The sequence below is a fragment of the Motilimonas thetidivivens genome (assembly GCF_046452435.1).
In the GTDB taxonomy this organism is placed as follows: Bacteria; Pseudomonadota; Gammaproteobacteria; order Enterobacterales; family CBDFNC01; genus Motilimonas.
In genome coordinates, this window is sequence record NZ_JBKFDK010000014.1 from 1 (window position 1) to 56,761 (window position 56,761).

Annotated in this window: 57 protein-coding genes and 1 pseudogene (1 of these 58 cut by a window edge); 19 read left to right on the forward strand and 39 right to left on the reverse strand. The window is 46.1% G+C overall.

The window, feature by feature from the left end; translation table 11 throughout:
• From ACK8OT_RS11615 to ACK8OT_RS11630, 4 genes are all read right to left on the reverse strand, one after another.
• Positions 1-424, reverse strand: a 424-nt coding sequence (locus tag ACK8OT_RS11615) for a hypothetical protein (RefSeq protein ID WP_410196683.1), incomplete at its 3' end; no start/stop codon positions are given.
• Between the two features lie 150 nt (positions 425-574).
• On the reverse strand, positions 575-1,120 hold the full coding sequence (locus ACK8OT_RS11620; protein WP_410196684.1) for a P-loop NTPase family protein: 546 nt from the start codon (positions 1,118-1,120) through the stop codon (positions 575-577).
• 246 nt (positions 1,121-1,366) lie between these two features.
• Positions 1,367-4,543 (reverse strand): efflux RND transporter permease subunit, encoded by a 3,177-nt coding sequence (locus ACK8OT_RS11625; protein ID WP_410196685.1) that lies wholly within the window; start codon positions 4,541-4,543, stop codon positions 1,367-1,369.
• Positions 4,544-4,545: 2 nt separating this feature from the next.
• Positions 4,546-5,757, reverse strand: a complete 1,212-nt coding sequence (locus ACK8OT_RS11630) for an efflux RND transporter periplasmic adaptor subunit (protein ID WP_410196686.1) — start codon at positions 5,755-5,757, stop codon at positions 4,546-4,548.
• Positions 5,758-6,088: 331 nt separating this feature from the next.
• Between ACK8OT_RS11630 and ACK8OT_RS11635 the strand changes: the two genes are divergently transcribed.
• Entirely contained in the window at positions 6,089-7,060 is a 972-nt protein-coding gene (locus ACK8OT_RS11635) for a hypothetical protein (protein ID WP_410196687.1), read from the forward strand.
• Here ACK8OT_RS11635 and ACK8OT_RS11640 read toward each other — a convergent pair.
• Positions 7,034-7,750, reverse strand: coding sequence for a hypothetical protein (locus ACK8OT_RS11640; RefSeq protein ID WP_410196688.1), 717 nt, complete (start codon positions 7,748-7,750; stop codon positions 7,034-7,036). The genes ACK8OT_RS11635 and ACK8OT_RS11640 overlap by 27 nt on opposite strands.
• Positions 7,751-7,910: 160 nt before the next feature.
• A complete protein-coding gene (locus tag ACK8OT_RS11645) occupies positions 7,911-8,807 on the reverse strand; it encodes a LysR family transcriptional regulator (protein ID WP_410196689.1) in 897 nt (298 codons plus the stop codon).
• 242 nt (positions 8,808-9,049) lie between these two features.
• On the opposite strand from ACK8OT_RS11645, the gene ACK8OT_RS11650 reads away from it, so the two are divergent.
• Entirely contained in the window at positions 9,050-9,772 is a 723-nt protein-coding gene (locus tag ACK8OT_RS11650) for a porin (protein WP_410196690.1), read from the forward strand.
• Positions 9,773-9,894: 122 nt separating this feature from the next.
• On the opposite strand, the gene ACK8OT_RS11655 is transcribed toward ACK8OT_RS11650, so the two are convergent.
• Positions 9,895-10,281, reverse strand: a complete 387-nt coding sequence (locus ACK8OT_RS11655) for a tautomerase family protein (protein ID WP_410196691.1) — start codon at positions 10,279-10,281, stop codon at positions 9,895-9,897.
• A gap of 84 nt (positions 10,282-10,365) precedes the next feature.
• The gene (locus ACK8OT_RS11660; RefSeq protein WP_410196692.1) at positions 10,366-10,947 is read right to left on the reverse strand and encodes a TetR/AcrR family transcriptional regulator; all 582 of its coding nucleotides are present in this window, start codon (positions 10,945-10,947) and stop codon (positions 10,366-10,368) included.
• 130 nt (positions 10,948-11,077) lie between these two features.
• On the opposite strand from ACK8OT_RS11660, the gene ACK8OT_RS11665 reads away from it, so the two are divergent.
• Positions 11,078-12,133 carry an alkene reductase gene (locus ACK8OT_RS11665; RefSeq protein ID WP_410196693.1) on the forward strand — a complete coding sequence of 352 codons (1,056 nt, stop codon included), beginning with the start codon at positions 11,078-11,080 and terminating at the stop codon, positions 12,131-12,133.
• A gap of 107 nt (positions 12,134-12,240) precedes the next feature.
• On the opposite strand, the gene ACK8OT_RS11670 is transcribed toward ACK8OT_RS11665, so the two are convergent.
• The 3 genes from ACK8OT_RS11670 to ACK8OT_RS11680 all read right to left on the reverse strand — a co-directional run bounded on the left by ACK8OT_RS11670 (position 12,241) and on the right by ACK8OT_RS11680 (position 15,358).
• Complete coding sequence (locus ACK8OT_RS11670; protein ID WP_410196694.1) at positions 12,241-13,290, reverse strand: alpha/beta hydrolase; 1,050 nt, start codon at positions 13,288-13,290, stop codon at positions 12,241-12,243.
• Positions 13,291-13,621: 331 nt separating this feature from the next.
• Positions 13,622-14,161, reverse strand: a complete 540-nt coding sequence (locus tag ACK8OT_RS11675) for a hypothetical protein (protein WP_410196695.1) — start codon at positions 14,159-14,161, stop codon at positions 13,622-13,624.
• Between the two features lie 333 nt (positions 14,162-14,494).
• The gene (locus tag ACK8OT_RS11680; RefSeq protein ID WP_410196696.1) at positions 14,495-15,358 is read right to left on the reverse strand and encodes an aldo/keto reductase; all 864 of its coding nucleotides are present in this window, start codon (positions 15,356-15,358) and stop codon (positions 14,495-14,497) included.
• A 192-nt stretch (positions 15,359-15,550) separates the two neighbouring features.
• On the opposite strand from ACK8OT_RS11680, the gene ACK8OT_RS11685 reads away from it, so the two are divergent.
• The gene (locus tag ACK8OT_RS11685; RefSeq protein WP_410196697.1) at positions 15,551-17,266 is read left to right on the forward strand and encodes a transporter substrate-binding domain-containing protein; all 1,716 of its coding nucleotides are present in this window, start codon (positions 15,551-15,553) and stop codon (positions 17,264-17,266) included.
• Positions 17,267-17,268: 2 nt separating this feature from the next.
• Here the strand turns inward: ACK8OT_RS11685 and ACK8OT_RS11690 are convergent, their stop codons facing one another.
• The 7 genes from ACK8OT_RS11690 to ACK8OT_RS11720 all read right to left on the reverse strand — a co-directional run bounded on the left by ACK8OT_RS11690 (position 17,269) and on the right by ACK8OT_RS11720 (position 22,614).
• Complete coding sequence (locus tag ACK8OT_RS11690; protein ID WP_410196698.1) at positions 17,269-18,426, reverse strand: ABC transporter permease; 1,158 nt, start codon at positions 18,424-18,426, stop codon at positions 17,269-17,271.
• Entirely contained in the window at positions 18,416-19,348 is a 933-nt protein-coding gene (locus tag ACK8OT_RS11695; protein WP_410196699.1) for an ABC transporter ATP-binding protein, read from the reverse strand. The genes ACK8OT_RS11690 and ACK8OT_RS11695 overlap by 11 nt, the downstream gene beginning before the upstream one ends.
• On the reverse strand, positions 19,345-20,286 hold the full coding sequence (locus ACK8OT_RS11700; RefSeq protein ID WP_410196700.1) for an HlyD family secretion protein: 942 nt from the start codon (positions 20,284-20,286) through the stop codon (positions 19,345-19,347). The genes ACK8OT_RS11695 and ACK8OT_RS11700 overlap by 4 nt, the downstream gene beginning before the upstream one ends.
• Positions 20,283-20,939 carry a TetR/AcrR family transcriptional regulator gene (locus ACK8OT_RS11705; protein ID WP_410196701.1) on the reverse strand — a complete coding sequence of 219 codons (657 nt, stop codon included), beginning with the start codon at positions 20,937-20,939 and terminating at the stop codon, positions 20,283-20,285. The genes ACK8OT_RS11700 and ACK8OT_RS11705 overlap by 4 nt, the downstream gene beginning before the upstream one ends.
• A gap of 152 nt (positions 20,940-21,091) precedes the next feature.
• Positions 21,092-21,577: a hypothetical protein gene (locus ACK8OT_RS11710; protein ID WP_410196702.1), complete on the reverse strand. Its 486-nt coding sequence runs from the start codon at positions 21,575-21,577 to the stop codon at positions 21,092-21,094.
• 7 nt (positions 21,578-21,584) lie between these two features.
• Complete coding sequence (locus ACK8OT_RS11715) at positions 21,585-22,181, reverse strand: glutathione S-transferase family protein (protein ID WP_410196703.1); 597 nt, start codon at positions 22,179-22,181, stop codon at positions 21,585-21,587.
• Positions 22,182-22,203: 22 nt separating this feature from the next.
• The gene (locus tag ACK8OT_RS11720) at positions 22,204-22,614 is read right to left on the reverse strand and encodes a GNAT family N-acetyltransferase (RefSeq protein ID WP_410196704.1); all 411 of its coding nucleotides are present in this window, start codon (positions 22,612-22,614) and stop codon (positions 22,204-22,206) included.
• 158 nt (positions 22,615-22,772) lie between these two features.
• On the opposite strand from ACK8OT_RS11720, the gene ACK8OT_RS11725 reads away from it, so the two are divergent.
• Positions 22,773-23,036 carry a hypothetical protein gene (locus tag ACK8OT_RS11725; RefSeq protein WP_410196705.1) on the forward strand — a complete coding sequence of 88 codons (264 nt, stop codon included), beginning with the start codon at positions 22,773-22,775 and terminating at the stop codon, positions 23,034-23,036.
• A gap of 168 nt (positions 23,037-23,204) precedes the next feature.
• Here ACK8OT_RS11725 and ACK8OT_RS11730 read toward each other — a convergent pair whose 3' ends face one another.
• The 3 genes from ACK8OT_RS11730 to ACK8OT_RS11740 all read right to left on the reverse strand — a co-directional run bounded on the left by ACK8OT_RS11730 (position 23,205) and on the right by ACK8OT_RS11740 (position 25,605).
• Entirely contained in the window at positions 23,205-24,794 is a 1,590-nt protein-coding gene (locus ACK8OT_RS11730; RefSeq protein WP_410196706.1) for a tetratricopeptide repeat protein, read from the reverse strand.
• 128 nt (positions 24,795-24,922) lie between these two features.
• Positions 24,923-25,327: a GFA family protein gene (locus ACK8OT_RS11735; RefSeq protein WP_410196707.1), complete on the reverse strand. Its 405-nt coding sequence runs from the start codon at positions 25,325-25,327 to the stop codon at positions 24,923-24,925.
• 68 nt (positions 25,328-25,395) lie between these two features.
• On the reverse strand, positions 25,396-25,605 hold the full coding sequence (locus ACK8OT_RS11740) for a DUF1127 domain-containing protein (protein ID WP_410196708.1): 210 nt from the start codon (positions 25,603-25,605) through the stop codon (positions 25,396-25,398).
• Between the two features lie 115 nt (positions 25,606-25,720).
• Between ACK8OT_RS11740 and gcvA the strand changes: the two genes are divergently transcribed.
• On the forward strand, positions 25,721-26,671 hold the full coding sequence (gene gcvA, locus ACK8OT_RS11745; RefSeq protein WP_410196709.1) for a transcriptional regulator GcvA: 951 nt from the start codon (positions 25,721-25,723) through the stop codon (positions 26,669-26,671).
• Positions 26,672-26,740: 69 nt separating this feature from the next.
• On the opposite strand, the gene ACK8OT_RS11750 is transcribed toward gcvA, so the two are convergent.
• The 9 genes from ACK8OT_RS11750 to ACK8OT_RS11790 all read right to left on the reverse strand — a co-directional run bounded on the left by ACK8OT_RS11750 (position 26,741) and on the right by ACK8OT_RS11790 (position 36,512).
• Complete coding sequence (locus ACK8OT_RS11750) at positions 26,741-29,833, reverse strand: multidrug efflux RND transporter permease subunit (RefSeq protein ID WP_410196710.1); 3,093 nt, start codon at positions 29,831-29,833, stop codon at positions 26,741-26,743.
• Positions 29,834-29,852: 19 nt separating this feature from the next.
• Entirely contained in the window at positions 29,853-30,944 is a 1,092-nt protein-coding gene (locus ACK8OT_RS11755; RefSeq protein ID WP_410196711.1) for an efflux RND transporter periplasmic adaptor subunit, read from the reverse strand.
• 226 nt (positions 30,945-31,170) lie between these two features.
• On the reverse strand, positions 31,171-32,199 hold the full coding sequence (locus ACK8OT_RS11760) for an acyltransferase (RefSeq protein ID WP_410196712.1): 1,029 nt from the start codon (positions 32,197-32,199) through the stop codon (positions 31,171-31,173).
• 172 nt (positions 32,200-32,371) lie between these two features.
• Positions 32,372-32,539, reverse strand: a complete 168-nt coding sequence (locus ACK8OT_RS11765) for a type 2 periplasmic-binding domain-containing protein (RefSeq protein ID WP_410196713.1) — start codon at positions 32,537-32,539, stop codon at positions 32,372-32,374.
• A 284-nt stretch (positions 32,540-32,823) separates the two neighbouring features.
• Complete coding sequence (locus ACK8OT_RS11770; protein WP_410196714.1) at positions 32,824-33,279, reverse strand: LysR substrate-binding domain-containing protein; 456 nt, start codon at positions 33,277-33,279, stop codon at positions 32,824-32,826.
• A 47-nt stretch (positions 33,280-33,326) separates the two neighbouring features.
• Entirely contained in the window at positions 33,327-33,821 is a 495-nt protein-coding gene (gene fabA / locus ACK8OT_RS11775) for a bifunctional 3-hydroxydecanoyl-ACP dehydratase/trans-2-decenoyl-ACP isomerase (RefSeq protein WP_410196715.1), read from the reverse strand.
• Positions 33,822-33,867: 46 nt separating this feature from the next.
• Positions 33,868-34,668, reverse strand: coding sequence for a DUF6597 domain-containing transcriptional factor (locus ACK8OT_RS11780; RefSeq protein ID WP_410196716.1), 801 nt, complete (start codon positions 34,666-34,668; stop codon positions 33,868-33,870).
• 22 nt (positions 34,669-34,690) lie between these two features.
• Positions 34,691-35,068, reverse strand: coding sequence for a hypothetical protein (locus tag ACK8OT_RS11785; RefSeq protein ID WP_410196717.1), 378 nt, complete (start codon positions 35,066-35,068; stop codon positions 34,691-34,693).
• Between the two features lie 277 nt (positions 35,069-35,345).
• A complete protein-coding gene (locus ACK8OT_RS11790) occupies positions 35,346-36,512 on the reverse strand; it encodes a leucine-rich repeat domain-containing protein (RefSeq protein ID WP_410196718.1) in 1,167 nt (388 codons plus the stop codon).
• Positions 36,513-36,793: 281 nt separating this feature from the next.
• Between ACK8OT_RS11790 and ACK8OT_RS11795 the strand changes: the two genes are divergently transcribed.
• From ACK8OT_RS11795 to ACK8OT_RS11825, 7 genes are all read left to right on the forward strand, one after another.
• Positions 36,794-37,144 carry a gamma-glutamylcyclotransferase family protein gene (locus tag ACK8OT_RS11795; protein WP_410196719.1) on the forward strand — a complete coding sequence of 117 codons (351 nt, stop codon included), beginning with the start codon at positions 36,794-36,796 and terminating at the stop codon, positions 37,142-37,144.
• A 50-nt stretch (positions 37,145-37,194) separates the two neighbouring features.
• Positions 37,195-37,521, forward strand: coding sequence for a DUF2834 domain-containing protein (locus ACK8OT_RS11800; RefSeq protein WP_410196720.1), 327 nt, complete (start codon positions 37,195-37,197; stop codon positions 37,519-37,521).
• A 208-nt stretch (positions 37,522-37,729) separates the two neighbouring features.
• Complete coding sequence (locus ACK8OT_RS11805) at positions 37,730-39,352, forward strand: OmpA family protein (protein WP_410196721.1); 1,623 nt, start codon at positions 37,730-37,732, stop codon at positions 39,350-39,352.
• Positions 39,353-39,357: 5 nt separating this feature from the next.
• Complete coding sequence (locus tag ACK8OT_RS11810; protein ID WP_410196722.1) at positions 39,358-40,899, forward strand: hypothetical protein; 1,542 nt, start codon at positions 39,358-39,360, stop codon at positions 40,897-40,899.
• Positions 40,896-41,723, forward strand: a complete 828-nt coding sequence (locus tag ACK8OT_RS11815) for a hypothetical protein (RefSeq protein WP_410196723.1) — start codon at positions 40,896-40,898, stop codon at positions 41,721-41,723. The genes ACK8OT_RS11810 and ACK8OT_RS11815 overlap by 4 nt, the downstream gene beginning before the upstream one ends.
• A gap of 165 nt (positions 41,724-41,888) precedes the next feature.
• Positions 41,889-42,752 (forward strand): hypothetical protein, encoded by an 864-nt coding sequence (locus ACK8OT_RS11820; RefSeq protein ID WP_410196724.1) that lies wholly within the window; start codon positions 41,889-41,891, stop codon positions 42,750-42,752.
• A 129-nt stretch (positions 42,753-42,881) separates the two neighbouring features.
• A complete protein-coding gene (locus tag ACK8OT_RS11825; protein WP_410196725.1) occupies positions 42,882-43,202 on the forward strand; it encodes a hypothetical protein in 321 nt (106 codons plus the stop codon).
• A 25-nt stretch (positions 43,203-43,227) separates the two neighbouring features.
• Here the strand turns inward: ACK8OT_RS11825 and ACK8OT_RS11830 are convergent, their stop codons facing one another.
• Entirely contained in the window at positions 43,228-44,001 is a 774-nt protein-coding gene (locus tag ACK8OT_RS11830; protein WP_410196726.1) for an SDR family NAD(P)-dependent oxidoreductase, read from the reverse strand.
• A 103-nt stretch (positions 44,002-44,104) separates the two neighbouring features.
• Here ACK8OT_RS11830 and ACK8OT_RS11835 point away from each other — a divergent pair, with 103 nt between their 5' ends.
• A complete protein-coding gene (locus ACK8OT_RS11835; protein ID WP_410196727.1) occupies positions 44,105-45,055 on the forward strand; it encodes a LysR family transcriptional regulator in 951 nt (316 codons plus the stop codon).
• A 242-nt stretch (positions 45,056-45,297) separates the two neighbouring features.
• Here ACK8OT_RS11835 and ACK8OT_RS11840 read toward each other — a convergent pair whose 3' ends face one another.
• The 4 genes and pseudogenes from ACK8OT_RS11840 to ACK8OT_RS11855 all read right to left on the reverse strand — a co-directional run bounded on the left by ACK8OT_RS11840 (position 45,298) and on the right by ACK8OT_RS11855 (position 48,122).
• Positions 45,298-45,651 carry a hypothetical protein gene (locus ACK8OT_RS11840; RefSeq protein ID WP_410196728.1) on the reverse strand — a complete coding sequence of 118 codons (354 nt, stop codon included), beginning with the start codon at positions 45,649-45,651 and terminating at the stop codon, positions 45,298-45,300.
• 91 nt (positions 45,652-45,742) lie between these two features.
• Positions 45,743-46,540: pseudogene (locus tag ACK8OT_RS11845) on the reverse strand (suppressor of fused domain protein); the annotation flags it as partial.
• 12 nt (positions 46,541-46,552) lie between these two features.
• The gene (locus ACK8OT_RS11850; RefSeq protein ID WP_410196729.1) at positions 46,553-46,729 is read right to left on the reverse strand and encodes a hypothetical protein; all 177 of its coding nucleotides are present in this window, start codon (positions 46,727-46,729) and stop codon (positions 46,553-46,555) included.
• Positions 46,730-46,997: 268 nt separating this feature from the next.
• The gene (locus ACK8OT_RS11855) at positions 46,998-48,122 is read right to left on the reverse strand and encodes a helix-turn-helix transcriptional regulator (protein ID WP_410196730.1); all 1,125 of its coding nucleotides are present in this window, start codon (positions 48,120-48,122) and stop codon (positions 46,998-47,000) included.
• Positions 48,123-48,320: 198 nt separating this feature from the next.
• Here ACK8OT_RS11855 and ACK8OT_RS11860 point away from each other — a divergent pair, with 198 nt between their 5' ends.
• Entirely contained in the window at positions 48,321-49,541 is a 1,221-nt protein-coding gene (locus tag ACK8OT_RS11860; protein ID WP_410196731.1) for a hypothetical protein, read from the forward strand.
• 87 nt (positions 49,542-49,628) lie between these two features.
• Here ACK8OT_RS11860 and ACK8OT_RS11865 read toward each other — a convergent pair whose 3' ends face one another.
• Complete coding sequence (locus tag ACK8OT_RS11865; protein WP_410196732.1) at positions 49,629-49,943, reverse strand: hypothetical protein; 315 nt, start codon at positions 49,941-49,943, stop codon at positions 49,629-49,631.
• A gap of 15 nt (positions 49,944-49,958) precedes the next feature.
• A complete protein-coding gene (locus ACK8OT_RS11870; protein ID WP_410196733.1) occupies positions 49,959-50,762 on the reverse strand; it encodes a PhzF family phenazine biosynthesis protein in 804 nt (267 codons plus the stop codon).
• 287 nt (positions 50,763-51,049) lie between these two features.
• Between ACK8OT_RS11870 and ACK8OT_RS11875 the strand changes: the two genes are divergently transcribed.
• Both ACK8OT_RS11875 and ACK8OT_RS11880 read left to right on the forward strand, forming a co-directional pair.
• Positions 51,050-52,429, forward strand: coding sequence for a winged helix-turn-helix domain-containing protein (locus tag ACK8OT_RS11875; RefSeq protein ID WP_410196734.1), 1,380 nt, complete (start codon positions 51,050-51,052; stop codon positions 52,427-52,429).
• A 125-nt stretch (positions 52,430-52,554) separates the two neighbouring features.
• Entirely contained in the window at positions 52,555-53,721 is a 1,167-nt protein-coding gene (locus ACK8OT_RS11880) for a PQQ-binding-like beta-propeller repeat protein (protein ID WP_410196735.1), read from the forward strand.
• A gap of 145 nt (positions 53,722-53,866) precedes the next feature.
• Here the strand turns inward: ACK8OT_RS11880 and ACK8OT_RS11885 are convergent, their stop codons facing one another.
• Entirely contained in the window at positions 53,867-54,367 is a 501-nt protein-coding gene (locus tag ACK8OT_RS11885) for a GNAT family N-acetyltransferase (RefSeq protein ID WP_410196736.1), read from the reverse strand.
• Positions 54,368-54,525: 158 nt separating this feature from the next.
• On the opposite strand from ACK8OT_RS11885, the gene ACK8OT_RS11890 reads away from it, so the two are divergent.
• Positions 54,526-55,158 carry a DUF1294 domain-containing protein gene (locus ACK8OT_RS11890; RefSeq protein ID WP_410196737.1) on the forward strand — a complete coding sequence of 211 codons (633 nt, stop codon included), beginning with the start codon at positions 54,526-54,528 and terminating at the stop codon, positions 55,156-55,158.
• A 428-nt stretch (positions 55,159-55,586) separates the two neighbouring features.
• Here ACK8OT_RS11890 and ACK8OT_RS11895 read toward each other — a convergent pair whose 3' ends face one another.
• Positions 55,587-55,964 (reverse strand): DoxX family protein, encoded by a 378-nt coding sequence (locus tag ACK8OT_RS11895; protein WP_410196738.1) that lies wholly within the window; start codon positions 55,962-55,964, stop codon positions 55,587-55,589.
• 126 nt (positions 55,965-56,090) lie between these two features.
• Between ACK8OT_RS11895 and ACK8OT_RS11900 the strand changes: the two genes are divergently transcribed.
• On the forward strand, positions 56,091-56,761 hold the 5' portion of the coding sequence (locus ACK8OT_RS11900) for a LysR family transcriptional regulator (RefSeq protein ID WP_410196739.1). The gene runs 220 nt beyond the window's last position; 671 of the gene's 891 nt are visible here — the first part of the coding sequence; it begins with the start codon at positions 56,091-56,093; its stop codon lies off the right edge, out of view.

Below are 56,761 nucleotides of genomic sequence, written 5' to 3' on the forward strand. Positions count from 1 at the left end.
ATACATTTTCCTCTGCACAAAAAATCCATGAGTCTCCATCAGCCCACAAACACCACTTTTCGCTTTCCCCGATCATATAAAACGACATAATGTCAGTTTCTTCGGTAAAGAAATTAAAGGCTTCCCAGCTGTTTTCAATTTCACATCCCAGCCACCATACTTTACCATCCAGTCCTCGCTCAAAGTCCTCAACGATAAGTAATTTTTTGTCTCCCACCATTTCAACTAGGGGGGCTAAAACTGCAGTAAACTCTGCCTCATTAAGCCAATAAAAAATGTCATACTCATTGAAGTGGCAATCAGCTACGCCGCCTAGCCAGTTTGCTTTTATTCCACCCCTTGGGTTTTCATTTACATTAAAAACATTTGTTGTGATGTGGGAGGCCAACGCCCTAGCTTGCTCGGAAGTGAAATCTTTTATCATAATGAAAACCTTACTTTAACACCCTTTGAACCTGTTGGTCTTTGAATCCCCTGTGTCTTACTAGGCTAGTGGTTTCCTTTACAAGCTGCAATAAACAATATCTGTCTCTTCTTCTCTAGTCGAGGGCACAGTGATGGCTTTATCACAGCATCACTGCTCCGTGATAGGTGATTGCTGCTGAAGGTAGCGCCGCGCTTGTCGCGGGCTAGTTAAGTGAACAAACTCAATATGGGCAAATTGCGGGTCGGCTTTAACCTGTAAATAACGCCGCCTGTTGTGATGGTAATTTTGCAAACTCCATAAAATTACCGAGTCTTTGCTACAAAAAGATTTTTTAAACGTTTCCACATTGCCCGTATTTGGCCATAGTTCCTTACCTACGATACTGCGTTTAATTGCACGGGTAATGGATTGATAAGCAATGCGCGCCAAGCTGTAATCCAACCAAATAATCGTATCAACCTGCTGCCACTTGATTTGCACTGTGCGATTATAGTTACCATCAAGCACCCAAGCGGTTTGTGCTAGTGCTTGTTTTAATTTAGGAAAGAACTCTTCATCGCTGGGCTGCTGCCAATTTGGTTGCCAAAAAATGGCGTCCATCTCGATATAAGGAATCGCCAGTTTCTGTGCTAACTGACGACTAAAGGTCGACTTTCCAGAAGCGCTACTGCCAATCACATTAATACGGCTCATGTTGTCTCTTGTTTAATAATCAATCTTTAACGCGCTGTTTCGCTGTATAAATACAGCTCCTACTGATGTGCGATATCCAGTGGGGCTATGGGTTTATCGCAGCATGACTGCTGCTCCTACTGATGCGCAGAGCCAGTAGGAGCGCCCGAAGCGAATCTCACCCATTCCCTGAGCAAGCTCAGGTCCCACAAAATGCACGAATAAATACAGCTCCTACCCATGGGTTGTTCCATTAACCCACATCGATTAATCATGGGCAGCCGTGCTTGGCTGAGCTTGCGGCTTGATGCCGCGAATTCGCCCCACAAGGCGTTTGATATCGTCAATAAACAAATACAAACACGGGATCAGAAACAGGGTCACCACGGTTGAGAACATCACGCCGTAGGCGAGGCTGACTGCCATGGGGATCACCATTTGCGCCTGCATACTGGTTTCCATCATGATGGGCGTCAGGCCGATAAAGGTAGTGAGCGAGGTGAGCAAAATAGCGCGAAAACGGCGACAACCCGATGCCACCACCACTTGCGCTAAAGGCTTGTCGCTATAGCGATTTTTATTAATGTTATCCACCATCACCAGCGAATCGTTTACCACCACACCGGCTGCGGCAATAATGCCAAACAAGGATAACGAGCTTAAATCTATGCCCATTAATTGGTGCCCCGCTACCGAGCCAATGATACCAAACGGGATCACCGCCATTATCATTAAGGGCTGCGCATAGGACTTTAATGGGATCGCCAGCAGGGCGTAAACCAACAGCATAGACAAGGCGAAGTTACGCAGTTGCTCGCTGGTGTTTTCAATTTGTTGCGCGATATTACCCGCCACTTCGGTGCTTACCCTAGGGTATTGCAGCAGTAACTGAGGTAGAAAGTTATCACGCACATCTTGCGCCAATTTAAACGGCTCGGCTTGGCTGGCATCGATTGAAGCCCACACGCTCACGGTTTGGCGGCCATTTTCACGGCGGATCTGGCTTAAACCATCAACAAAGCTCACCTTTGCCACCTCAGACAAGGGCACTTGCACCCCTTGAGAGGTTTGGATCAGCACCTTGTTAACATGGCTAATGCTGTTGCGCTGCTGCTCAGGATAGCGCAGCATCACCCGCACCTCATCACCACCGCGAATTACCCGCTGTAGCTCTAGGCCATAGAAGCTTTGATTCACTTGCGTGGCAATATCGGCCAAGCTTAACCCTAGGCTATGGGCTTGCGGCTTAAGGGTAAACAACACCTCTTGGCTGTGGCTTTGGCTGCTGTCGTTAACATTACTCACCCCAGCTAGGCTATTTAAATGCTGCTTTAGCTTGGCCACCACCGCATCCATTTGCTGCTGATCTGTGCCTTGTAGACGAAAGCTAATATCACCGTCATCGCGATCATTGCCAAACAGGTTGTCTTCTATGGTCAGTGACTTCATCCCCGGCAAGGGCGGGATGGCTTGGTGCCAACGTTCAGCCAAGGCAAAGGTATTCATTGGCCTTAGCTCAGGCTCCACCAAGCGCACCAAGATCTCGGCTTGGGTACGATTGCGTAAGTCCACCTGCATATCAGAGATCATCACTTGGCCAAATTCGGCTTGTAGATCGTTATCCACTTGCTTCAGTGCTTGCTCGATTTTAAGCGCCATATCTAGGGTCGCTTGCTCTGACGCATCGGCATTCATGGTCAAACTGATGGTCGGAAAATCATGGGGGATCTTCGGCTGACCAACAAAGCGCACCACACCACCCTGGTACAAACCGGCGCACACCAAAATCAGGCTGATAAACAACATGATCAAGGTATAGCGGTAGCTAACAGCGCGCTCGAGGCAAGGACGATAAACATCGGCGATCAGCCAACTTAAGCCTCGATTGACCTTGGCTTGCAGCCAATTAACCATCAATCTTAGCCAATCGAGCGGATTGCGCGAGCCGGCGCGCACTTGAGTCGGCGGCTTCATGGCGGCCAAATGGGCCGGCAAAATTAACTTGGATTCGACCAAGGAAAACAGCAAACATAAGATCACCACATAACCTATGGCTTGACCAAACGCAGCGGACGGGCCGTCATCGATAACCAAGGGTAAAAATGCCGCTATCGTGGTTAACACACCAAAGGTCGCGGGCATCGCCACACGCTTCACACCGCTGATCACAGCATCAATATGATGGCCATGACGCTGGGTTTCGCTGTGGGCACTTTCGCCCATAACGATGGCGTCATCCACCACCACCCCTAGCACCAAGATAAAGGCAAACAAGCTCACCACGTTAATGGTGACGTCTATCATGCTCAAAGGCATCAAGAATAAAGTGCCAAGAAAACAAACCGGTAACCCCATCATCACCCAAAAGGCTAAGCGTACCCGTAGGAACAGCGCCAACATCAAAAACACCAATACCGCCCCACTTTTCATGCTGTCTAGCATCAGCTCTAAACGGCCTTCTAGGTAGTAGGTCATGTCCACCCAAGGCGCTAACTCTAGCCCTTGTGGCAGCTGGGTTTGTTTTTGTTCGATATAGCGTTTAACCGTATCGGCCACCACGGTCAGGCTTTGATCTGCCGCCGCGCCAACATAAAAGGTCACCGAGTTGTGGCCGTTGAAACGCGAATAATGTAAACCTTGGGCTAAGCCATCGGTGATCTCAGCCACGTCACCTAAGGTCAATACCGAGCCATCTCGGTGGCTCAGCAAAGGAATGCTGGCAAAATCTGCCGCGGTATAAGCCTGATTGGCTACCCGCAAGTTAATGTAGCCGTTTTGCGCGCGAATGCCGCCCGCCGACATATTGCCGGAGTGACTGCGCACCGCATGAGCAACTTGGTTGAAACTTAAGCCATACTCTCTGAGTTTGTCTTTACTTAAGGCGATGGATATTTCATCTTCTAGGCCGCCGTAAAACTCAGTAATACTCACGCCCGGCAGCTGACGAATTTCATCAAAAATCAGCTTACCCGTGTGCTTCAATTCGCGCGGGGAAAGATCGCCAAACAAGCTGATATACATCACGTCTTGGCGCATCTTGATGCGCTCTAACTGTTGTCCTTCCATTTCAGCCGGAAAGTTAGACACGCTATCAAAAGCGGCTTTCACCTCGTCCAGCACTAAGCTGGCGTCATAGTCATCGTTTACCTTGATGTAAGTGGTGGCATAACCGCGATCGGCATAAGCAATCACTCGCTCTAAGCCTTGCACCTGCTCGATGGCATCTTCAAACTTGGTGACTATGCCTTCTTCCACTTCTTGCGGTGCAGCGCCTGGCAAGGCGGCGGTAAACTTGATCCAATTGACTTCGATTTGCGGAAAAAATTGCTTGCGGATGGTGCCCGCTGTTAACAAGCCGCCCACCAATATCATGATCATCAAAAGGTTAGCGGCCACGCTATTGCGCGCAAACCAAGCAATGATCCCCTTGTTGGTATCTAGCATGATTAGCCCTCCACGCTGGTCGTGGTGGCTGCTTCGCCCACTAATTTGGTATCAGGCTCAACGGCAGACTCGGTATTGCGCTCGGGATCATCCACCCAATCTAGCGCCATGCCCGGCATGGCATAATCTAAGGCAGAATTAATTACTTTATCGCCCTGCTCCAAGCCCGATGTGATCACCGCTTCGCCAGCATTAAAGCGCAGCACTTCCACCTCACGATAGGCTAAGGTGCGCTCTGGCGTTAACACCGCCACCTTGCCTTCGGTGACTAAATGGCGCGGCAATACGCTGACCATGCCCGCGTTGATGCCTTCAATTTCGGCCGTCACATAGCTACCAAATGGCAAGCTAACACCACCTTTGCTGCGGCCATAAGGATCGGGAATTTCGGCCACCAAATACGCCATGCGGCTGGTGTCATCAATCACGCCTTCGTTGCGCACTACTTTGGCATGAAAGATTTCTTTGCCTAAAGTAAGCAACACATTAGCGCCAATGCCTTGGTTGTCTAAAAAGTTAAATTCTTGCTGTGCTAAGGGTAAACGTACTTCCGCCAATTCAGTGCTTAAGATCCGGCCCAATACCGCGCCGGGCGCAGCATAACCACCGGGGCCGATATGACGGCTGGCAATCAAGGCATCATAAGGCGCGCGGATCACTGTGCGATCGAGATTACGCTGCGCTTGTTTAAGACTGGCTTCGGCGGATTTTAAGCGGGCTTTCTCTTGCTCTAATTGCGGTTTACGCAAACTTAACTCGGTCGGCAATTTACTTTTAATATCCGACCACTGCTCTTTGGCCACCTTACCGTAAGCCTGTTCTTGCACGAGATTCGCTTTCGCTTCGGCCAGATTGGCTTTGGCTTGGATCAAGGCCACGTCGTAATCACTCGGGTCTATTTTGGCCAGCACTTGGCCTTGTTTCACCAAACCACCGCGAATAAATTCCGGAGCCAGATAAGTAAGCTCGCCGCCCACTTGCGCCACCAGCTCTGTTTCGTATTTAGCTTTCACTACGCCATAAGAAGCAACCGTTAAGGTCATTGGCTGAAATTGGTTTTCAACAACACTGACTTGCACTAACTTGGTTTCCGGCGGCTTTTGCTCGGGCGGTTGCTGCAAAGAAGCCAGCCCCATATAACCCGCTATGCCTAACCCTAAAACCACGATAGGTAAAATTATCTTAAGCTTATTCAACACCTTGTCCTTAAACATATTTTCCATTTAGCCAACGAGCCAACAGCGCACCGCAATTGAGCTATTGTACGGCTCAAATGTGGGTTCTCAAGCAGCGAATTCAGCGTTTTAATAAGCTACACAATTAGCCTTGTCGAGCCCATTGGGTGGGCTCGCCATACTCACGAAGCCAAAACCATCTTGAGCAAAATAGTGGTCTTACCCAACTAATACCGAGTCACAAAACAATCAGCAACCATATGATTAATAAGGTTTTGTGATTAACATCAAAGTAAGACTCACAATGGAGAGATATTCTGCCAATCAGAATCACAAAAATATCAAACCATTCACATTATTAAGCCAGCCGATGCCAGCCATATCAAATCAAGCCCAGACAGTGTGGACCCAAGCAAACCAGCAATTACGTCAACACCTGATGATTCATTATGGCGACTTAATTAACACAACCCCTTGGCCCACCACTGTCATAGGTGAAGGAAAACTCTGCCAATACTATGACAAACAAGTCACCATAGGCGTGACTCACCTAGATGGATGCCAATCGGCATTACTCGATAAACTCAAACATGAACACATCCACTGGCTAGTGAACACTGTATTAAATTTTCATCCTATTACAGCCTTCAATGAGGGAATTGCCGTTGCCCTTGCAGATTGGCCAAACCGTTCGCTCAAGATAGGCTTTAATCAGCACCATCTTTGTCGCCAGCTGTTGATACAAAATGCCCTTATTCCAATGGAAAAACTCATTGAGGGCGTCGCCTATTTTGGCTTTCGCCACGATTTTAGGGTCGATGTACAATTTGGCTCTTTTTGTGGCTATTATATCGATAAGCTTGGTTTCTACGATTGGTGTAAAACCTGTGCCGCATTGAGCCAAACAATTACCCAACAAGAAACCCTGAACTTACTGCAAAACTGGTTCAATGAATGGCAAGCCATGCTCACCAATCAAGTTGCCGACAACCTTAACTGCCAAACCTTTGTTGAACAATTAAGCTACCTAATGAAATCACACTTGGCCAATTGCATTGCCCTCACTGTTTATTCCCCTTGCAACAAGCAGCCGACCGATGCCATCAGTGCCAAACCAAGTTCAATCGGGAAAACTTACCCTCGCCTATCACAATCTAAAGCCCCTCGTGTTATTCAGCCAAACATCTGCATCGCAGACAAAAATTGGAATAAGATAAACGAGGCGACCAATAGCCATAAGGTCATTAACCACTTCCATAATCGAATATTAAATCCCATCGCGGCCTCCAATATGATGAACTTAACCAGTCAATTATTAAGATTCCGGTTGCAAGCTGCGTAAGCCAGATTGGTCGACCACAACGAGGTAAGATTGCCCCAAACTCGCTTGGCAAAGATCTAAGTATTGCTCGCCCACCTTGAGGCCAGTCGCACAGTCATTAACGCTAACCGTGCCACTTACCTTGCCTTGCTCTAGATTGAAGCTCACCGCCGAAGCGCCGTTGAGATAAACAGGCAGATTGTGATGGCTAAAGATCCGCACGCGGTACACCGCATCTTGGTTATCAACCCGCTTAGCAAACGTAGTGATCTGATATGCACCGCCTTTTGGCCAAGCCACCGCCCATACGGGGTCACTTTGTTTCACCTTATAGTTTAAATCGACGTGACCAAGCCCCTCTAAGGTTTCGCTGTTGCTGTCTTGCACGCCTAAGTGCAGCTGTTTTTTCTGTGGTTGGAAGCTGTATTCATAGGTCGCCATATCACCCATGTTGACACTACTAAAGCGCAAGTTTTGGCTATTAAACACATATTCTTGATCCTTGCTATCCAGTGGATCATCGTACTTGGAATAGAAGTTAACCACATCGGCAGTGGTGTTGATTAAGCTGATGTCTGCCTTACTGCGGGTAATTTTCTTTATGTCTTCTTTCAACCCACTTGAACCACACGCGCTCAACACTAAGGTGCATAGGGTTAACACCACTAACAGCAGGCTCTTTTTTATGACTTCACAATGTCTTAGTTGCATCCGGCTATCCTTTCTTTGTTGTATCAACGTGAGTAATTTTCACCAGAGAAAAGATATCCTTTTTTTATCGATTTTAGTGTTAGCAATTGTAAGAAAGCAGGGTGCTTTTGTAAGCAAATGCGCAAGCCAAGCACCCCAGAAATGTCGACATCGAGAAGGGTTAGATAAAATACTTCGCCGCTAAGTGAGGTAGATATTTAAGTATATGAGCCATCACAGGTCCGCGAGTGATGGCGGGTGCATAGTAAGCAGCAATGGACATTTTATAGTCGTTTAAAATGACATTCGTGGTAAATGGTTTGATCATGCCCATGTCAACATATTGCTTTGCATAACAATGGGGGATTAAAGCCCAGCCCACTTTGGCAACCGTGCGACACACTTCATCATTACTGGTCACCGCAATATAGTTAGCGGAAATGCGCATATACTCAACATTTTCATCATTGCGTAAAATATTCTGGTGCAATACTTGAGGTACTTGGCGTAGTGCTAATTTGTCTACGTCTTTCATCTCGCTTAAAGGCCCATTTGTCGATGTGTAGCAGCCATATTCCTGAAACCCGAGTAGCTTCATATCCACGGTCAAGGCACTAAAGCTGCCTTTTTTATTCGGCATTAAAGCCAAATTGGCTTCGCCCGAGGCCACTTTTTTCATCGCATTAGTCCAACAATCTATTTGCCAATCAAGCTTCAACAGTGGAAATTTTTGGCAAAGATCGGCAGTTAACTCAACGAGCATGTCTGGATTTAGCATAGGATCATACAAAATGGTAAGGCTAGCCTCTTCCTTGGCATGAATAGAATCAACCAACTCATTAAATGAAGCCAAGTGCGATTGCAGTAATTTTGCCTGAAAATGCAGCTTGTTAGCGTCAGCGGTTGGTTCCACTTTGCGGCCATCTACCTCAAATAACACCAGATCGAGCTGATCTTCTAAGGTCATCACTAACTCGCGAACCGTAGTTCGACTTTTACTTAACTGCTTGGCAGCAGCACTATAACCTCTTGTTTCATATACAGAGATAAACGCACTAATTTGATCAATAGAAGCCATTACTACCCCATTATGTTCGGAAAGCCCTTACATAATTGTATTGCATGCTTGTTTTTTTAACCATAAACTTGTCAACAATTCAGCAAGGAAGAATGCTGATGGACGCTTGTTTTCGCTTTTATGACAACTGTAAACACAGAGCATAAAACGCCTCATGGATAGAGCCGCAACAGACAACGCCCCTCTACATGGATTAAGTAGACCGACAAAAATAGTATTAACTTTACAAAAGGTCTCACACAATGAAAAAACTTGCTTTAGCACTTGCATGCTCTTCTTTCGCCATCGCTCCTTCAGTATTCGCTGAGGAAGCAGAAGTAACGACTTCTGCATCTGGCTCTTCTTACATCACTGGTAATGTGCAAATGCACGACCGTGACGATTTCCACGGCTCTGCAGTCACTTCAACACTTGAAGCTGGCCACACTTTCCGTACTGGCACCACTGTTCTAGTTGAGTTTGATAACATCCACTTAGGTGACAGCCCAACTAACGGCGTCAACGCTGATTCACCGGTTTACATTACACTAGGTGTTGAGCAATCTTACCGCTTTGACAGCAACAGCTTCTTTGGCGACGGCCTATGGATCGCCGGTGGTTACCACCATGTTATGGCTGACGGCGACACGCTTCAGTACCGTCCACTAGTTAAAATTGGTTACGATTTTGACAATGGTATCTCTATCTCTAACCGTACTCGTTGGCACTTTGATGCGAACGACGGTAGCAAACTACTTGATACCCGCATGGACAACGCTATCGCATACGCTTTCAAAGATATGCCGTTAACCGTGAAATACAACAACGTTTACATGCTTGATTCAGAAGCAATTGACCACGAGTTCCGCGCAACTTGGACTCGCAATGGCGTACAACCTTACGCTGAGTACCGCAGCCAAGGTAACAACCTAGACGACGTTAAATCTAACAACGCTTTCGTTATTGGTGCGTCTTACAGCTTCTAAACAAAGCTGTTATCGAAATAGCCATGATGATGATTCTGCCTCTAGCCTAGAATCATCATCCCGCTAGCAATGAGCCCTTATGCCCAGCATAAGGGCTTTTTTTGATTTTAGGATCTGTTGGCTTATACCTTAATTGAGTAGGTTAGATCTGTAACCTCATCCCCCGTCATACCACGAAAGCCCCATTGATAAGGCGCTTGCTCTTTAATGATCACTTCAATATCTATTGGCTTAATGCCTAATGCTTGCTCAATATCGGCAAACAAGGTTTTGATTAAGCGTTTTTGGGTGGCAATTTCACGTCCCGCCATTAAGTTAATTTCGATCACCGTATAGGCATTAGAGCGACCTCCGGGAGCGTAAAAATCACTTTTATCCATGGGAATAAAACGGTGTGCACGCTTGTCTTCAGGCAAACCGAGCACACTTTGCATCGCGCCGTGGATCACCTGAGACAACTCGGCCTTGATCGGGTTAAGTTGGCTGGCTATGCCGTAGATTACTATCATCTTGCTTCCTTGTGATGAATAAAGCCTCCAGCCCCATCAGATCTAAGTAAGTCTGATACCACTTGTCACTGGTCAGCAGTCGGGTTATCTGCAAATGTGTTCAAACAACTCATCTGCAAGGGTTTGTAAAACGGATGGCTCGGGCTGGGTATGGCCATAGGTGCGTAGGCCATAAATGCCCATGGCCAAAAAGCGCGATAATTGTTGGCTATCTTTATGTGCTGCAAGTTCTCCTTGCTGCTGAGCTTGCTGCAAAACCTGCGCCATGGCGGCCTGCCAGTTGGTTAAGGTTTGACTGATCACTTGTTGAATTTCAGGATCATGCAAGGCTAGCTCGCTTAATGCCTTTGTCAGCAGGCAAGCAGAGTGCCCATCACAACGCAAACATTGCTCAACAATATCATCCAAATAGCTTTTCAACTGCTGTAATTTAGCGCGATCATCATCGAAAAAAGCCGCAAATTCACTGCTGCGATCGAGGCGATATTGCTCCAAGGCCGCAAGCAACAAGCCGCGTTTGTTATCAAACGCGCAATAAATTGAGCCCGGATGTAAGCCCGTCGCTTGTTTTAGATCCTGCATGCTGGTTTTCGCGTATCCCTTGTCCATAAAGGTCGCCATCGCACTTCGCAGCACCTTTTCTCGATCAAATTCAGCGTTTCTCATGGTTTTCTCTGCCTAGCTAGTTAAACGCAGTGTACTTAAATTTGAATGCTGGTTCAAAATAATACTTGAATAGTCATTCAACAACCCCTATTTTGAATGTGTATTCAAAAATGATTTAAACGAGAGCCCCATGACAGACAATTTATTTCAACCTTATGCCTTAAATGACACCCTTACCCTGAACAACCGCATTTTAATGGCGCCCCTTACTCGCTGTATGGCAGACAATGATTTAGTGCCAACCCAAGCCATGGCAGATTACTATGCACGCCGCGCCGATGCCGGCTTGATTATCTCGGAAGCCGTGGTTATTCGCCCCGACGGCCAAGGTTACCCCAACACACCGGGCTTATTTACCTCGGCACAGGTTGAAGGTTGGAAGAAAGTGACGCAAGCCGTACACGACAAAGGCGGCAAAATTTTCGCGCAACTTTGGCATACCGGGCGTGTTGCTCATCCCCATTTTTATCGCGATGTAACGGGCAGCGATGCGGTGATCGCACCATCTGCCATTGGCATCGAAGGCACAGTACCACGCATGCGTGAGTTGGAATATCAAACACCCACGCCAGCGACCCACGAAGATATTGAGCAATTAATCGAAGATTATGCCCAAGCCGCAGCTAACGCGATGGTTGCAGGCTTTGATGGCGTGGAAATTCACGGTGCTAACGGCTACTTAATCGACCAATTTTTACACTATGGCAGCAATCAGCGTAGCGATGAATACGGCCAAACGCCAGAAAATATGGCGCGTTTTCCACTGGCTGTAGTTGATGCAATTTGTGCTGAAATCGGCCATCAACGCACCGCGCTACGCCTATCGCCGGGCACATATTTTAATATGCCGACCGACCCACGTGATCGCGCCGTGTTTGACTATCTACTTAAGCAATTAGAAAGCCGTGATTTGGCCTATCTTCATGTTGGCATTTTTGACGATGCCCTCGAATTTGATTACCTAGGCGGCCGCGTATCAAGTTACATTCGCGCCAACTACAGTAAAACCTTAGTCGGTGTCGGTAAACTCACAGCCGAAATGGGCAGCGCCGCCATTGCCGAAAATAAGTATGATTTATTAGCCATTGGCCGCCCATTTATCGCCAACCCCGACTACGTAGCACGCGTGCGTGAAGGTAAAGAACTGGTTGAATATTCAGAAGAAATGTTGATGAGCTTGGTGTAAAACTCAAGCAAAATCGCAGCATCACTGCTGCTCCTACCCGTGTGTACAAACGCACGTAGGAGCAGCGTCTATTTTTGGTTCATACTGCGATAAAGCACTTTTACGAGTTAATCATCTAGCTCAGGAGCCGCAAGATTTGCACTCATGAATTTAATGTTGTCGTAAATCGTTATGCCCAACTTATCTATGTGGCCGCCTTCAAATTCATTAAAGCTGGTTTGCATACCAAGGCCTTTTAATAACTCACTTACCTGATAGGTTGCGGGAGTTAACATTTCTTGATTACCAATTTCCGTTCGCACCGCAATATGACCAAAATCGTCCACACTCGATTGCTGAGCGTTAATTTGTGACGGTAAATCTAACGCCGCACAAACATTTAAATCTTGTAAGCCGAGCTCTTTTTTAACATAGCTAGGTGGATTATTTAGATCAGGAGAAGAAAGTTGCATTAGTGAAAAAGTGACATAAGTGTCGTAGCTTAATTCACTTGGGTTACCATTCCAGTTTTGTAGGGTTTCCATTTGCAACGAATAAAAATAGCCACATAAACTAGGTGAAAAATCATTAACAAGAAATGATGGGCTCATTGCAGCAACTGCTGAAAATTCTTCAGGCTCAGCCAACACAGTAGTAATGGCACCATACCCCCCCATAGAATGACCCAAAATACCTCGCCCTTCGGCCTCATCAATTGTGCGAAAACGCTCATCAATGGTCGGGATTAAGTCATCCAACAAGTACTCTTGCCAATTACCTGTCACCGCTGAATTTTGATACCAACTGCCCAAGGTGTAATTGTAAGTATCAGGTACCACTAAAATCATTTCGTTAATGTCGCCCGAAGCAATCAGCTCATCCATCACTTTATTGAGATTAAAATAATCAAACCAACCTTGCGCTGTGGCACCTAAGCCATGCAGTACATAAACAACAGGGTAATCCTTTTCATCATTTTCGTAATAACTAGGAGGTAAATAGACGAACACTTCTCGGCTAGCATAATCACCAACTACATTGTTTTCGAGGGACTCACCATACACTTGAATTCGTTCAACCAATCCATTGGTATGAGAATATTCAGTATTATTCCATGCCATGGCAGTGCTTGAGACGGCAATAGATAACGCACATAAAGATAACGATAAACTTTTCATGATCATTCCTTGATTAAAATGTGAGTTTAAAGCTTATCTTATTTACGAGAGATGAAATAATAATTAGTACTATATGTGTGATACAAACATACAATTAAGCCATTGATATTTAATCAAGTATATTCTTAAACAGGTTTTATAAAATGTAAATAGTTTATGGTATGCACATGACTGACGACAGCTTAGAGTAGGTTTGATACTCAGCACCACAACACAACAAATGACTTATAATTGACCAAACATAAATCAAAAAGTTTTGGAACACAGATAGAAGCCCCAGTGATGGGGCGATAAATACTTACTTTGTGGGAGCCAACTTTATCGAGAAATACTATTCCAAAACCACATCTATGATATTGGTTTTGCCACGTGTGATGGTTACTTCGCCTGTTGCGTAAGCTTTGGTATCACTTGCTTCCGCTTTCACATAGTATTTCCCTGTGTTAACAATTTTTTTGCTGCCATTCCTTAAAGAGATGGAATCCTTAATTAAAAAGCCTTCAGCAGAAACAGGGAATATATAAGCACGGCTTCTTAGATTACCGCCACTATCTAAATGAGCCGAGTTACGGTAAGCAATTTTGGTCAACCCTTCAGCATTCGCAACTACTTCCGCTACTTTTACTTGACCGTAGTCACGTGAGGTACGGGTTGCCTCATGGATCCATACATCTTCTCTCCCTTGCTTTGCACTGGTAGAAATGGTGGTATCACCAATGGTAGGTACAGATTTCGCTGTACTTGCGGTAGAAGAAGACGTCGTTGCATCCAAAATACCACTTACTGCACCGCGAGTTGCACTTTCAATTTGCGTGGAAGCACAGCCCACCAAACCAAACGTCAAACCTAATGCTACAACCAACTTCTTCATTAAACCGTCCCTCTTAATTTACAAAATGTTAAATCAACACAAAAAAAATCATATCGGCGGGATTGTAACCAAAAAATCAATTATTGGTAAGAGAAAGGTATTAGGTGATTTGTGCATCACATCACGCAAAACGCATGCTATCGCTTAAATACGACTCCTTGATATCGCAGCATTACTGCTACATCTTGTCTGTTGAACGGGTTGAATTGTGTTTTTTGTGGGACCTGAGCTTGCTCAGGGAATGTGTAATGTTCGCTGAGCAAGCTCATTTCTACAGATAAATCCAAGATCACAAGGAAGCCCCAGTGATGGGGCGATTAATAGGATTAAGAACTACGCCACGCCGTGGCCTTTTGATGCGGTCCAGATACGATACCACTGCTCATGAGTCAAACTCAGTGCGAGTGCATTGACCGCGGTTTGCACTCGCTCTATTTTGCCACTGCCAACAATCGGCACAGGGTTGGCGGGCAGTTTCATCACCCAAGCGTACGCGACCTCATCAATGCAGCTGGCGCCAATTTCATCGGCGACTTGCGCTAAGGTTTGCTGCACGCGCTTGGCTTGCTCGCTGGTGCCATTAAATAATTGACCACCAGCAAGACACGACCACGCCATAGGCTGGCGCTTTAAGCGCTGCAATTGCGCCAAGGTGCCGTCTTCGGTAGCTTGCAAATTAAGTGGGTTGATTTCAATTTGGTTAGTCACCAAAGGTTGATCTAGGCTGGCTTGCAATAATTCAAATTCATCGCAGCTAAAATTAGACACACCGAAGTGCTCAACCTTACCCGCGGCTTTTAACTGCGCGAAAGCCTCGGCCACCTCGTCGGTTTGCATCAAGATATCGGGGCGATGGATTAATAGCAGATCCAGTTTTTCAACTTGCAGATGGGTTAACGAGCGCTCTACCGAGCTAATAATCTCTGCCTTAGAGCTATCATAATGGGCTACTTTATCCCCTTGGCCGGGAATAATACCGCACTTAGAAATCACCTGTAATTGCTGACGCAAACTGGGCTCAAGCGCTAACGCCTCACCAAATAAGGCTTCACTTTGATATACAGGTGCATGATCAACACTGGTAATGCCCAGCTCAACGTGCTGCTTAATAAACGTCAGTCGCTGCTGCGCATTCATGCCCCAATGCGCCATACGCCAATAGCCTTGCACCAGAGGAGAAAAAGAAAATGCCGTCATAATGTTCAATGCCTTTACAGTGAGTTTGTGCCAACTATAACAAACCCGTTATAGATGCAGATAGGAGCCAAGTCAGCAAATCTACATCTATCTACATTATCATTTAGAAATCGCTTGCCTTAATCAAACATCGCCAATTACTTCTATACTAAAAACAGATTTAAACACCCTATCGCCGGGAAGATATTACATATGCGCTTTTGGCTAACCTTGCTACTTATCTTGCCTCTGTTTGTTCTTGCCAGCGAACCCGTTCCCGTATTCACTTATGGCAAAGCTAACAATAACTTACCTGCTATCCAGATTGTGGGGGATAAAGATTACCCCCCCATCGAGTGGCTTGAAGATGGCCAAGCCAAAGGCATTTTTCCCTCGATTTTGCCTGCCTTGGCACAAGTCATGAACCGCAAAATCGAATATAGGCTGATGGATTGGAAACAAGCACAGCAGCTGGTAAAAGCGGGTGAAGCCGATGTTTTAACGGTATTTAGCCCGAATGAACAACGTATCCAAGACTATGATTTTGTGCCGAGCTTTCTAGATTTTGAAATGAGTTTGTTTGTGCGCAGCGATAATGTCACGATTCATGATTTATCCGATCTCAAAGCACTGAAAGTGGGAGTGCCTAAAGGCAGCTTTTTGGTCAATACGTTACGTAATGAAAGTCAGGCAGAAGTCATTTTATTTAATGATCACCAAGCTGGGTTTGAACAATTACTTGCAGGGGAAATCAACGCGTTTGCCACCAACAAATGGGTCGGTACCTACAGTATCCAAAAGCTAGGATTAAGTGGGATCAAGTTTGTTAAAAAGCCCATTTTAACCAAACCAACGCACTTAGGGATCAAAAAGGGCAACACCGAATTAGCGAACGTTTTAAACCTTGGGGTAAATGAACTCAAGCTCAATGGCACCATTGCTGAGCTTACTCAAGATTGGGAAAAACTCGAAATTGTCTACCTAACCCAAGGTCGCTTAGAAAGCATCTATGTTTTTTCGATTGCCAGCTTTGTCATCTTACTGTTTATTCTCAGCTTAGTTACCATCGTGCTGCTAAAACGCCGAGTGAAACAAAAAACTCAGTCACTTCTCGCTGCTAATCAACGCCTTGAAGAAACACTAATGATTTTGCAGCAAACCCAAGAACAATTAGTGCAATCACAAAAAATTGCCTCGCTGAATGCGCTTGTGGTGGGACTATCTCATGAAATAAACACGCCACTGGGCAATGCCATCACCCTTTCAAGTTTATTCAATGAACAAACATCGGCATTACACGCCGCGCTGAGTAAAGGCAACGAAGGCATTAAAATCAAGCAAGTTATCCAAATCAGCGATCAACTTAATGAAAACTCAGAGCTACTTAATAGCATTCTGCAAAGACTCGCCAGTTTAGTGAACAGTTTTCGCAGCATAACCTTAAGCCAAGGCGATCAAAACCGTGAACACTTTGACTTGCAACAGCTGATCCAACAAGCCCTGAACAACCACAGCATCAAATTAGAACAACAACACGTGCAAGTGAACCTAAATGCTCCCGCTTCAGTGATCCTAGACAGCTATAGCGACTCACTATCACTGGTCTTAGACCATCTGATCCAAAATGCCTTGTTTCATGGCTTTAAACACAGCCAAAACCCGCAACTTAACATTACTGTTAGTGACGTTGTAAACCAGCAAGTTACCATTATCTTCGCAGATAATGGCACAGGTATCGCCGCCGAGGCCTTACCTAAGCTATTTGATCCTTTCTATACCACCACCCTAGGAAAAGGCAGCTCGGGACTGGGCATGTATATCGTGTACACCTTGGTAACAGGCTTACTCGGCGGACAAGTGAAGGTAAGCTCTGCACAAGGTTGTCAGATTACGCTCACCTTGCCCCTGAGCGCCCCAAAACAAGATTAACCTTAATCCAATCGCTTATTAAAGCGTAGGCTGGCAACTAATAAGCCGATGCAGGTAAAGGCAAGCAGCCATAGCGCATCCAGACTGAGATCTATCACCGCAGCATCACGCAGCACAATAGCGCGCGACATTCGCATAAAGTGAGTGGCAGGTAATGCTTCTGCTATCCACTGCGCAGCCTCGGGCATGGCTTCGTAGGGGAACATAAAACCCGATAGTAATATCGAAGGTAATAAGATAAAGATGGTTAACTGCATCGACTGTAGCTGAGTTTTGGCAATAGTCGAAATGACTAACCCTAAGGTTAAGCTGGCACAAATAAATAGCATGGATGCCAGCGCCATGGAATCGATACCGCCGCGAAACGGCACACCAAAGATAAAGTAACCCGCGCTTAAGATCAGTGTTACCTGAATCAATCCCACCAACACATAAGGCAAAATTTTACCCAACATTAATTCAATCGGTCGCACTGGCGTGGTAATTAGAAACTCCATGTTGCCTTGCTCACGCTCGCGCACGATAGCGGCCGAGGTAAACATCACCATGGTCATGGTTAAAATCACCCCCAGCAAGCCCGGCACTATATTGACCACGGAGCGTTGCTCGGGGTTAAAATATTGCACCACTTCAAAACTGGGTACGCTGGTCACTAACGGTTTGTCTAACACTTCATTTAAGGGCATTTGCCTTAAGGTTTTAATTGTCGCGGCCACCACGGTGTCAGTTCCATCCACTAACCACTGACCAACAGGCTGTATCGAGGAATCAGCCAAGGGCTGTGTTGAAGACGCGCTATTCCCCCCAGTAACTGAGGCCTGAGCGTGACGCACTATGCGCGAAGCTAAATCGGCGGGAAGGTAAAGCACCGCTTTTACTTCACCGCGGGTGATAGCGGCTTCGGCTTCAACCGTATTAGCATAGTGATATTTAAAATCAACCACTTGGCTTGCTTGCATCGCAGCAACAATACGCGGCGCATAAGTACTTTGTGACAAGTTAACCAACCCAGCGGGTAAATGACGCGCGTCGGTATTAATGGCGTAACCAAATAGCATCAGCTGTACCAAGGGGATCATCACTATCATGCCAAAGGTCATTCTATCCCGTGACAGCTGTCGTAACTCCTTGATCACGATTGCATAGATCCTAAGCCACATTGGCTTGCCTCCCTTGCCCAGTGCAAGTCACAAACACATCTTCTAAGCTGGGCCTTACCTGCTCAATTCCTCGCCCGTTAACCTGCGCCTGTAACCACAACTGTGGTTGGGCAAGCCGCTTGGCGATCAATACCCTTAGCCGACTGCCTATTTGCGCAGCAGAAAGTATCTCAGGAAGTATTATTAGGCGTTGTTTTAAACCTCGCAGATCATCCCCTGCAATTTCAAATACATGAGCCCCCATAGCAGCCATAAGTTGCTGCGGAGAACCATCTGCTCGCTTGATCCCTTGCTCTAATATAGCCAAGCCATGACATCGCTCAGCTTCGTCCATATAGTGGGTGGATACTAAAATGGTGGTGCCTTGATAGCACAAATCAAACAGCCGCTCCCAAAACTCGCGTCGATTTTCAGGATCGACCGCCGATGTCGGCTCATCAAGAAACAGTAACTCGGGGTGATGTAAGGTTGCTGCGGCCAAAGCCAAGCGCTGCTTTTGCCCGCCACTCATTGAGCCAGCCAGTTGTTGTTCACGTCCCGTTAATTCATAGAGGGAGAGTAATTCAGCCACTCGACTGCGTCGCGCTCGCCATTTTAGGCCATGAATGCGCGCCACAAACGCTAAGTTTTCTTGTACCGATAGATTGTCGTATAGCGAGAACTTCTGCGTCATATAACCAATACGACGGCGTAAACGCTCTTCGTTACCTTGTAAGTTTTCACCGAGAACTTGTATGGTTCCCGCACTGGGCTGCAGTAACCCCGTTAACATGCGAATAGAAGTGGATTTGCCACAACCATTAGGCCCAAGAAAACCATAAATACTGCCACTGGCAATGGCTAAATCTAGCTGATCTACCGCCACTAAATTCGCGAAGGAGCGGCTCATACCTTGGGTTACGATGGCTAAATCCGTACTCATGGCAACAGCTCCACTTCAAGATTTAAGCCGGTCGGCAGAGTTTGTCCTGCTAGGTCTAAATCAATATCCGTAAGATACATTAACCGAGCGCGATCACGTTCATTAAGGGCGTAAAACGGGGTATAAGCTGGCTCACTGCGCACCTTGCGCACCGTACCACTTAGGGCTTCTGCTCTGCCATCAACAAGAATGCGCACCGAGCTGCCCACACTCACCCGATCTAGCCAAGTGGCAGGCACATAAGCGCGCACATACGGACGCTGCGTTGCTAACAAGCCAACCAGCTGAGTGCCCGCCATCACGCGATCGCCGACTTGCCATGGCAACACGTCCACTATCGCGGCTTGCTGCGCCACTAAGGTCAGATCGGCTAAATGCTGCTGCTCTATAGCCAAACTGGCTTGCGCCGCTGCCACTAAGGCTCGCCCTTGCGCCACTTGTTCGCTGCGCGTCCCATTATGTAGTTGTTGCCAACTTTGCTGTGCTTGCTCTTGCTTTGCCTGCGCCGTGGTTAGGGCGGCTTGCGCTTGATCTAAATCCGATTTAGTTAACACACGGGTTTTATATAACCGCTGGATCCGGCTGAAGTCTTGCTGGGCTTGGATCACGTTTGCTTTGGCTTCCGCTATCACCGCCTCGGCGCGCTCGATTTCTTCACTACGGGCTCCCGCTAATAGCTCGGCCAATTTGGCCTGTGCCTGCGCCAGTTCGGCTTGCTTTTGTTGCACCCGAGCTTGGGCAATGCTGTCATTCAAGCGGAGTAAGGGCATACCCGCAGTCACTTGCTGCCCTTCACTGACCCAAATCTCTGCCACTTGTTCACTCACGGGCGCGGTTAATGTCAGCCTATCGCGTTCAACTTGGCCAAACACCCTAGGCTCACCTTGTTGGCAGCCAAACAAGCATAAAGTAAAACAACATAGCGCTAAAAGTTTCATTGCGGCTCCTGAGGGTGAGGCTGGATCAAGCCTTGCTGTAACACGTCAACGTTGTGGCGGACCAAGGCCGATAAGCTCTCTGGGTTAACATCAATACCAAATTGCTTGATTAATACCGGCGGCGCAATCAAGGGAAACACCATCAGGCTGATTAAACTTAAGCGCGCCAACTCAGGGTTTACACCATCACGCAAGCTGCCTGATTTAACTAATGCCTGCGCTAGCCATTGCCGCGACAAGTCCATTATTTGCGAAAATACATCAAGCAAAATGCGTTGCTGCTCACTGTGCTCAGGCTCTTGTAAAATTCGCACTATCAGGCGGGGTAAGGCTGGATTGGGCGCCATGGCTTGATAATAAGTCTGCATTAAACTGGCTAGATCATGGGGGACGGCACAAGCGGGGATACTCTTCAAGCTGGCTATTACCGGAGCCAAGGTTTCTCGGATCATGCTTTCAAACAAGCCCGTTTTAGAGCCAAAATAGTAGCGGATCATTGCCGCATCGACCTCGGCATGGCGTGCTAATTGTCGCGTCGATACTTGCGCAAAGCTGTTAGCGCCAAACAAAACCAATGCGGCGTTGATCAGTTTGCTGCGAGCATCAGAATCCCCCTTTGGCCGCCCTGCTGCTCGTTCATTAATTGTCGCCATCCATGCCCCTCACCAATAATTCATCTATTGATGAATATTAGTGAACAAAACGCATAAAGGGCATCATTTAAATTCCTCAATATGGGCTAAGTTGATGAATTCAGTAGGAGCCCCAGTGATGGTGCGATTTGGTGTTTATCTTTATCGCCGCATCACTGCGGCTCCACAAGGCGCTTAGCTCGTCGCCTAGCCCGCCAAGCAAACACTAAACTTGATAGCAAATAAGCCGGAATAATGGCTAGCGGGTAAAAGAATGCTTGCCCCATATGGTGGTTAATCTGGTAACGAATCGGCTTGATTTGGTTGCCCGTTACTTGATAGGTCGAGGTGGAGCTATAGGTATTGATGTAATTAAACTCAATTAACTGAGTGCCATTTTTTGTCGATAGCACCTTAATCTTGTGGATATCGCCAACGTTAAGCTCTACCTCTTGTTGATCCAAAGAATAAGTGAATTCATCTTGCTGCTCAATCGCATCTTGCAAGGCTAGCTTTTGGAATTGTTCATCTTTTTTACCTAAGACATAAAAGCGCGGTGCCTGCTCGATAAAGTTTTTGGTGACATCTGGCGGCGCGGTCAGCTTCATAATCACTGGGATAAAGGCAAAAAAGAGCACTAGGGTAAGCAATAATTTCATCCCAGCACTAACCCAGCGCGACATAGTTGGGCTGCGAACTTATACGCTGGCACCAAGCTTGAATGGCAGGGTAGCGGTTCAGATCAAAGCCACCTTGATCAGCCACATGGGTATAAGCATAAAGCGCGATATCAGCGATGGTTAGGCTGTTGCCTACCAAAAAATCCGTTTGCTTTAGCTGTTGCTCCATAATGGCGAGCGCTTTGTTGCCGCCTGCTTGTAACGATTCATATTCACCTTGGCGGGATTCAGGCATGCCAAGGTAGTGGGCAATAAAGCGTGCCACAGCGATAAAAGGCTCATGGCTGTATTGCTCAAAGAACAACCATTCATAAACCTTAGCCAGCTGAAATGGGTCTCGCGGCAATAACGGTGTTGCTGTGGCCAAATAACCTAAAATCGCGTTGGATTCGGCAAGGTAACGGCCATCATCTAACTCTAATAATGGGATTTTGCCATTGGCATTCTTAGCCAAAAACTGCTCTGTTTTGGTTTCACCCGCCAGGATATCAACGGCAACCCATTGATAATCAACACTCAGCAATGACAACAACAATTTGACCTTGTAACAGTTACCAGACTGCACATCACCATAAACCCGCATAATTTATCCTTTTATTAAAAACTTAACGCACCTTGTCGGCCGTGGTTAATACCTTGTTACTGTGAGAAAAACCGTGGCGTTGATACAAGCTATGGGCATCGTTGGTCACTAGCATCAATAGCTTGTCTTGCCAGCGGGGATCGCTCAGCGCCACCTCCACCAGCCACTTGCCTAAACCTTGGCCGCGATAGTCTGCATCGATAATGACATCGGCCAAATAAGCAAAGCTAACATAGTCGGTCACCACGCGAGCAAAGCCGACTTGTAAGTCTTGATGGTATAAGGAGAAGCATTCAGAGTGGGCCACCGTGGTTGTGATATCTTCAAGGCTACGCTCTGCGGCCCAATAAGACTGCGCCAACAGCGCCTTAACCCGAGCTAAATCAACCTTATCGGCTTGATTATAAATTACATATCCTTGTCTCTGGACCACTTGTGCGCATCCCTCTTAACAGATTTATTTTCTGGAATCCTCTGAACTTACCGAACCATAGAGGTATTTCTATGTAAAAGAAATATAAAGCAAAATACCATTAACCCAGTTAGGTGTCATGCTAGAATAACGCCGCCCGATGTTCATGATGCCAGACAGTGTTTGATACACCAGAAATCCGCCAAGCCTCTGATGGCACGGAACTGTATCAATATCAATTGCAACAGCCAGAGCTGCAATCCATTGCCCCTTGGGGCGAGCAGACGTTAATCCCTGTAGAACAAACGGGCGCCGAAGACATTACGTATTACTTTGCCCCCGAACTAGACTATCAGCTTGTCCGTGCGGATTATCATGGCTTGTTACTTCAAGGCAAGGTATTGCTTACCCAATATCAATCCAACTGCGCCAGCGAAGCTTAATCAACCTCAATTCTGGTTAATGGAGCCAGCCAATAAATATCGTATGAATAAGTAGCAAAACTTCGTTTTCAGGGATGAAAACGCAGAGCGTATAGGGACATATTCACCGCGTTTTTGCGGATTATTCATACGATATAGCGTATCCAAAGCTCAGGTTAATCACTGTTTTTAATCATCACTGTTTTTAATCATCTCTTGCTGCCAGCGTTTGGCTTTTGCTTTGGCACTTTGCTTCACCGCATCGCTAATGGCATGTTTTTTCTCAAACTCGGTGCGATAGCTTTGCGCTTTAGCTAAGCCATTGTCTGCCGCCAAAGTTAACCAAGCATAAGCTTCATCCAGCGGAAAAAAGCTAGGAAAGTTAAGCGCTTCATAGATCTTCGCTAAATATAATTGCGATGTTAAATCGCCATGTTTGGCTGCTAACTTAAACCAACCTTCGGCGCGATACAGGCTTTTCTCAACACTGATACCGTGAAAGTAATACTCACCAAGCGCACGACACGCCAAGGGATGCTCTTCGTATGCTGCCTTGCGATAAAGCTTGGCTGCGGCGGCATATTTTTTGTCCTCTTCTTCTATCATGCCGCGCAAATAGTAAGCTTCGGCCGATTCAATCACGACAAGAGCTTGATAAAATTCATTCGCCCTGTTCACGTCTGCAATCTGCTTGGCAAGAAAATACAAACGGGTCAATAAAACGGGATCACCACCAACCTCAACATCAGCCAAGAATGCTCTTGCCTTAGCTAAATCGTAATATTCACTCTCAGCATCGGCATACAGAATTGCTAGGTTAGCCTTAGCTCGATTGCTGTCATGCTCCGCTTGAAACAAGTAATAGCTGAGTCGCATTTGCGCTAAGCTAGGTTGCTCACCACCTTGTTGAACTATCTTATCCATTAGCGCAATGGCTTTTGCATGCCCCGATTCCACACCTTGCTCAAGTAAGGCAATGGCTAACTCAGCATTGGCTTCACCACCTATGCCAAAAATAGCAAATTCAATCAGCATCATATTGGCAGGAAGGTAGCTCAGCTCTGCACTTTGCTGTAGATGCGTTCGGGCTAAGCTTTCATTACGCAGCACACCCTTACCTTCATAGTAAGCCAGCCCCAAAAAATACAAACCACGCGGATCTTGATTAGACGCGGCTAATTTCACTAAATGGATCCCCGAGGCAATATCTTGCTCAACATAGCGACCATCTATCAAAAACGCCCCGTATAAGGCACGAGCAGGATCCCAAGCATAACGCGCCGAAGCTTGTAAATATTGTATTGCGCGTTGGCTATCTTTAGGCACATATTCACCTAAACGGTAAAACTCGGACAGCACAAACATGGCTTCTGGATTTTCCAACTCAGCGGCTTCATGCAGTAGCGCCACACCCGCACTGTCATCCTGTTCAACGCCTTGGCCGATCAAATACATTTCCGCTAAACGCACCTTGGCCGCACCATAGCCATGTTCACTGGCTAAACGAAACCATTTCGCCGCATCGGTGAGATTCGCTTGGCGTAATTCACCTTGCACATGAGCCATGCCTAAACGATATTGAGCCTGCGCATCCCCTTGCTCTGCCGCTTGGCGACATTGTTTAGTTTGCTGCGCACTGAGACTCACTTCCAAAGCAATATCACATCGACCCGAGTCGGCTCCGCGAGGGGATTCATCCGTGACAGCGCAACCTGAGAGCAAGATAGCCAAAGGCAATACAGCAAAAGTTAAACGAGGCGAAAGAAAGGTGTTTTTCATCCATAAGACCTTATTAAGACAGCGATAAATGATGACAACATTTATCCTTAAATTAAGGTCTTTATGTAACATACTTGTCCAGTAAATAGCGAGTCACGGCAATAATATTTCTATTCGATATAAGCTGACTAGGTTGGAAATCCCTGACACTTTTTACTGTTTAACGCCGCGTCATACCAACAAGCTCGCTCCGCCCAAAAGATATTGTCGTCCACCGCGATGTTAGGCTGACCATCTAAACTCCCTGCGGGTACCACCAAGGCTTTGCCGCTGCCAGAAACATAAGGCAAAGGGCAGCCGCAATTCCGACAGAAGCAACTAGTAATAGCACGACCGTGTAGATCGTAACGCTTTACCAAGTCAGCGCCACTTAACCACTCGATATTATCGACCGCGGTAAATAGATTAGACGCATGGGCTGAACCCGATGTTTTTTGACACTGCTGACAATGACAAAAATGAAATTGATTGAAGTTGTTATTACAACAAAATCTAACCGCTCCACATAAGCAGCTGCCCTGAATTTTTTCCATATAGGCTCCTTGATATCCGATTGCCTCAAAGGCTTATCTAACACTCAAATACATTGGAGTGTACTCAACTACTGCCAAAAATACTTACGGATCTCTTCTTCTCGCTGCGCGGGATCAACCCCTATATCTTTGAGCTGATGTGCTGATAGTTGTGCCAATTGCTGCCTTGTGGTGCGTCGCCTCTGCCACAAGACATAAGTTTCACTTATCTTGCTTGCCAGCTTGACGCCTCGCTGCCAAAAACCCACTCTTGATACGACCACTAATCTATCTTCCATAAATAAATCCACCAAGCTGTTACCAAGCTATTACCTTGATAATTAATTTAGACTTGACCCGTACCATAAACAAACGATATATTCTTAACCAAACATAAGTAAAACTTATAGAAAAATGCATCTACCACCGATTATGTCACTACGCTGTTTTGAAAGTGCGGCCAAACATCTTAGCTTTACTCAAGCCGCACAAGAGCTGTTTATTACCCAAGCAGCGGTTAGTCAGCATATTCGCAAGCTCGAAGACCAACTGGGTGTGTCGCTATTTATTCGCCACAATCGGCGCTTAACCCTCAGCGAACAAGGCCATACTTTGCTGCCTTATGTGAGCCAATCGCTCACCTTACTCAGTGATGGGCTGCAAAAGGCCACCCTAGGTAACACATCAGGGCCTTTGAATATCTCGGCGCTCCCTTCATTTTGTTCACGTTGGTTAGTACCACGGCTTTGGCATTTTTCTCAGCAACATCCAGATATCGAAGTCCGTTTAACACCAGGCTTACAGGTTGTAGATCTACCTCAATCGGATTTTGATCTTGCCATTCGCTTTGGTTTAGGTGTTTACAAGGGGTGTCAAAGTGAAGAGCTAATGCGAGATAGTTTGTTTCCGGTATGTTCGCCTAAGTTATTACAAAACAAAGCCATTACCCAAGTCACCGAGCTGGCTGAGATCCCCATCATTCATGATTTTTTAACCGACACCAACAATTGGCAAGGGTGGCTGGATGCTGCAGGTTACCCCGATCTAAAGATGAGTAATAACTTGCGTATCAGCGATGCCAGCTTGGCCATCACCGCCGCCCTATCCGGCCAAGGAGTCACGTTGGCGCGACAAAGTTTGGTCGGCGAAGAGCTTAGCAACGGTCAGCTGGTGCGCTTATTTGACATTAGTGTCGCCTCAGATTACGGCTATTACCTCGTTACCCCAAACAATCGCCCTCTTAACCAGAAAGGCGAAGTGTTTAGGGCTTGGCTAATTGAACAAATTGCCGCAGACACTCACCTTAGTCCACCTCAACAAAATGAAGTAATGCAACTGCACAAACAAGACGAAGCCAGTAAATAGTCTTAGGTGATCTCAGCCTAAGCCACTCACAGCTGCTTCACAACCCGAAAACGCAACGACGACCACGATTTATTTAGGTTGTTGTAATTGGGCCGCTAATACCTTGGCCACATGCTCAGGTGATTGCGTATGACGCGCCATTAACTGATACATAGCTGGGATCACAAATAACGTCACTAGGCTGGCAAAAGCCATGCCAGCAAAAATGACCGTCCCTACCGCAATACGGCTTTCTGCCCCAGCGCCGGTTGATAAAATCAAAGGAATAGCGCCAACTAAGGTGGTAAAAGCCGTCATCATGATTGGTCTTAAGCGTCTTGATGCCGCTGCCACTACAGCCTGTTCAAACGCCATGCCGCGATCCCTAAGCTGGTTGGCAAATTCAACGATAAGAATGCCGTTTTTAGTTACCATACCAATTAGCATGATCATGCCAATTTGACTATAAATATTAAGACTGCCCTGGCTCAGCCATAATCCCATTAAGCCGCCAAAAATACCCATAGGAACGGTAAACATCACCACCAGTGGATTAATAAAACTTTCAAATTGCGCCGCGAGAACCAAGTAAGCTACCAATAAGGCAAGGGCAAATACCAGCAAGATATCACTTTGATTTTCTTTAAAGTCCTTTGATTCGCCACTGTAATCTATGCTGATATCTGGCGGTAGCAAGGTGCGCGCTGTTTGCTCAAGATAAGTTAACGCTTCACCTAAGGTCACATCTGCTGCAAGGCTGCCACTAAGCGTAATCGATTTCTGCTTTTGTAAATGACTTAAGCGGCGTGCTGACGCCACCTCTTCAATTTCAGTGACGGCATCAAGTGTGACCAACTCACCGCTTTGGCTGCGTAGGTAAATCTGATTTAAATCACTGGCATTGTTAAACCGATTTTCATCCCCGCGGAGATAAACATCGTATTCTTCGCCGCGCTCAATAAAGGTGGTTTCGGTTTGTCCGCCTAACATCACCTCTAGGGTGTCGGCGATTTCTTGTACACTAATGCCAAGCTGCGCCGCGCGAGGACGGTCTATATGCACCACCAACTCAGGCGTGGTCTCAGCGTAATCTAAGTCTAAACCGGTTAATAAGCCACTTTGCTGCGCTAGTTGTTGCAGCTCGTTGGCGTATGCAAACAGTTCGTCGTAGTCACTGCCGCGTAACACAAACTGCACCGGATCATTAGAGCCGCCACGAAAGCCCGGCAGCATTGGCATAATGCGTACATCGGGAATGCCAACTAAGGTTTGTTGCACCAACTTAAGCGCCTCTGTTGCACTGGTATTTCGCTGCTGCCAATCTTCTAGCTGCATAATAAAAAATGCCGTGTTATCTCCGGCACGGCCACCAAACGCAGGTGCTTGCACACTAATCGAGCGGATCACGCCTTGTCCGACTAAAGGTAAAAGTTTGGCTTCGGCCAGCTCAACATTTGCGACCATTCGATTGTAACTCGTGCCTTCTGCCCCTTTAACAAAAGCAAAAATTACCCCACGGTCTTCTTGCGGTGCCAGCTGGGTTGGCACTATTTGCATTAGCGCATACCCCCCCGCTACACAGGCTAAGATAACCAAGGGTGAAGCCCAAGCATGTTTAACCACGCGTTTTAATAGGGTTTGATAGCCTTGCTCTAATCGAGCAAATGCTGCGTCCATTTTTAGTGCGATCGGTCCTTTTTTTGCTTCAGTCTTGAACAACTTAGTTGCTAACACCGGCGATAAGGTTAACGCCACCAGCGACGAGAAGCTGACCGCGATAGCCAACAACACCGCAAACTCAGTAAATAAGCGCCCGACCATTCCTTCCATAAAAGCGATGGGGACAAACACCATGACCAGCACTAAGGTGGTCGCAATAACGGCAAAGCCCACTTCACGACAGCCTTTGTATGCGGCCACTAAAGGTGTTTCACCTTGTTCTAAGTGATGAAAAATATTTTCTATTACCACTATGGTGTCATCGACAACTAAGCCGATAGCAAGGATCAATGCCATTAAAGTCAATAAGTTAATGGAAAAGCCAAAGTAGTAAGCAGCAATAAACGCTGAAATTAGCGACACAGGTACGGTTATAGCGGGAATTAAAGTGGCCCTAGCCTGTCCAATAAACAGGTATAACACCAAGATCACTAAGCCCCCCGTGATCAACAAGGTGGAATAAACTTCCTTGATCGAGCGCTCGATAAATAAGGTCGCATCATAGTCTACGGTTAGCTCAGTGCCTGCAGGCAAGATGGTTTGTAATTGATCCACTTGTTCACGTACGGTTTGCGCCACGGTTAATGGATTAGCATCCGATTGCACTATGATGCCCAAACTGAGATTTTGCACCCCATTGCTCTTAAAGGTGGAGTTTTCATTTTGTGCCCCCACCCAAACTTGAGCGACATCTTTTAAATAGGTTGGCGCCGCATTGGGGTTTTGCTTCACCGCCAAGTAGCCAAAATCCTCTGGCGTTGCATAAAGCCGACTGGTACGCACCGCCATGGTAGTGACATCATTGCGCACTTCGCCGCCGGGGGTTTCCATGTTTTCCTTTTTTAGTGCATTGATAATGTCACTGGCGGTCACACCTCGCCCAGCCATTAGCTCGGGGTCGAGCTGCACATACATCACCTTATACAAAGCGCCGGTGATGCCAATATCACTGACCCCCGAGATAAAGCCAAAGCGATCGGTCAGCACCCGCTCGGCATAGTCGGTAAGTTGAGTGCGATCCATTTCTGACGAAGATAAGTTGATATACACCGCTGGCTCGCCCGAGCCATTGTCCTTTGACACCACAGGATCATCGGCTTCATCGGGTAACCGCCGCTGGGCTCTGGCCACGGCATCGCGCACGTCGCTCACCCCTTCGGTGATATCCCAATCTAATAAAAAGTTCACCGTGATCCGCGACATGCCATTACGGCTAACCGAGGTGATGTAGTCGATACCGCTGATGCCGCTGAGCTGATCTTCTAATGTTTTAGTAATTTGGCTTTCCATTATCGATGCAGAGGCACCGGTATAACTAGTGCTGATCGTCACCACAGGGTTTTCCACCTCAGGCATTTCTCGCACCGACATTTTGCTAAATGACACCAAGCCAAAAATCACCAACAAGAGGCTTAGCACGATACCAAACACCGGACGTTTGATCGCTACATCAGAAAGTAACATTGAGTTTTATTCCTTCACATCAGCCAATATCATGGCGACTTACTGAGGCCTGCGTCTGTTGCGGACTCAGATCCTGAATGGCGATACCATCGCGCATGTTAACCAGCCCTTGCACCACAATTCGCTCCCCCACGGCAAGGCCAGATTGAACTAGCACTTGGTTGTCCACTCGGGCTCCTAGGATTACTTCGCTGCGCGCTACCGTGCCATCTTGCTGAACAATGTAAACAAAGCGCTTAGTCCCTGAATATTCAAGGGCTTGAACCGGGATAATAGGGGCTGTTTGCTCAGGAAAGACTAAGTCGGCCGACATCAACATCCCCGGTTTTAATAGCTGCTGCGGATTATCAAAGTTAACCCGCACCCGTACATTGAGGGTATTTTCGTTAACGCGTGAATCAATGGCCGCGATCTGCCCCATAAATGAGCGTTCAGGCCAAGCTCGAGCATGAGCGGCCACCTTCATGCCAGTGGATAATTGGCTCAGGTAGCGCTCAGGCACCAACAAATCAAGCTGCATGGTAGCGACATTATCTAAACTCAATACCGGCTCACCGACGGCCTTCATGTCACCTAAATTAACATCTATCAAACCCAGCTGGCCTGCAAAGGGGGCGCGTAATTGGTATTCATCTAAGGCGGCTTGCGCTGCTGTAAGTCGCGCCTGAGCCACCGCAACACTAGCACGCTGCGCATCCAGCTCGGTTTGTGTGCCTGCACCACGACTAACAATACGGACAAACTCCGTCAGTTTGCGTTGCTCTTCCTCAAGCACAGATTTAGCTTCGGCAACCGCAGCTCGCGCCTTGCTATCGTCAAGTTGCACTAACACTTGATTTGGCTGCACAACCTGATTAGCCGCAACCAAAATGTCGGCGACGGGCGCAAAAATTTGAAAGCCAAGATCAACCGATTGCTGCGCTTTAAGATTACCAACTAAGGTGATCTCTTGGGCTACACCTTGCTCAGCAACAACAGCAGTGACGACTTCAACTTGGCGGCTAGCCGATGCCGTGGGTTTGGCCGTTGCAGAGGCGGTCAGACTAGCATAATAAAATACCGCGCCGATGAGCCCCATTATGAGTACCAATGACCACTTTGTTTTTGTCATTTACCTTCCACCATTCTCATTTGCGCATTGACAGCCACAGTGCTTTGTCATGTCGTAGACAAAATATGTAATCGGTTAATTATACCGAGCCAAACCTAAGTCACGGTCAGTTAGTGTAAAGAAGGGTAAACAGATGGCGACAATGACGCAATTGGGGCTTATACATAGGCATCGCAAGCCAAGGCTTTACCTTGGCTGCAAAATAATCCGCTTAGCACTCGTTAAATTAACGCAACAACCAGCGCCGCAGCGGGGATTTATCAACCAACAAAACAAACGCCAACGAGCCGAAATAAGTGCCAAATAACAACACGCCATCACGCGTCAATCCCTCAAGCGACCAAACTCGCACCAAATTAAATAACACAATGGCGATGGATAAATGGCACACATAAATAGCCAAGGTATAACGACTTAGCCAATGCACCCATGGATAATCCCCATAACTAGGGTGTGCCAACAGCCACATAAATAGGCCTACACCCCAAAGCACGGTAAAAAACAAAAAGTCATGGCCAGCAAAAGGCACACCATGGCCATACAAATAAAAGGCTTCAGCAAAGTGTCCCAGTAACCCAACGAGGCCAAGCAGCAAAGCATGAGTAGCCGATAACGACCACGATCTGCGACGAATTTCAAACCCCAGCGCCACCATTAGTAAGCTGAAAAAAGGGCCGTTGCGAGTAAATATCGGGGCGGATAATTGTGAAAGCTCGCTATAACTTCCCGCCAACACGCCATAAACATATAGCACCAAAGCCAGTGGCAACAGCCAATGCTGACGCTGGGAATGCAGCAACACCGCCAAGATGGCCACCGCAATCATCAAACTGGGTAAAAACCACAGGTGCACTAAGCCACCTTCAAACAAGGTATTAAGGGGGGTCTGCCATAAAAATTGCCAATACCCCATGCGCTCGGCCAAATACCCTTGCTCGGCCAGCACATCAAAACGACTCGGTAACAACAAACAAATCACCGACCACACCAGCCATAACCGCAACAAAGGACGATTATATTGTCGCATGACTCGGTAGGGGTCGGCAGTCAACTTGGGCTGGATTAAATAACCAGAAGTGAGAAAGAAAAATGGCACGGCAAAGCGAGCTAACTGATTAGCGATATCTGCCAACCAAGGCTCTCCTGCGATAGCAGGTAAGTCGATAAATAACCGCACATGAATCACTATCACCGCAATCATGGCGATGACCCGCATTAGCTCTAAACTCGCAATTTTTTGCTTTGGTTGTGACATGGGAACCTTATATTAATTGCTTAAATGACGATTAAAATCATTCCTTTGAAGCGATATAGCTCAGCATAATATTTATAGCAGTCGCAATGCCAGCACCAACGCATTTGACATGGTTAGGTTTGAGAGCCGAAATGACGTAAACAGGTTAGATAAGACCATTGCTGCATATACATCAATGGCCATAAATCGCGTCTATTTTTCCTTGTTCTTTCACTTTCAATAATGCAGCTTCTATCTTAGTAAGCAAAGCTTTATTACCTTTTTTCACCACCATAGATACTGGCGTACCTGCCGGGCTGATACTTAACACTCGAATTGAAACACGATGTTTTTCTGCCAAGTACCCCACCACAAATGACAATTTAGCTAATAGTGTCATAGGGGCGAGAGGGAGTAAACTCGCTTAGGGCTTAGGGCTTAGGGCTTAGGGCTTAGGGCTTAGGGCTCAGGATCACGCCATCAAAAGAGAAAAACAAAACCAGAGGTAAATAACCAGCCGCCCTTAGGTAGAGCCTTGTTACTTAATGAGCCAGATGAGTTCTATCGTCTTGGCTCATGAGGACTTTAACCTTCGTTGATGTCCAGCACACGCACATTCCAATAGCACCGCCATTTCATGGACGGTTAAGCTAAGGCAGAAAGGAGCCGTTGCAAATCATTTCTCGCCCATTGTTTACCTAAGCACGCTTCCAGATGTTGCTCAGCAAAACGTAAATAACCAAGCGCCGCCGGCGACAAATGGCGATCGTTACGAGCGATAAAATACCAATGGCTTTCAATCGGAAAGTCGGCCACATCGAGTGGCACAATAGTTTGGTCTTGGGCGGGTAACACATGACTTGAAAGCACCGCCAGCCCCATCCCCGAGCTGACTCCCACACGAATAGCTTCATTACTCGCCATTTGCACACTACTGGCCAAGTGGGTTTGTAGCCAGCTTTCAAATAACATGCGCGTGGCTGAGCCTTGCTCGCGCAGCAAAAAGCGTTCTTGCATTAGGGCGGCAAAAGGAATTTGTTGCTGCTGCGCCAGCGGGTGCGAGGCAAGCGCAATCAGCGTTAGGGGATTAACTAACCTCACTTCTGGTTAGTGGAGCTAGCCAATTAATATCGCATCCAAAGCTCAGGTTAAGTGGGATTGATTAACCCTACTCGTAAATCCGTTGCTTGATATATCTCTTTACCTTGATGTAACACCACGCCATCAGCAATCGCCATCGCAAAGGGTTTGCTAAAGACGCGCTTGATATCTAACCTATATTGAATTTCACCTGCGTCAGGGTAAATTTGACCGCTAAACTTTACCTTGCCGACACCAATAGCACGCCCCCTGCCCGGCAAGCCCAGCCAGCTGAGATACACCCCCAAAAGTTGCCATAAGGCATCCAAGCCTAAACAACCGGGCATCACAGGATCGCCTTGAAAATGGCAAGCAAAAAACCAATGGTCGGGGCGGATCCGTAAACTGGACTTGACCTCACCTTGTGAATACTTGCCACCTTGGCGCGATATGTGTTGAATTTCATCCAGCATCAGCATGGCATCGTTGGGCAATTGAGCATTGCCTTGACCGAAAAAAGTGCCTGTCGTCATTTGTTGGATCGCGGTTTGTAAATATTGCATTGCCTACTCCTTATTTAAGCTGACAATGCATTGTCGCCAACCAAGATCAGATTGGATTGTAACAATCGGACATAAAACGTTGAAAAAAGGATTGGGGAGGCAGTAACAGGCGTTTTTTGAAATCATGGATCAAATGAGATTGATCGAAATACCCCAGATCACGGCGCGTTTGATCTGCCATATAAAACTGACAACATGCCGCTTGCAAACGAATAATGTCGGAAAAGGCTTTGGGTGCAAGTCCAGTATACTGGCGAAACCAGCGCTGCAATTGCCGGGTCGAGCATTGCCCTTGTTGGGCCAAATCAGCTATCGAATGCCCTCCGCTTGATTGCAGAATTCTCTGCAAGGCTAAGGTGAATGCATCACTAGGGAGTGGCTTATAATGCTTAAGTAGCCAGTTTTGGCAAAGCTGCGCTCGCAGCGTAAATGAGTCAGTTTGATAGATAGCCTCATGCAGCTGCGCCATATCTCGACAAGGGAAAAAGTCTGTTGGCACTTGCTGATCGGTAATCTCAGCCAAATCTAAGGAAAATAAATGCCGTAGAGCCCCAGCATGAAAACGAATACCAAAATACTCCCCAGCAGGTAGCTTCAACTCATGAATTTTCGTTTGCGCCCCGCCAATTAAGATCCCCTTGGCTGAAATGTATAAGACCTGCGAACCGTCTGGAATAACAGGATAACAAGTTGCAACGGCAGCATTAATTTGTAAGTAAGAGTGAACTAAGGCTGCTAAAGGCTGAGCGGGTTTAACCTGTTGCAGTGTTAAACCAAATTTGGCTAACCCTTGCTCCGTGAGTGTGGGCTGAAATGATCTAAAGAGGTCTTGAGACGATTGCACCATTTTCACCCCCATCCAAGCAACATCAAGCTAAACCTGCCTCGCGCTGCACGATGCGCTGTAAGCACCAGCTCCAGAACAACAAAATAGGTAGCCAAAAAATGGATGTTCCCATGTAAAACATCAAGCCATAGGCAATTGCTGGTCCCATACCAGGGTGCATATTGGATAAGGTGATAGCAACCAACAACAGGGAAGGAAATGATAAAGCGACGAGAGACGAAAATAACACGGTTTTGCTATTGAGTTTGAGCAATAAAAGCACCACAGGGTTTGCCCACCATGAAGACGTTAGATAGAGCAATACACCAACAAACAAACTTGGCAAGCCTAAGGTAGCTAAAGCAACTAAAGCGAATCCTATGTTAAAACCAAACAGGCCTTGAGGATCACTACCCGCCATTAACACACCCGCCTGACAAATCATAAAGGGCCACGTTAAACGAAAAAACAGCATAAAAAACGAAAAGTTAGAAAAAAGTGTCAGAGGAGCATAACACAGTTAATCACAAAAACATCAAGCCGAAAAAACTAGGCGCTCACTTATTCATATTTCGCACCCGACGATTAGCCACTCGCAACATCTTATTAAATTTGGGGCATTAAAAATGGCTGCGCGATGCGGTGATCGCCAGCCATTGATGAGGTTACAAAATAGCTCTTAACTAAGGTTAGTTAGGCTAGTAAGTCAGCTTGCTATATTCGAGTTGCAGCTGTGCAGCATTTGCTTTCGCTGAGTCGGATAAGGGATTTTGCGTTAAATTAATCTCTGCGGTTTTATCGCTAATATTAGCCAAGCCTGTCGGCAGCTGAGTTAGCTGGTTTTTAGATAAGTTAAGGGTCTTGAGGCCAGTATTATTGGTCAGGTCGATGTCGGCCAACTGAGTATTTGCTAGCAGTAGCGACGTTAGTGCATTGCTATTACTTAGGTCCAGGTAATCAATCTTAGTATTACTCGCCACTAGCACCTCTAATGCAGCTAACTGGCTCACATCCAATGCCGTAATCTGCGTGTTGGCAAGGTTTAACATAGTCAGCTTAGGATTATTGCTAACATCTATTTGCATCAAGGGGTTATTAAATAAGATGAGTTTTTCTAGGTGTTTATTCGTACTGACATCGATTTGCTCTAACTGATCTCGAACAAGCCAAAGCTCGGTTAGGCTAGGGTTATGAGTGACATCAAGCTCAGAAAGCCCAGTGGAAAGTAATTTAAGTACGCTTAAGTGGGTCAACTCACTAAGGTCTAATGACGTAAGTTGGTTATTGTAAATCGTTATATCCTTAAGCGCCCAATTGGCAGACAGGTCTATTTCGCTTAGGCCATTTTGAGTGAAGTTTAAGCTCTCTAAAGCAATAAAATCATTCAATCCCGTAACGCGATCGATAAGATACTGATTACATTTAATCTCTGTGACTTCATGAGCGTAGGTTTGGGTAAGATTAGTTGACAAACACTGTCTTAAGTTTTCGTGAGGTACTTTGGCAATCGCATCGGCGAGAGGAAGTTTAGCCGCACAGTTGACCCGCACCGACGGAAGCAATTTATCCGTTGTGACAGGGCTTAATAGACAAACCTGCTCGCCCTGCTCTACTAACTGTTGGTTAAAAAGGGCGTTATTAGTCTCAACATCTAAATCAAAACTACCGTCAGTATCAAGTGTCACCTGCTGACCAAATACTTCTAAAGTAATGGGCTCCACTAAGCCCTGAATTTGACCTTTGATTCGTTGTTTTTCGGTATCAACAATATCATCTACCAACTTACTTGCAGAGCTTCCTCCACAGCCTACGAGCGTAACCGAAGCACCAAGTAAAACAGCAGAAAATTTTAAAGGAAACCCCATTACCATATGCCTATCTCGTCCATGTATTGATTAGTCACGGCTAATCCTGTCATAACAAAAATAAGTAACTGATTATAAAACCAATAACCCAGTGTGAAAAATAAGTTAACAAAGCATCACTCCGTTAGCAATCATAAATAACAATAATTCTCAATATTAAGGGGCCATAGCATTCAAGCATGGCTAACCTATGGGATTAAAATGTTCGAGTTCTGGTCAAGTCCGGTAGACTTTGCAACAATGTTCGCCCAATTAAAGCTTATTTATTGCGATGGAAATCTATGCTCGCTTTGTTTGTTTACGGCACCTTGCGGCCCAATGAAATCAATCATCACTACCTCCAACCTCTTTCAGGCAAGTGGCTCAACGCCAGCATTCAAGGCACCCTTTATGAACATGGCCTTGGCCCGACGACAGGCTATAAAGTGGTGGATCTCTCTCAGCCTAAGCAAAGTATTAGCGGGATGATTTTGTTCAGTGATGAACTCGCCCAAGCTTGGCCAGAGCTCGATGAGTTTGAGGGAGAGGGTTATGTTAGAGAGCTCACTACCGCCATAGATAACGCAGGAAATGAGCACCAAGTGTTTGTCTATGCGCTTGATAAAAAGTACTTTCACCTAAGACCTCAATAGAAACTTAGATCTTAAACATCAAAACCGTTTTTTAACCGCAAGGAGAAAAAGTGATCAAAGTTTATGCGCTACTCACCTTATTCGGCATCGCGCTCCCCTACGGCGCTTTTATTCCTTGGCTAATTGAGCATGGCGTGGATCTCCCCCGACTGTTTTCTCAAGCCACAGCAAATCCCATCAGTCTGTTTGCTTGGCTGGATGTATTGGTCTCGGCGTTGGTGCTGTTAGTGTTTATTGTGGTCGAAGGCCGAAAACATAACATTCGATATTGGCCTTTAGCTATCTTAGGCACCCTAACCGTTGGGGTTTCATGTGGCTTGCCATTGTTTTTGTTACTGAGAGCAATGTCTGCTAAGAAACAAACTCATCGCGACTAACAGTCGTAAGGGTGTCTGACGTTACTTAAATTAATTCTGCTTAAGTTAAAGCCAAATCTTCTCACTCCTTTCCCTGAATTATATTTCAATAAATCCATACCTTTGCATGAACTAAGTTCGTGTGCCAGTCAACAAAACCATAAAAAATAAATTAAAAGTAAAATAAAAATCAGCATAATAACTCGTGAAATTTTGACGGGATTATCGAATGTTAATGAGATTTAAAAAAGCCCCTATCGCATTGGGGATCTGCCTTTCACTGTCCAGTTGCGCGGTGACCGATCAACTTGCCGCTAACAAAGAAACCCTTATTGGTTGTACTTTAGGCACAGGATTAGGCGCAGTGCTTGGTAAACAACTGGCAGGAGACGAAGGGGCATATATTGGCGCGGCTCTTGGTGCTGCGATTGGATGTAGTATAGGTTACGACTTTCAAAAACGACGTGAACAGTTAGAACAACTGGCAAAAGAAGAACAGCTTGATGTGCAATTTACCGCGATCAGTACCGACAAAAACGATCCATCAAAAATGCTCATTACATCAACCAATCAAGCTTTATCTGAGCAAGAACTAAAACAATATGAGAATTATCAAACCATAGGCTCGGCTGCCACTATTTCTAGTGCGAGTGAACAAATGTTCAAAGTCGGCTCTGCTAAACCGACCCCCGAAGGTGAGCGCCAACTTAAAAAGCTAGCCACTATTTTTAAAGACAGTGACAAAAACATTCTCATTACTGGTCACACAGACGCCAATGGCAGCGAGCAAGCAAACCAGATATTAAGTGAGCAACGAGCTCAATTTGTCGCGCAATTATTTAGCCAACAAGGGATAGCTAAAGATAGGTTATTCTTCCAAGGTGCAGGTGAATCACAGCCCATCGCTAGCAATAGTTCCGTTTCAGGTCAGCAACAGAATCGTCGAGTCGAAGTTGTCGAAGTCGAAGGAACGCCCGATCAACTGCTCAACTATGCTAATAAACAAAATACGAATATCAGTTATCTTTCAAGACGCTCACAAGATACAGTGAGTGAAGTTGCCGATGTAAAACCCACTCAAGCCGACGTAACGACAACCACAAAAACGGCAAATGCCAAGACAACGGTTAGCAAGACAACCGCCCAAGCTAAACCTAAAGCGTCCTCTCAAGCACCAACACAACCTGAAACCATCACAGTTACAGCAGCCGAGCAAGCTAAGATAGTTCCGCAAGCCAAAACCAAAAAAGCCAAAATCGAGTTTGGCGGAAAACCTATGCCAAGCGTCGTCAGTGACTTTGCGCTCACCATAGGTCAAAAACCAGACAGTGGCTTCTCATTGATATCTAAAGCATACGCTGATGAAGTCATCAGCTTAAATTGTGCTTCTGAAGGACCAAGAGTTAGCGGCAATATAAAAAGTTTGAGCACGGGGCAAGAATACCAACGCCAAAATTATGATACGGGTGATTATTTACCAGGCATGTACGGTACAACCTGGCTGCAAAAAGTGAATGGCCACCTAGTTGCAATGACGCCTGTAGCCGTGCTTAGAGACAGTGGTGGTGCCGTTGCCTCTCCCCAGATCATGATTTGGCAAAACTACAAAGGCAAGGCCAATAGCCAACCTGATTACACCTTAGACACTCAAATCGAAACCTACCAGGGTGATAAGGGCCTGTTATATCGCATTTATGCAAAATCACCCACGGCGCCCATGCGCTGCATGGACATTGTGATGCCAGTGGCCAATTCAGCTAAGGCGATTGACGGCAATATATATTACGAAAATAAAAACAAAGTTTACCAAGCTAGCTATACACCTAGCATGCTACGTACCAATAAAGGATAAAAGAAATGGATTCCATATTACCCATATTACATGAATATCGCCTCATCATCGGCCTTGTGTTATCGATCTTAACGACCGCAATACTACTCACTATATGGTGGGATAAAGTCAGTTTTTGGTGGCTTAATGTTTGGTATGGCTTTCCATTGATCGGCAAGGGGGCGCGCTTAGCATCTGATTATGAAAGCAAGACTTTGGTCGACAACGTAGAATGGTTCAATAGTGAACAAGTGCTATGCGACGCCTTTTCAGAGCATTACGATAAAGTAAATAAAGACGTTGAATTGTTTAAGAAAAGTCAAAACTACCTAGGTAAAGTTACCGAAGATGGCCGCAATAATCTTCACGCATTAGGCTGGGTATTAATTGCTAGTTTAGTCTTTGTTGAAGCCATGGGGTTTAGTTATGTGCTTTCAGGCTTCACCATACCCGGAGCCTCTGAATCTTTACAACAACAAGGCGCGTTAGGCATCGCATTTATTATCTCTGTCTTATTAGTGGGGTTAACTCACTTCACTGGCCATGAGTTACACGCAAACTCACTCATCAATAAAGCCCGTATCTGGTGGCATAACGCTCGTATTAAAGATGGTTCAAAGCTAGCGCCACAAACGGGGATCACGATTGAAAATACGTTTGACGACAACGGCCAAGCAAACTATCAAACCTTAGTGAATCGTATTGCAGCGAATGGCCAAGTTAAACCACGCTACGTGATCACCATAATCACCGCTATTGCCATTCTTGTCATAGCCGTACTAGCGACTTATGTACGCGGACAAGTTTTAGAACAAATGCATATAGAAGAGGTTGCCTTAACGCAAACAAGTCAAAGCGCTAGCGATGACCCATACGCTGAGGAATTACCGGAGATTTTGGTTCAACAACAGGAAGCGGCAGTAGACAAAGCGGAAGATGATGCTTGGTCCAGAGAACAAAAAGGGGGTTGGGGAACCTTTATATTTTTAGCCTTTTTATTTGTTTTCTTGCAAATATTCGGCATTTTGATTGGTTTTAAAACGGGCTTTGCCGGCAAGCACTCAAGCGCAGCACGTAAAAATCTAGGTGATTTTAAAACCTCAGATCAATTTGAAAATTACTACCGTCGTGAAAAAAACCAAATCGCACGGGTCGCCCAAAAACGACTAAAAATGCTGCAACAACACATGCTTAAAAAAGCGAATCAAAATTGCCAAGACTCTTCTATCCTAGCCTCATTAGAGCGAAATGGAGCAAGAACCTTCCTCGTTTACATGCAAAAACAAGAAGGTGATGAGATCACCCATGAACAAATTAAGGCTGCTAAGCTAAAACAAGTTGCCCAAACTGCACCTCCTCAACCCATTACACCTGTTGCGACCATTGCCGATGATAAACTCGAAGTTTCGGAAGCAGCTACAGAAGAAACTCAGGCTGAACGTGAAGCACGAATTAGAAAGGACCTACTAGCAGAGCTTCAAGCACAAAAAGCAGCTCAACAAAAACCAGAAACGGAAGAAGAAATGCGGGAACGCATTCGCCGTGAGTTAGAAGCGGAGATGTCATGATTAAGCTCCCCCTCTTATTACTCGGTTTACTAAGCACAGCAGCAATACATGCCAACCAACGTAATGATATTCCCGGTTGTTATGAGTACGCTAAGATTGATCGCCAAACAGAGAGACAGCAGCAATCACGAGAGCTGGTCGTTGCAATCGATGCAACCTTTGCACCCGATGTCCCTCTAAAAAAACAAGTGCACGAAAAGGTGCATCGATTCATTAAACCAGGCGATAGCGTAAACGTGGTTTCTTTTTCTGCTTACGTTGGCAATAACTACACTCAGGTCTTATTTTCTGGCCGCTTAGATAATGATATTGCAGAGCGGGATCAGATTAGTAAAAAGGCATTGAAAAAGTTTGACTCCTGCATGCAAAAGCAACGCGCTTTTGTTAAAAAGTCTCTGGATCAGGCAATCAAATCATCATTTAAACCAGACGGTGTAGAAGTACCTAAAACTGAATTAATCACTAACCTGTCTCAGGTGATTGCACCTATGCTTGCCTCATCGTCGGCCCAATCGAAGCGATTATTACTAGTGTCTGATATGGTCGAAAACTCAACCGCTACGAGCTTTTATAGCAAAAATCAGTTGCGTGTTATTGAGCCGAAACAAGAACTAGCCAAAGTGGAATCCGCTGGCTTAACAGCCAACTTTTCCCAATCTGATATTTACATTATTGGAGCTGGATGGTTACCAACCGAATCAAAGGGCTTTCGAGGGAGTGATGTTATGCTACCTCTCAAAGAGTTTTGGCAACTGTATTTCAATGCATCCCAAGCGCAGCTAAAAGGATTTGGCCAACCCGCACTGATCGAAGACTTAATCTAACCAGCTCAATATCCCGCTGCATTGGTGCAGCGGGATATTTAATGTTTATTCCTCGCTTTACGACAGACATACAGACAAAATTTTCGCCAATGCGCAATTTAGGACACGTTTAAGCCAAACTCCGCTGGCAAGCTGAAACGACAACAAACCAGTGGACACATTAAAATGCTCAGCAAAGCTGCCAGCTTTACCCAACACCACATAAATACATTTAGCCTAGCCTGTCTCTTACTGGCATGGAGTCACTCAAACCAAGCCGCCAGCCAAGCCCCGTTATCGGCCAGCTCAGCACAATGGCACTATCAAATTCTGTTTGATCAAAAAACAGTCGGGGATATGCAAATCAGCTTGCAATATAATAGTGATGGTTACGTCCTTGAAAGCCAATCGCAGCTGAAGATCCCAAGTATCTGGGGCGATACGCAAATCCAAGCTAGTTTGTCGGAACATCATCAGCTTGATGGCACCTTGATCCGCGCCGATAACCTGCTCAATCAAGATGACAACACCCACTGGACCAAAATAGAACAACATAATAATGAATATCTTGCCATGGGCTCTCAGCTGCCCACCCCAGGCCAACAAGAGCTAACCGAACTAGTCGAACTCGTCACCCAGGCCGTGATTCATATGGTTCCCAATGCGGGACATGTGATCACCTTAGGGCAAGTACTCTTAGCTGATGACAACAAGGCCATTAATAACAGTCGTTTATCACAGACTGACTTTGATACCAGCTTTGCCGCCTTAGCACAGTATTGGCAGCAACAAGGCTACACCTTGCCAAAGCAAATCGCTGTTTTTGATACAGAAAACATGGTGTTGTTTCATGCCTCTAGCCAGTTTATTGGGCAAGAAATGCTCACTAACAAAGCCGGTCAGCTTGCTAGCTACCACTATCAGTTAACGTTAGAGGACAAATCCCAGCTTGATTTATGGTTTGCCAAGTTAAGCCCGAACATCAGCTATTTTGCCCAAATCAAGGGGCAAGACAACGGCACCAACTACACAGTGCGCCTAGCGAGGTAAGTCAAATTCCCAGTCTAGCTATTTTGTGATTCTTCCTATGTTGCATTGTCCCCAGTTCAGCTATGCTTGCTGCGTGGATTCGAGATGACCTAAAGTAAATTTGGCCCACCAAGAAGCAAGGAGAAAGTGATGATAGAACAGCAGATTGACGCCCTAGTTGATGAAGAGCTGCAAAGCTTCAGCCATATCGACACTACCGACTTACAGTGTTTTGTTGAGCACCGCATTCAGCCTTGTTTAATCGAGCTCAGCCTCGATACCTCAGGAAAACAGTGGAAGACATGTTATCTGTTAACCGATCATAATGGCGTGAATGACTCCCCCTATCGCGCCGCCTTCGACCCCGAAACCGGTCACTTTGTACGAGAGCTTACCCTAGCCGATGGTACGCCTCACTACCTCAATCGCCATAGCGATCTTGAAGCAATAGTCGAGGCGTTCGCTAGCTAAGGTTGCCGATGGGTTATAATGGCGGTTACAAGCAAAAGCCGCCATCAATATCGATATACGCATTGCGCAGGCCAATACTGGCATCCGTTAATAAGTAATTGATTGCCGGTACTAAATCTTGTGTCTCTAACACTCTACCCACTGGCGTACTGCTTAACGACGCAAAAAAGCCTTCAATGCTCGCATCATCCATGCCTGCTTTAGCTTGGATTTCGGTTGCTGTGACGCCGGGGCGAATGGTATTAATGCGAACGCCTCGCTCTGCTAGCTCAACATTTAACACGCGAGCTAACCCTTCAAACGCCGCCTTACTGGCACTGTAAACCCCTGCGGTTGCAAAGGCTTTTAACACAGCCACGCTAGACACAAATACCACGCTCGCAGGCTTGTTTAAGCAAGGTAGCAAGGCCTGTAAGGTGATAGCTGGGCCGGTGAAATTCACCGCCATGGTAGTGGTGATATTTTCTAAGCTGGTTTGCTCAAATGCCTCAGGGTAAAACACACCTGCGTTTAATAACACACCATCGAGCTTGATTTGATCACGCTGTAATTGCGCGGCCATTTGCTGAATTTGTTCGACATTGGCACTATCACACAAAACCCCAATAACACTTTGCTTATGGGATGATTCAATCAGCGCCTGCAACCGTTGAGTCGCTAGCTGCAAGCGAGCCTGATCCCGCCCTGTAATCACTAGGCTAGCGCCTTGCTGGAATAAAGATTGCGCCGCGGCTAAACCTATCCCTGCGGTTGCGCCGGTGATCAAAATTGTTTTACCTTGAAATTGTGCTGGCATCATTACTCTCCTGTTTGATTAGTTGACGATAGAGAGCATACGCTGGAGAATAAGTGCTTATAAGACACCAATAAAGAAACATATTGTTGCCATAAAGGAACGAAACATGAATTTAGACGCGACCACCTTGCACTTACAATTGCCCAACCTATATTTGTTTCGTCGCGTCACTCAGCTTGGCAGCTTTCAGGCCACCGCCGATGCGCTGCAACTACCACGCTCCTCGGTCAGTAAAAAAATAGCGCAACTTGAACAACATTTAGGCCTGCGTCTGTTACAGCGCAGCACTCGTCAGTTAAATCTGACCGAAGCAGGCCAACAATTACTGACCATTACCGACTCACTCACCGAGATGCTTAACAATACCGCAAAACTCACCGAGCAAGCGCATGCCAAACCCAGCGGTCGAGTGAAAATCAGCAGTTCAACCATCATAGGTCAGCGTTATTTACTGCCACTATTGCCAAAACTGAAACAGCTTTATCCCGACATTGTGATTGAAGTAAACCTAGATGATCGCGTAGTCGACCTGATTGAGTTGGGCATAGACATCGCCCTAAGAGTGGGCCAACTACCTGACTCGTCTTTAGTCGCCCGCCAAATTGGCACTAAGTCGTGGGCCTGTTTCGCCAGTCCTGACTACTTACAAAACGCTCCCAAGCTAGCATGTCCCAGCGATCTTCACGCCCATCAATGCCTTATCTTCCGCCACCAAAAATTAGCTATGGATCATTGGCATTTTCGCGCCCCCAGCGGTGAAGTAGAAAGTTTACATGTCACCCCCACCACGGCCGCCGATGATGGCCGCACCTTAGTTGAATTAGCGTGCATGGGCATGGGAGTAATTCGGGTGGATCCTTTACTGATTAAGCCTGAGCTGAAAGCAGGCTTGTTGGTGCCGGTATTAAACCAATGGCATCACCCCGACGCCTCACCTATCCATTTGGTTTGTTTAGCAAAAGAAGCTCGCAGCAGAGCAGTTAATGAGGTTTGGCAATACTTAAGCCAGCAGCTTAGCCAAGCGTTAAAGCAAGCACAGATAGAGCAAGGCAAATAAATGAGCGAGAGGTGAGATGATTGGCTCGGTCAAAGTAGATCTGCCTTGATTTGACCTGCGCCAACATCCATTTCGGCTTCGGCATCATTTGCCGAAAGGTTTACAGTGGCCGCTTAATATAACGCTTTAATACGGCCGGTAAAGTCTGAGGCTGTACGAAGCATATAGTGCCCTGATTTCACCGTTAAACTGTTATCGGTTAAGGCGAGATCCGTTTTGGTATCGGCAAAGTCAGCCTTTGGCTAGACAACCACAGCGGTTACCTTAGCTATTTCAGCTTGATAGTCGGCGTCATCGCTACAAATAGCGGCCATCGATTCAAGTAACGCACTGATGCGTTCACCTGTATGATTAAGCACCCAAGCATCTTGATATTGTTTCTCGGCTAATTGCGCCTTATTCGCCACTAGCATGCTCTCAAATTCATCCCCGTTAACGGTTACAGTTAACTCAGAATTGCCACACGCTTGCTGTACTTTATTAGCGGCTTGCAAAATAACTTCATCGGCGCCACGTTTAGCTTTTGTTTCGGCTACGCCTGCCCAGCTCGCCACCGACACACAAGTTAGAACACTCGCGATAATTGCCTTTTTCATGATCTATTCCTTATACAAAAAAGGCTGCTGCACTAAAGGCAAACAGCCAAAACACACAAACAACATTTAACTAAAGGTAAGGAGAATTAGCTTAGCGCCACTGTTTTACACCCACAGTGCAATTTTCCATGTCTTTGATGTAGTAATCATTGACCGAAAAAGAGACCTTCTCAAATTCCTCAAAGAAGAAGCGTTTACGCTTTAACTTCAAATTCTCTATCATTTGGTGATACATATTCGGTGTTAAGGTGATTTCAACCCAAGAGTCGCTCACTCCTCGGATCATGCCCTCATCACCAGCCATCAGCTTCAAATTGTGCTCTGAGCTAATCACTTCAATGCTGCGACCATGGGGAATGCGGCCCGGTAAAATAGCTAACAAATATTCTCCAGCTAGGGCATCAATCTCAATATAGGCTGAATTAGCATCGCTGACATTAAACATAATTTTGCCACAAGGTACACATTCCGTGTCGGAACCATCATTCTCAGCACCACAACGTATGACTTGCACTATATTGTCATTTTTCAAAATACTGAAACGACCTAAATCCACTAAACCCGCAGGGGTTTGGTACGCTAATAGCTGCATAAATTTGTTCATGTTCCAGCTGCGCGCCGCCATTGCTTCATCTGCGGTAATCGGCATCACCTGAAGAAACTCGATAACTTCACCATCAATATCTAACGCTTCAATTGCAGGGTCTTCAACAAACAAAATCGTATCTAAGAAACAATCCACAAAACTGACTAAAGGGCGGTTGATCGACAGTATATCGCCAACAATGAAACCCTTGTCACGGTTAAAAGCCAGCTTAGCTAAAGATTTAATGAACTCAACCGCCCAGACGGGAGCCGCTTCTTCATTACTTTTTATACGAAAACTAAGCTCAAAACCGTACTATTTAAATCCAGTTGTTAAAAACAACCAGTGGGCTTCCGGCTCACTCATCTTATAAGCAGAAATCTTATCAAGAGGCTGATCGCCGCCAAGTACAAAGGGTATATCAGGTTTAAATTCGCTTGCTTGTAGTGAGCCAAGTAGTGCGTCAATGCTATTTTTGGTTGCCGTTGTCATCAATTTTCCTTATTGAATATCATTTTTTAAATAATTTAGAGAGTAAAAAGAATCACAACAAATTGATTCCATTGTTAATTATTGAACTAAGCTGCAGCATAAAACTGCCACTAGTAACGCAAGCGATATAAAAAGGGGGTTAACAAATAATAAAAAATGTAATCCATTATTTACGGTGGGCTAAATGGCTAGCCTGATAGAGCAAATGTCACGCGTATGGCTAACCATATAGTGTTTAAAAATCAGTCAACTAAATTGGTTCAGTACGTTAAATTAGGGTAACACTACGAATGACTTTAGCGACCAGTTCTGCTTGATTACGGGTTGCTGTCTTCGCTAAGCAAGCCTTAATCTGTTGTCGGATGGTGTTACTAGTGGCGTGACGCAGGATGGCGATTTCCTCGACCAAGGAACCAGCACAAAGTAAACTGGTCACTTCGGCTTCAGCTAAAGTCAATGAAAATAAAGACATAATTTCTTGAGGATGAATTTTTAACTTGCTGGCACAGGCTTGCACCATGACCAAACAACAAGCCAATGTTTGTGGTCCAATGGAGGTTGCGACTTGATGGAACCAAGGCTTAATGGTCACTCGGTAAATATTCTCGGCATCCCACGCATAAAAACGCTCATCAAATTCCGTACCACAGGTCAGGGCCGAGACGCCCAACGCCATTTTAAATTGCGCATCTACCGCAGACGAGGCAAAAGCCAAGTAACGTGACGAGAACGTCGACAATTGAAACAGCTTACTTTTAGACAGTAGCACCTGAGCCGAGGCATTAAAGTAATGTAACTCGGTATGGCGGCCACAAACAAAAATGGCCTCAGGCAACACATCCAGTAACGCGTGTTGGGTGTTTGTCGCATTGGCTTGCTGCATACGCAGTGACATATCCAGCGCGTGATCTATATGGGGCAAAAATGCATTCGCTGCCGCTACCTGTTGTTGAGAATAGTAAACCGTTTCCGGCCCCGACATAAACGCAATTTCCGTGATCAATGAACTCTCGGGTTTGGCAATTAAACAGCCAATCGAATTTCTAATCGCCGCTGGTTTAGCAAAATCCGTGTAAATTTCGGAATGAATAAACTGCTTATCATTACAAACTAAGTGGCTCGGGTGGAACTGGTTCACATCGTGTCGTGCCAATCCTTGGGTCCACATATCTACTTTATAAAAATGCGCTTGATAGGTTTCAAAATGGCCCGATTCAAAACCATGAGCCACGAACCGAGATGGCGAGTGGTCGACACTCGATCGGCAGGCAATAAATGCATGCGACGACCCCAGAATTTCACTCAGACGAATCAACACATCTTGCCATAACTCCGGCTTTTCAATGGTGCTGTAAATCTGTTTCACTATGTCTACCTGATCAACTTGGTTCATATACACCCACAACAATGAAAGCTATCAACTGCGTAAAAAGTATTAATCCCCACGCCACAATGTCAAACAAATGTGTGAAAAATGTTAACAACATTACCCATATGGGTATTGTTGGACAAAATTCTCGATGAAATACTAAGCTTGAGTGACAAGACAAGGGTTGCCTTGTGCAAAATAATAAAACTGATTGGAGCACATATGAAAATACGACTACTAACAGGATGCGTAGCATTTGCTTTGGCAGGCTGCGGCGGCAGTAGCAATAATGATTCTTCGACTTTAACTCCCACCCCGACACCAACAGCACAAACCCAAACAGGCGTCTTTCTCGATAGTCCAGTTGGAGGCATTAATTATCGCACCGAAACCGTCAGCGAAGGTGTAACCAGTGCACAGGGCGAATTTGACTATTTAGAAGGCGAAACAGTTACTTTTTATCTTGGTGATCTCACCTTTCCAGCCGTCAAAGCTGGCGCTCAAGTTACCCCTGCTGATATTGGCGGCGGGCTGGCAACCACCACCACGGTTAATATTTTGCAACTACTGCAAAGCCTAGACGACAATGGCAATCCCTCAGATGGCATTACTATTAGCGATACGAGTAAAGCCGCCTTTGTGGGTACAGGACTAGATGTCAGCAGCGAGAGCTTTGACACTTCAGTTAGCGCCATATTAACCAGTATGAGTAAAACCTTAGTCACCGAAGAAGCCGCCAAAGCTCACTTTACCAGCACCTTAAATGGCCAATTGACGGGCAGTTGGTTATTTAGTGAAGGCGCAGGGAAACGCAATGTGCTTACCTTCTTCAACAATAACAACTACATCATAGTGCATGAACATTCAGATATCGCTGACGATGGCGACCAAGTTGCGGGCTCGGCAGAATATGGTGCTTATACCTACGATCCAACCACGCAAATGTTAGCGCTTAAAGTGATCAGAGAATCGGATAATTCTGGCGGATTAGCGGACGACTTTGGCTCAGTCAGTCTTAAAGTTAAAGTCGCACCAACGACCCTAGACATCACTTTCGATGACGAAGCCAACGAGCAGGTTCAATTTAGCAAAGTGAGTGATAACAATGATCCTATGGTGGGCGCTTGGTACTTAAGAGAAGATGACATTGACAACGATAACATCTTAACTATCCTACCCAATAATCAATATGTGATAGTGCACACCAATAACCAAGATGCCTACAATGGTGATGCTGTTATGGCCACATCCGGTGAATTTGGTAGCTTTAGCGTCAATGACGGCGTATTCACCGTCACCGGTATCACAGCGGAAGCGGACGGTCCGGGCGGCTTAAATGATAAAGAGAGTCCAACCTTTAGCGCAACCTTAACCGTGACCGCCAATACCAGCCTCAACTTTACTAACTCAAGTGAAAATTTCACCTTAAGTCGAGTCAAGTAAGCCTCAAACACAACAGGCTTATAACTAAACCGTGTTGTTGCTATTCACTTGCCAGCAACACGGTGATTTTGCGAAAGCACGTCACCGCTAAGTTCGCTGCCTACGGCGGATAATCAGCCTCATTCCCACTCCATTTATCGGCAATAAGATCACCGCGCCAAACAACCACATCACATCATCGATATAAGGCAAAAACACGCTGGTTCGATATAAGATCACCCCAAAAACACTGTCAATTAAGGCGCTCAGCATCAGCAAGATAAAATACAAAGGGAAATACACCACCGCAATCAGCCATTGCAACGGCGCCCATGTAATCATGTCGTTATGCAACAGGTAAGCCGCATAGGCCTGCACAGCCGAAAGGCTCGCCGCAGCGATAACAGTCCCAGTTAGCTTCATCTTTTCTCCCCAAATCTAGCCTTCTAAGACAGATATTTTTCCCTTGAGATACAACACCCCCTTACCTGATATCACCACGCTATCGCCCATCACCTTGCAGTTAAGTAGTCCACCACGGGCAGAGGCTTGATAAGCCAGTAAATTATCTTTGCCCAATTGACTTGCCCAATAAGGCGCGAGGCCCGAGTGAATTGAGCCGGTAACAGGGTCTTCATCACCACCATTAGCAGGCCAAAAGTAACGCGACACAAAGTCGTATTTATCTGCTGCGGCAGCGGTAACCACCACATCATAAGGCGCTAATTGCTTTAGCAGATCTGAATCATAGTCAACTTCACGCACGGCTTGCTCATCACTGAGCACAGCAAAATAGGCTTGGCGATTACGCAGCACGCAAAGCGGCGTTTTCGATAGACCATCAAGCAGCAGTGCAGGCACATCGGCAACCACTTCAGGGCATTGATTCGGGAACACCATTTCAATGTCGTTCTGACCATTGAGCCTAACCTTAAGAGAGCCTACTTTTAAGGTCGAAAAGGTGATTTCGTTACTCACGCCCAGCTCATGAAACAACACATAAGCCGAAGCCAAGGTTGCATGACCACAAAAATCAATTTCGGTGAGCGGCGAAAACCATCTAATTTCATAACTGTTATCCGCTATGCGCTTGATATAGGCGGTTTCCGATAAATTATTCTCCGCTGCGATGTTTTGCATCAAGGCATCGCTTGGCCACTGCTCAACCGGCACCACAGCAGCGGAATTCCCCTTAAATTGCTGATCCGCAAATGCATCAATCACAAAAATATCTAATTCCATCTGACCTGCTCCCTCTGCTGAAAACATCGCTACTCATAACTAGCGAAATCAAAAGCCACCATATAAGGGCCCAACTTGGAAATCAACAGAAAGTAAAACTAACCAGCCAAAGGGCGCCAGATTCTCGTATCTAGCGGGCAACGGTGAAAATGTCAGAGCCTTGGTGGATCATTGCAAGATCGTCATCACAAACTCCTCGACCAACTCTTAGCTTTCAGACCAACCCATTACAAACAAGGTATAATGCAGGCGCATTAGGGAAAGACGCCAGTAAACAGGATGAAATAATGTATAGGGTAGGACGCTGGCAGTTGATGCCTAATACCAACAGCATTAAATCCACCGACCAAGAGGTCAGGTTAGATCAAAAGCAGTTTGAATTACTTACCTATATGGTCAGTCGAGCTGGTGAGGACATCAGCAAAAGCGACATTTTTGACCATGTTTGGGCAGGTAAAGTGGTTACCGAAGACGTGATATACGTTGCCATTAATGGACTGCGTAAAGCCCTTGGCGATAAAGCCCGTACTCCTGAGTATATTAAGACGCTTCCAGGCAAGGGCTATCGTCTGATTGCACAAGTAGAAACATGCAGCCAGCCTATTAAGAACAAAACAAAACCTCGAAAGATACTTACTATCTCAGCGCTGCTTTGCGTGACGGCGGCTATCGCAATGGGGCTGAGTATTTGGCTAACACCCGAGAAGTCTGAACTGAGTGGCGCTCAACTAGAAAATTTCCAACGCGCCAAATATCTGCTAATGCAAACACCCGAGCATTATCCCGAGGCCATCTCATTACTGCAGGAAATCATTAGTATAGAGCCCAATTTTGGCCCTGCTTATGTGCAGCTAGCCAGCGCAAAAATGCACAAGATCCATCAAAACGATGCCGAACTGCTCGCCAACAAAGAACAAATAGAAGCCATGTTGCTCAGAGCCTTAAATTATGACGACACCGATAAATGGGCGCAGCAAAGGCTAGCCAATTTATACTTCTTGATATTTAGAGATCATGAAAAAGCACAGCATCACTTTGAATTATCTCTGCCTGATGCAACTTCTCATTATTATTACAGCCAGTTTTTACTCGCCCTAGGGGATATTGCAGGTGCGACAAAACAGCTCAATGCTTATGTCGACCTTGATCCTGCTGCCTACTCGAAAGAAACCGCAGCTTGGATTTACACCATGAGCAGAGACTACCAACGGGCGGAGCAAGAGCTAGAAAAAATCAGCCAACTTAATCAGAATAATTTCTACTTTCATGTTTCTCGCCAAGCTATTGCCGAATTGAAAGGCGATGAAAACACCGCTTTTGAAGAACTACACTGGCTAATGCAACAAGCGGGTTATCCGGCTGAAGATTTGACACAGGTGAAGACGGCATTTCACCAAGGTGGACTTAAAGCAACATATCATTGGCTAGCGTTTGAAGATAAAAAACACCTTAGCATAGGACAATACTATCCACCTGTTTCCCTCGCCCGTTATGCCATTGGCGCAGGCGATTATCAGGCTGCGATCGGTTGGCTAAAGCAAGCTCAAACAGCACAAAAAATCGAACTTATGTGGATTGCCATCGATCCTAAGTATCAAGCCTTGCACTCGATGGCAGAATTTAAGCAGCTAGTCGACGAACTCGGGCTAGAAGTAAAAGCAATATAAATCATTAACTTAATATAATTTAAGAAGATTTAAGATACTTTTCAGGACGAAACTGACAGAACTTTATTAGCTTGAACTTAACGCAGACAGGGCGTCTGCTTAACCAACTAAAAAGGAATCTGTATATGCGCAGTCTCATTAAAACCTCACTTATCGCTGCTCTTGTTGCTGGATCGTTAGGCACCAGCACCTTGGCTCAGGCCGCCAGTGGCGACTATTTATGGAGCTTTAAAACGCAGGGGCAAATCTGGTCATCCATTAAGGTTAACCAGCAAATCGCCTTCTTTGGCAGTGACGATGGCTATTTCTATGCCATGGATACCGAGCGCACTAAGCTAAAATGGAAATTCAAAACCGATGGCATAGTTCGCTCTACCCCCGCGTTTCATCATCATAAAGTGTATATCACCAGTGACGATGGCTTTTTATATGCCATTAATCGCTGGAGCGGCCGGCTGTTGTGGAAACAAGATCTCCATGACGGCGATGCCACTCGCAATCTCCCTGCCAACCAAGCACCATGGGATTTTGACTACACTAAGTCCTCACCGGTAACTAATGGTAACTTGGTCTATGTAGGTAGCGCCGACCAGCATTTTTATGCCTTTAATGCCAGAACGGGAGAATTGGTATGGAAATTTAAAACCGGCGGCAGCATTCGCTCTACCGCAGATGTTGAAGGCAATATGGTCTATATCAGCTCTTGGGATGGTAAAACCTATGGTCTAAATAAGCACACAGGTGAGCTTATTTGGTCCCATACCAGTGGTGCGCCTATCGTATCTGACCCGCTCGTTATAGGCGACAAGGTAATCATCGGCTCTCGTGACGCCCATCTTTACGCATTAGATGCGGCCACTGGCGCCGTGAGCTGGGATTACATGTTCCAAGATTGGTCTTGGATTGAATCTTCCGCTATTGAAGGCGAAAACGATGACGTCTTTTATATCGCTAGCTCAGATTCAAAACGCCTGATCAAGTTTGACGCCGACTCAGGCCAAGAGATCTGGAGCTTTGACACTAAAGGCTGGTCATGGGGCACACCTAAGCTAGCAGACGGCGTGGTTTATATTGGCGCAACTGGCGCGGATGAATATTGGACCCCAGTCAACCGAGGCTTTTATGCTGTTGATGCGCAAACCGGAGAACAGTTATGGCAATACCAGCCAGATGCCAGCAAACAACCTTATAAAGACATTGTTCACGGCGGGGTGTATGGCACGGTTGAAGTGAAACATGGCAAGGTTTTTGTACCGGATTTAGACGGCTACATGCACGTATTTGAGCAGTAAGTTGCACAGGCAGTGGGCTGACCACTGCCTAATTTCTTCTGGGCTATGCAGCATCGCCCCCCTTAGCTAAGCCAAATCCCCTGCATCTTTTGCCGTTGCTTGTGCCAATGTCATGCTCGCTTTCGTCTACTTTGTAGTCATCGGCCTAGGGCAAAGGATACTCAAACATAATCACGCCACTTTCATCGGTCTCTTGCTCAACAAAGCCTAATTTTTTTAGTAAGTTGGCCGAAGCTAGATTGCCTTGGTCAACGCCGCCAACCAACTTGCTCCAAGGGGTTTTACTCGCTTCCATCATAAAGCCTTTTAGCAGCTCGGTAGCTAGCCCCTGACCCCAACAGGCCTGCGCCAGTAAATAGCCAATATGAGCCACATTATCCGGTGCCACGTGAATAAAGAGAAAGCCAATGACGTCACCGCTAACCGATTTAACCAGTAGCAAACGGCTTTGCGCTAACATACGCTCAAGCCAAACCTCGGCCGCCGCTAATGTATTAACGCCATGAAAATAGTGAGGTAATGCAGTGACTACCGTGGGCGTTAGGGTATTAATTACACTTTCAAGCAATTGTGCGCGCTGGTCGCCAGTTATCTCGGCGTCAACTTCAACCACTTTTAACCTAGGGGTGATAAACAATATGGTCATGCTGTGGCCATCCCTACCTCAAACCGATTTGTTACGAACATACTAAGAGATTATCCACTAACCATGTACAAAACAAAGATTTTTGGGTATCTAGATATCACCTGCAAACAGTTGGTCGCTAATTGCTTAAACATACATAATTGTAAGGGTACAGATAGATGAAATTCCAAGGTAAGGTAACTGGCTGGAATGATGATAAAGGCTTCGGATTTGTTGAGCCAAATGGCGGTGGCGACAGAGCTTTTGTTCATATCAAGGCGTTTAACTCGCGCTCACGTAGACCCGGCAATGGTGACGTGATTATCTATGAGCTAGCTCGAGACAACAACAACCGATTTAGAGCGATTAATATAAGGTTCGCAAGTGATGCTAGAGCGCCAAACAAGCAAGATAGAAGAAAAGCAGACGGCGACGCTGGCAAAACCTTTACAATGCTTTTTTGTATTGGGCTGTTAGTCTCAATCGCGGTCGGAAAGTTACCTCCCCTGGTAGCTGGCTTGTATGTGGTGATGAGCATAATCACATTTATAGCTTATGCGAAGGATAAGTTTGCAGCCCAAAATGGTCGCTGGCGAACACCAGAAAGCACATTGCATTCATTTTCTACCCTAGGCGGCTGGCCTGGCGCTTATTTTGCGCAAAAAAAGTTACGACATAAATCGAGTAAACAAGCGTTTAAAAGGGTTTACTGGGTAACCGTCTTGATCAATTTAGGCGGCTTATGTTGGCTTCATACGAAAAAAGGGGCGCACTTTTTTAATGCGCTAATTGGACAGTTGCCGATCAGTTAAGAGTGCTAAATAACGTTGCGGTTTGGGGCGCGATGCTGTCCCTGTCAAAACCAAAATGACAGTAAGATCGCTGGTATCTGAGGCACGGATCGAGCAAATATGCCTAGTTTAGCTTTGCCAACGTTAAAGGATTGCCATCTAAAATTTACCCGGAGAATTATGAATCACTTTCAAATTAGCAGGATCCACACAAAGCTTGGCATTTTCAGGCTTTCTGGGTCTCACAACAAGGAAAGTAGCCATCACCCCATTAGCTATTTTTCAGCTGATTTCATGGGTACAGATGGCTGGTGTCCACTCGACTTGAAGTCGCCACAGGCTCAAGAAATATTGAGCGAAATTCAAAGCGAAGTCTTGCTGCACCTAACTTAAAACCGCTGGCAACTTAATCGGCCTGCGAGGCAAGGCCGCGATCTAAGGTTTACAGCCTAAGCAGGTTGTGAATGCTTTACCGCTTTGGTTTGTTGATGTTTACCCAGCGCAATATAGCTAGCAAACGCCAGTAATACCACGGCTGGGATCGCTGCCACCACGGGGGTATAAACCAAATGAAAATACACCGCACCCAGCATAATGATGGCTAACCCCGCAGCGGCGTAACTGGCAAGACGCTGATGCCAAATGGCCAGCGCTCCCGCTAACTCGGACGCGCCAATAAAATAGCCAAACCAGACTGGCAACTTCATCGCCGCAAAAGAAGCGTGTAATTCAGGAGTACCGATTAGTTTCATTACACCTGCGCCAGCAAAGGCAAAGCTGGTTAACGCCATCACCACATACAGGCCATATTTCTTGGTTTTGCTCATGTTCGTTTCCTTTATTCAACAAGTTGTTAGCTGTATCTTAGCCAGAATAAAGTTAAATAAAATTGATACTTTTTCAGCATCAAATTAACTTACAGTTAACTTGTTAGTCGGTATGAGCAAAATAAGATGACCTTAGATCAGTTGCAAATCGTTAAGAGCGTGCAAGAGCTAGGCAGTTTAAAACTGGCCAGCGAGGCCTTACATAAAACCCAGCCCGCGCTGAGCAAAGCGATAAAAAATTTAGAACAGCAATTTGGCTTTGCGATTTTTGACCGCAGCCAATATCGCTTAACCCTTACCGCCGAAGGCAAGCAAATCTATCAACACGCATTAAAGGTGCTCGATAGCGCCAGCGCCTTGAAACAGCTCAGCCGACATTTACAGCAAGGGTTAGAAAACAGTGTCACCCTCGCCTTTGACAGCAACTTTGATAGCCGCCGCTTAGCGCCCGTGATCCGCCAATGTCAGCAGCGTTACGGCAATACCCAACTGGTACTCAAGCAACACAATGTCACCGGTGCGATTGAAGCCTTGTCGAAACAACAAGCTCAACTGGCCATTTGCGCGCTACCGAATTTACAAATAGAAACCTTAGACTTGGATGTTGTCGCCATTGATAAATTAGTGCTTATCAATGTGATTGCACCTGATGTAGCCGCGCAATATGCCCCCCTAAACCAGCGTGAACAGCTCAAACATGAGCTACAAATTGTGCTGCAAGACACGGGCAGCGCTTCTGGTAGCAAAGATCTGGGCGTCAGCCCCGACCAGCGCCGCTTGTATGTCAATAACATGCA

What these genes read in the sequence shown, in the direction of transcription:
- ACK8OT_RS11655 (WP_410196691.1), bottom strand. Translation starts at nt 10,281, where the DNA reads ATGATAGTAATCTACGGCATAGCCAGCCAACTTAACCCGATCAAGGCC.
- ACK8OT_RS11750 (WP_410196710.1), bottom strand. Translation starts at nt 29,833, where the DNA reads ATGTTACTTTCTGATGTAGCGATCAAACGTCCGGTGTTTGGTATCGTG.
- fabA (WP_410196715.1), bottom strand. Translation starts at nt 33,821, where the DNA reads ATGCAATATTTACAAACCGCGATCCAACAAATGACGACAGGCACTTTT.
- ACK8OT_RS11695 (WP_410196699.1), bottom strand. Translation starts at nt 19,348, where the DNA reads ATGAGTACGGATTTAGCCATCGTAACCCAAGGTATGAGCCGCTCCTTC.
- ACK8OT_RS11735 (WP_410196707.1), bottom strand. Translation starts at nt 25,327, where the DNA reads ATGGAAAAAATTCAGGGCAGCTGCTTATGTGGAGCGGTTAGATTTTGT.
- ACK8OT_RS11620 (WP_410196684.1), bottom strand. Translation starts at nt 1,120, where the DNA reads ATGAGCCGTATTAATGTGATTGGCAGTAGCGCTTCTGGAAAGTCGACC.
- ACK8OT_RS11865 (WP_410196732.1), bottom strand. Translation starts at nt 49,943, where the DNA reads ATGAAGCTAACTGGGACTGTTATCGCTGCGGCGAGCCTTTCGGCTGTG.
- ACK8OT_RS11630 (WP_410196686.1), bottom strand. Translation starts at nt 5,757, where the DNA reads ATGTTTAAGGACAAGGTGTTGAATAAGCTTAAGATAATTTTACCTATC.
- ACK8OT_RS11890 (WP_410196737.1), top strand. Translation starts at nt 54,526, where the DNA reads ATGAAATTCCAAGGTAAGGTAACTGGCTGGAATGATGATAAAGGCTTC.
- ACK8OT_RS11875 (WP_410196734.1), top strand. Translation starts at nt 51,050, where the DNA reads ATGTATAGGGTAGGACGCTGGCAGTTGATGCCTAATACCAACAGCATT.
- ACK8OT_RS11675 (WP_410196695.1), bottom strand. Translation starts at nt 14,161, where the DNA reads ATGAAGAAGTTGGTTGTAGCATTAGGTTTGACGTTTGGTTTGGTGGGC.
- gcvA (WP_410196709.1), top strand. Translation starts at nt 25,721, where the DNA reads ATGCATCTACCACCGATTATGTCACTACGCTGTTTTGAAAGTGCGGCC.
- ACK8OT_RS11870 (WP_410196733.1), bottom strand. Translation starts at nt 50,762, where the DNA reads ATGGAATTAGATATTTTTGTGATTGATGCATTTGCGGATCAGCAATTT.
- ACK8OT_RS11690 (WP_410196698.1), bottom strand. Translation starts at nt 18,426, where the DNA reads ATGTGGCTTAGGATCTATGCAATCGTGATCAAGGAGTTACGACAGCTG.
- ACK8OT_RS11710 (WP_410196702.1), bottom strand. Translation starts at nt 21,577, where the DNA reads ATGAAATTATTGCTTACCCTAGTGCTCTTTTTTGCCTTTATCCCAGTG.
- ACK8OT_RS11755 (WP_410196711.1), bottom strand. Translation starts at nt 30,944, where the DNA reads ATGACAAAAACAAAGTGGTCATTGGTACTCATAATGGGGCTCATCGGC.
- ACK8OT_RS11685 (WP_410196697.1), top strand. Translation starts at nt 15,551, where the DNA reads ATGCGCTTTTGGCTAACCTTGCTACTTATCTTGCCTCTGTTTGTTCTT.
- ACK8OT_RS11805 (WP_410196721.1), top strand. Translation starts at nt 37,730, where the DNA reads ATGTTAATGAGATTTAAAAAAGCCCCTATCGCATTGGGGATCTGCCTT.
- ACK8OT_RS11625 (WP_410196685.1), bottom strand. Translation starts at nt 4,543, where the DNA reads ATGCTAGATACCAACAAGGGGATCATTGCTTGGTTTGCGCGCAATAGC.
- ACK8OT_RS11705 (WP_410196701.1), bottom strand. Translation starts at nt 20,939, where the DNA reads ATGGCGACAATTAATGAACGAGCAGCAGGGCGGCCAAAGGGGGATTCT.
- ACK8OT_RS11780 (WP_410196716.1), bottom strand. Translation starts at nt 34,668, where the DNA reads ATGGTGCAATCGTCTCAAGACCTCTTTAGATCATTTCAGCCCACACTC.
- ACK8OT_RS11835 (WP_410196727.1), top strand. Translation starts at nt 44,105, where the DNA reads ATGAATTTAGACGCGACCACCTTGCACTTACAATTGCCCAACCTATAT.
- ACK8OT_RS11785 (WP_410196717.1), bottom strand. Translation starts at nt 35,068, where the DNA reads ATGGCGGGTAGTGATCCTCAAGGCCTGTTTGGTTTTAACATAGGATTC.
- ACK8OT_RS11840 (WP_410196728.1), bottom strand. Translation starts at nt 45,651, where the DNA reads ATGAAAAAGGCAATTATCGCGAGTGTTCTAACTTGTGTGTCGGTGGCG.
- ACK8OT_RS11815 (WP_410196723.1), top strand. Translation starts at nt 40,896, where the DNA reads ATGATTAAGCTCCCCCTCTTATTACTCGGTTTACTAAGCACAGCAGCA.
- ACK8OT_RS11820 (WP_410196724.1), top strand. Translation starts at nt 41,889, where the DNA reads ATGCTCAGCAAAGCTGCCAGCTTTACCCAACACCACATAAATACATTT.
- ACK8OT_RS11885 (WP_410196736.1), bottom strand. Translation starts at nt 54,367, where the DNA reads ATGACCATATTGTTTATCACCCCTAGGTTAAAAGTGGTTGAAGTTGAC.
- ACK8OT_RS11850 (WP_410196729.1), bottom strand. Translation starts at nt 46,729, where the DNA reads ATGACAACGGCAACCAAAAATAGCATTGACGCACTACTTGGCTCACTA.
- ACK8OT_RS11635 (WP_410196687.1), top strand. Translation starts at nt 6,089, where the DNA reads ATGCCAGCCATATCAAATCAAGCCCAGACAGTGTGGACCCAAGCAAAC.
- ACK8OT_RS11760 (WP_410196712.1), bottom strand. Translation starts at nt 32,199, where the DNA reads ATGTCACAACCAAAGCAAAAAATTGCGAGTTTAGAGCTAATGCGGGTC.
- ACK8OT_RS11670 (WP_410196694.1), bottom strand. Translation starts at nt 13,290, where the DNA reads ATGAAAAGTTTATCGTTATCTTTATGTGCGTTATCTATTGCCGTCTCA.
- ACK8OT_RS11790 (WP_410196718.1), bottom strand. Translation starts at nt 36,512, where the DNA reads ATGGGGTTTCCTTTAAAATTTTCTGCTGTTTTACTTGGTGCTTCGGTT.
- ACK8OT_RS11680 (WP_410196696.1), bottom strand. Translation starts at nt 15,358, where the DNA reads ATGACGGCATTTTCTTTTTCTCCTCTGGTGCAAGGCTATTGGCGTATG.
- ACK8OT_RS11830 (WP_410196726.1), bottom strand. Translation starts at nt 44,001, where the DNA reads ATGATGCCAGCACAATTTCAAGGTAAAACAATTTTGATCACCGGCGCA.
- ACK8OT_RS11665 (WP_410196693.1), top strand. Translation starts at nt 11,078, where the DNA reads ATGACAGACAATTTATTTCAACCTTATGCCTTAAATGACACCCTTACC.
- ACK8OT_RS11645 (WP_410196689.1), bottom strand. Translation starts at nt 8,807, where the DNA reads ATGGCTTCTATTGATCAAATTAGTGCGTTTATCTCTGTATATGAAACA.
- ACK8OT_RS11825 (WP_410196725.1), top strand. Translation starts at nt 42,882, where the DNA reads ATGATAGAACAGCAGATTGACGCCCTAGTTGATGAAGAGCTGCAAAGC.
- ACK8OT_RS11740 (WP_410196708.1), bottom strand. Translation starts at nt 25,605, where the DNA reads ATGGAAGATAGATTAGTGGTCGTATCAAGAGTGGGTTTTTGGCAGCGA.
- ACK8OT_RS11715 (WP_410196703.1), bottom strand. Translation starts at nt 22,181, where the DNA reads ATGCGGGTTTATGGTGATGTGCAGTCTGGTAACTGTTACAAGGTCAAA.
- ACK8OT_RS11895 (WP_410196738.1), bottom strand. Translation starts at nt 55,964, where the DNA reads ATGAGCAAAACCAAGAAATATGGCCTGTATGTGGTGATGGCGTTAACC.
- ACK8OT_RS11640 (WP_410196688.1), bottom strand. Translation starts at nt 7,750, where the DNA reads ATGCAACTAAGACATTGTGAAGTCATAAAAAAGAGCCTGCTGTTAGTG.
- ACK8OT_RS11650 (WP_410196690.1), top strand. Translation starts at nt 9,050, where the DNA reads ATGAAAAAACTTGCTTTAGCACTTGCATGCTCTTCTTTCGCCATCGCT.
- ACK8OT_RS11795 (WP_410196719.1), top strand. Translation starts at nt 36,794, where the DNA reads ATGCTCGCTTTGTTTGTTTACGGCACCTTGCGGCCCAATGAAATCAAT.
- ACK8OT_RS11810 (WP_410196722.1), top strand. Translation starts at nt 39,358, where the DNA reads ATGGATTCCATATTACCCATATTACATGAATATCGCCTCATCATCGGC.
- ACK8OT_RS11860 (WP_410196731.1), top strand. Translation starts at nt 48,321, where the DNA reads ATGAAAATACGACTACTAACAGGATGCGTAGCATTTGCTTTGGCAGGC.
- ACK8OT_RS11730 (WP_410196706.1), bottom strand. Translation starts at nt 24,794, where the DNA reads ATGAAAAACACCTTTCTTTCGCCTCGTTTAACTTTTGCTGTATTGCCT.
- ACK8OT_RS11855 (WP_410196730.1), bottom strand. Translation starts at nt 48,122, where the DNA reads ATGAACCAAGTTGATCAGGTAGACATAGTGAAACAGATTTACAGCACC.
- ACK8OT_RS11700 (WP_410196700.1), bottom strand. Translation starts at nt 20,286, where the DNA reads ATGAAACTTTTAGCGCTATGTTGTTTTACTTTATGCTTGTTTGGCTGC.
- ACK8OT_RS11880 (WP_410196735.1), top strand. Translation starts at nt 52,555, where the DNA reads ATGCGCAGTCTCATTAAAACCTCACTTATCGCTGCTCTTGTTGCTGGA.
- ACK8OT_RS11660 (WP_410196692.1), bottom strand. Translation starts at nt 10,947, where the DNA reads ATGAGAAACGCTGAATTTGATCGAGAAAAGGTGCTGCGAAGTGCGATG.